Source organism: Pyruvatibacter sp., assembly GCF_040219635.1.
Taxonomy (GTDB): domain Bacteria; phylum Pseudomonadota; class Alphaproteobacteria; order CGMCC-115125; family CGMCC-115125; genus Pyruvatibacter.
Map to the genome: position 1 here is coordinate 173,014 of NZ_JAVJSC010000001.1, position 45,628 is coordinate 218,641.

Annotated in this window: 44 protein-coding genes and 1 pseudogene (1 of these 45 cut by a window edge); 25 read left to right on the top strand and 20 right to left on the bottom strand. The window is 60.8% G+C overall.

Features of this window, described 5'->3' with window-relative positions:
* The 8 genes in view from rseP to lpxB are tightly spaced (at most 60 nt apart) and all read left to right on the top strand, a layout consistent with a single transcriptional unit that may run on beyond the window.
* A protein-coding gene (gene rseP / locus RIB87_RS00745) for an RIP metalloprotease RseP (protein ID WP_350142453.1) crosses the window boundary here: on the top strand, window positions 1–1,056 show its 3' portion. 93 nt of this gene lie to the left of the window's left edge; only the last 1,056 of its 1,149 coding nucleotides appear in the window; the start codon falls outside the window, past its left edge; the stop codon is at window positions 1,054–1,056.
* Complete coding sequence (gene bamA, locus RIB87_RS00750; protein ID WP_350142455.1) at window positions 1,056–3,458, top strand: outer membrane protein assembly factor BamA; 2,403 nt, start codon at window positions 1,056–1,058, stop codon at window positions 3,456–3,458. Before rseP ends, bamA begins: the two co-directional genes overlap by 1 nt.
* Window positions 3,459–3,475: 17 nt before the next feature.
* Window positions 3,476–4,039, top strand: a complete 564-nt coding sequence (locus RIB87_RS00755) for an OmpH/Skp family outer membrane protein (protein ID WP_350142457.1) — start codon at window positions 3,476–3,478, stop codon at window positions 4,037–4,039.
* Window positions 4,040–4,096: 57 nt separating this feature from the next.
* On the top strand, window positions 4,097–5,140 hold the full coding sequence (gene lpxD, locus RIB87_RS00760; RefSeq protein ID WP_350142459.1) for a UDP-3-O-(3-hydroxymyristoyl)glucosamine N-acyltransferase: 1,044 nt from the start codon (window positions 4,097–4,099) through the stop codon (window positions 5,138–5,140).
* Between the two features lie 60 nt (window positions 5,141–5,200).
* On the top strand, window positions 5,201–5,731 hold the full coding sequence (gene fabZ / locus RIB87_RS00765; protein ID WP_350142461.1) for a 3-hydroxyacyl-ACP dehydratase FabZ: 531 nt from the start codon (window positions 5,201–5,203) through the stop codon (window positions 5,729–5,731).
* The gene (gene lpxA, locus RIB87_RS00770; protein ID WP_350142463.1) at window positions 5,731–6,549 is read left to right on the top strand and encodes an acyl-ACP--UDP-N-acetylglucosamine O-acyltransferase; all 819 of its coding nucleotides are present in this window, start codon (window positions 5,731–5,733) and stop codon (window positions 6,547–6,549) included. The genes fabZ and lpxA overlap by 1 nt, the downstream gene beginning before the upstream one ends.
* 36 nt (window positions 6,550–6,585) lie before the next feature.
* Window positions 6,586–7,434 carry an LpxI family protein gene (locus tag RIB87_RS00775; protein ID WP_350142465.1) on the top strand — a complete coding sequence of 283 codons (849 nt, stop codon included), beginning with the start codon at window positions 6,586–6,588 and terminating at the stop codon, window positions 7,432–7,434.
* Window positions 7,427–8,647 (top strand): lipid-A-disaccharide synthase, encoded by a 1,221-nt coding sequence (lpxB, locus tag RIB87_RS00780; RefSeq protein WP_350142467.1) that lies wholly within the window; start codon window positions 7,427–7,429, stop codon window positions 8,645–8,647. Before RIB87_RS00775 ends, lpxB begins: the two co-directional genes overlap by 8 nt.
* Before the next feature lie 82 nt (window positions 8,648–8,729).
* Here lpxB and gltA read toward each other — a convergent pair whose 3' ends face one another.
* Window positions 8,730–10,028, bottom strand: coding sequence for a citrate synthase (gene gltA, locus RIB87_RS00785; protein ID WP_350142469.1), 1,299 nt, complete (start codon window positions 10,026–10,028; stop codon window positions 8,730–8,732).
* A gap of 155 nt (window positions 10,029–10,183) precedes the next feature.
* Window positions 10,184–11,635 (bottom strand): glutamate--tRNA ligase, encoded by a 1,452-nt coding sequence (gene gltX, locus RIB87_RS00790; RefSeq protein ID WP_350142471.1) that lies wholly within the window; start codon window positions 11,633–11,635, stop codon window positions 10,184–10,186.
* A 355-nt stretch (window positions 11,636–11,990) separates the two neighbouring features.
* Between gltX and RIB87_RS00795 the strand changes: the two genes are divergently transcribed.
* The gene (locus RIB87_RS00795) at window positions 11,991–14,111 is read left to right on the top strand and encodes a ComEC/Rec2 family competence protein (RefSeq protein ID WP_350142473.1); all 2,121 of its coding nucleotides are present in this window, start codon (window positions 11,991–11,993) and stop codon (window positions 14,109–14,111) included.
* 84 nt (window positions 14,112–14,195) lie between these two features.
* Entirely contained in the window at window positions 14,196–14,390 is a 195-nt protein-coding gene (locus RIB87_RS00800; RefSeq protein ID WP_350142475.1) for a hypothetical protein, read from the top strand.
* A gap of 35 nt (window positions 14,391–14,425) precedes the next feature.
* Here the strand turns inward: RIB87_RS00800 and lexA are convergent, their stop codons facing one another.
* The 6 genes from lexA to RIB87_RS00830 all read right to left on the bottom strand — a co-directional run bounded on the left by lexA (window position 14,426) and on the right by RIB87_RS00830 (window position 18,824).
* Window positions 14,426–15,151: a transcriptional repressor LexA gene (lexA, locus tag RIB87_RS00805; protein ID WP_350142477.1), complete on the bottom strand. Its 726-nt coding sequence runs from the start codon at window positions 15,149–15,151 to the stop codon at window positions 14,426–14,428.
* Window positions 15,152–15,379: 228 nt separating this feature from the next.
* The gene (gene moaC / locus RIB87_RS00810; RefSeq protein WP_350142479.1) at window positions 15,380–15,862 is read right to left on the bottom strand and encodes a cyclic pyranopterin monophosphate synthase MoaC; all 483 of its coding nucleotides are present in this window, start codon (window positions 15,860–15,862) and stop codon (window positions 15,380–15,382) included.
* Complete coding sequence (locus RIB87_RS00815) at window positions 15,859–16,404, bottom strand: GNAT family N-acetyltransferase (RefSeq protein ID WP_350142481.1); 546 nt, start codon at window positions 16,402–16,404, stop codon at window positions 15,859–15,861. The genes moaC and RIB87_RS00815 overlap by 4 nt, the downstream gene beginning before the upstream one ends.
* A 4-nt stretch (window positions 16,405–16,408) precedes the next feature.
* A complete protein-coding gene (gene trpC, locus RIB87_RS00820) occupies window positions 16,409–17,194 on the bottom strand; it encodes an indole-3-glycerol phosphate synthase TrpC (protein WP_350142483.1) in 786 nt (261 codons plus the stop codon).
* A gap of 2 nt (window positions 17,195–17,196) precedes the next feature.
* Window positions 17,197–18,213, bottom strand: coding sequence for an anthranilate phosphoribosyltransferase (gene trpD, locus RIB87_RS00825; protein ID WP_350142485.1), 1,017 nt, complete (start codon window positions 18,211–18,213; stop codon window positions 17,197–17,199).
* Complete coding sequence (locus RIB87_RS00830; protein ID WP_350142487.1) at window positions 18,210–18,824, bottom strand: anthranilate synthase component II; 615 nt, start codon at window positions 18,822–18,824, stop codon at window positions 18,210–18,212. The genes trpD and RIB87_RS00830 overlap by 4 nt, the downstream gene beginning before the upstream one ends.
* A 346-nt stretch (window positions 18,825–19,170) precedes the next feature.
* On the opposite strand from RIB87_RS00830, the gene RIB87_RS00835 reads away from it, so the two are divergent.
* Complete coding sequence (locus tag RIB87_RS00835; protein ID WP_350142489.1) at window positions 19,171–20,262, top strand: divergent polysaccharide deacetylase family protein; 1,092 nt, start codon at window positions 19,171–19,173, stop codon at window positions 20,260–20,262.
* A gap of 86 nt (window positions 20,263–20,348) precedes the next feature.
* On the opposite strand, the gene trpE is transcribed toward RIB87_RS00835, so the two are convergent.
* Entirely contained in the window at window positions 20,349–21,866 is a 1,518-nt protein-coding gene (gene trpE / locus RIB87_RS00840) for an anthranilate synthase component I (RefSeq protein ID WP_350142491.1), read from the bottom strand.
* Between the two features lie 36 nt (window positions 21,867–21,902).
* Window positions 21,903–23,819 (bottom strand): SurA N-terminal domain-containing protein, encoded by a 1,917-nt coding sequence (locus tag RIB87_RS00845; RefSeq protein ID WP_350142493.1) that lies wholly within the window; start codon window positions 23,817–23,819, stop codon window positions 21,903–21,905.
* Window positions 23,820–24,067: 248 nt separating this feature from the next.
* Between RIB87_RS00845 and tpiA the strand changes: the two genes are divergently transcribed.
* From tpiA to RIB87_RS00875, 6 genes and pseudogenes are all read left to right on the top strand, one after another.
* Window positions 24,068–24,826 carry a triose-phosphate isomerase gene (gene tpiA, locus RIB87_RS00850; RefSeq protein ID WP_350142495.1) on the top strand — a complete coding sequence of 253 codons (759 nt, stop codon included), beginning with the start codon at window positions 24,068–24,070 and terminating at the stop codon, window positions 24,824–24,826.
* A gap of 127 nt (window positions 24,827–24,953) precedes the next feature.
* The gene (gene secG, locus RIB87_RS00855; RefSeq protein ID WP_350142497.1) at window positions 24,954–25,337 is read left to right on the top strand and encodes a preprotein translocase subunit SecG; all 384 of its coding nucleotides are present in this window, start codon (window positions 24,954–24,956) and stop codon (window positions 25,335–25,337) included.
* A 129-nt stretch (window positions 25,338–25,466) separates the two neighbouring features.
* Window positions 25,467–27,095: a CTP synthase gene (gene pyrG / locus RIB87_RS00860; protein WP_350142499.1), complete on the top strand. Its 1,629-nt coding sequence runs from the start codon at window positions 25,467–25,469 to the stop codon at window positions 27,093–27,095.
* A 134-nt stretch (window positions 27,096–27,229) separates the two neighbouring features.
* Window positions 27,230–27,334: pseudogene (locus RIB87_RS00865) on the top strand (glutamine amidotransferase-related protein); the annotation flags it as partial.
* Window positions 27,335–27,559: 225 nt separating this feature from the next.
* On the top strand, window positions 27,560–28,393 hold the full coding sequence (gene kdsA, locus RIB87_RS00870) for a 3-deoxy-8-phosphooctulonate synthase (RefSeq protein WP_350142501.1): 834 nt from the start codon (window positions 27,560–27,562) through the stop codon (window positions 28,391–28,393).
* A 75-nt stretch (window positions 28,394–28,468) separates the two neighbouring features.
* Window positions 28,469–29,428 (top strand): lysophospholipid acyltransferase family protein, encoded by a 960-nt coding sequence (locus RIB87_RS00875; protein ID WP_350142503.1) that lies wholly within the window; start codon window positions 28,469–28,471, stop codon window positions 29,426–29,428.
* On the opposite strand, the gene RIB87_RS00880 is transcribed toward RIB87_RS00875, so the two are convergent.
* From RIB87_RS00880 to RIB87_RS00915, 8 genes are all read right to left on the bottom strand, one after another.
* Window positions 29,425–30,768 carry a sensor histidine kinase gene (locus RIB87_RS00880; protein WP_350142505.1) on the bottom strand — a complete coding sequence of 448 codons (1,344 nt, stop codon included), beginning with the start codon at window positions 30,766–30,768 and terminating at the stop codon, window positions 29,425–29,427. The two genes, RIB87_RS00875 and RIB87_RS00880, sit on opposite strands and share 4 nt — an antisense overlap.
* A gap of 220 nt (window positions 30,769–30,988) precedes the next feature.
* Window positions 30,989–31,447 (bottom strand): preQ(1) synthase, encoded by a 459-nt coding sequence (queF, locus tag RIB87_RS00885; RefSeq protein WP_350142507.1) that lies wholly within the window; start codon window positions 31,445–31,447, stop codon window positions 30,989–30,991.
* Complete coding sequence (locus tag RIB87_RS00890; protein WP_350142509.1) at window positions 31,444–31,812, bottom strand: 6-pyruvoyl trahydropterin synthase family protein; 369 nt, start codon at window positions 31,810–31,812, stop codon at window positions 31,444–31,446. The genes queF and RIB87_RS00890 overlap by 4 nt, the downstream gene beginning before the upstream one ends.
* Before the next feature lie 13 nt (window positions 31,813–31,825).
* Window positions 31,826–32,476 carry a 7-carboxy-7-deazaguanine synthase gene (gene queE, locus RIB87_RS00895; RefSeq protein ID WP_350142511.1) on the bottom strand — a complete coding sequence of 217 codons (651 nt, stop codon included), beginning with the start codon at window positions 32,474–32,476 and terminating at the stop codon, window positions 31,826–31,828.
* Window positions 32,473–33,213 (bottom strand): 7-cyano-7-deazaguanine synthase QueC, encoded by a 741-nt coding sequence (gene queC / locus RIB87_RS00900; protein WP_350142513.1) that lies wholly within the window; start codon window positions 33,211–33,213, stop codon window positions 32,473–32,475. The genes queE and queC overlap by 4 nt, the downstream gene beginning before the upstream one ends.
* Window positions 33,214–33,341: 128 nt before the next feature.
* A complete protein-coding gene (locus tag RIB87_RS00905) occupies window positions 33,342–33,890 on the bottom strand; it encodes a gamma carbonic anhydrase family protein (RefSeq protein WP_350142515.1) in 549 nt (182 codons plus the stop codon).
* 15 nt (window positions 33,891–33,905) lie between these two features.
* The gene (locus RIB87_RS00910; protein WP_350142517.1) at window positions 33,906–34,289 is read right to left on the bottom strand and encodes a hypothetical protein; all 384 of its coding nucleotides are present in this window, start codon (window positions 34,287–34,289) and stop codon (window positions 33,906–33,908) included.
* 206 nt (window positions 34,290–34,495) lie between these two features.
* Window positions 34,496–35,140 carry a glutathione S-transferase family protein gene (locus RIB87_RS00915; protein WP_350142519.1) on the bottom strand — a complete coding sequence of 215 codons (645 nt, stop codon included), beginning with the start codon at window positions 35,138–35,140 and terminating at the stop codon, window positions 34,496–34,498.
* Window positions 35,141–35,259: 119 nt separating this feature from the next.
* Here RIB87_RS00915 and eno point away from each other — a divergent pair, with 119 nt between their 5' ends.
* Together eno and RIB87_RS00925 are read left to right on the top strand one after the other, a co-directional pair.
* Complete coding sequence (gene eno / locus RIB87_RS00920; RefSeq protein ID WP_350142521.1) at window positions 35,260–36,537, top strand: phosphopyruvate hydratase; 1,278 nt, start codon at window positions 35,260–35,262, stop codon at window positions 36,535–36,537.
* Window positions 36,538–36,785: 248 nt separating this feature from the next.
* A complete protein-coding gene (locus RIB87_RS00925; RefSeq protein WP_350142523.1) occupies window positions 36,786–37,256 on the top strand; it encodes a DM13 domain-containing protein in 471 nt (156 codons plus the stop codon).
* Between the two features lie 12 nt (window positions 37,257–37,268).
* On the opposite strand, the gene RIB87_RS00930 is transcribed toward RIB87_RS00925, so the two are convergent.
* The gene (locus RIB87_RS00930; protein WP_350142525.1) at window positions 37,269–37,817 is read right to left on the bottom strand and encodes a Rossmann-fold NAD(P)-binding domain-containing protein; all 549 of its coding nucleotides are present in this window, start codon (window positions 37,815–37,817) and stop codon (window positions 37,269–37,271) included.
* A 170-nt stretch (window positions 37,818–37,987) separates the two neighbouring features.
* A complete protein-coding gene (locus tag RIB87_RS00935; RefSeq protein WP_350142527.1) occupies window positions 37,988–38,923 on the bottom strand; it encodes a dienelactone hydrolase family protein in 936 nt (311 codons plus the stop codon).
* Between the two features lie 461 nt (window positions 38,924–39,384).
* On the opposite strand from RIB87_RS00935, the gene RIB87_RS00940 reads away from it, so the two are divergent.
* From RIB87_RS00940 to RIB87_RS00965, 6 genes are all read left to right on the top strand, one after another.
* A complete protein-coding gene (locus RIB87_RS00940; protein WP_350142529.1) occupies window positions 39,385–39,741 on the top strand; it encodes an FtsB family cell division protein in 357 nt (118 codons plus the stop codon).
* A 187-nt stretch (window positions 39,742–39,928) separates the two neighbouring features.
* Window positions 39,929–41,059 carry a pyruvate dehydrogenase (acetyl-transferring) E1 component subunit alpha gene (gene pdhA, locus RIB87_RS00945; protein WP_350142531.1) on the top strand — a complete coding sequence of 377 codons (1,131 nt, stop codon included), beginning with the start codon at window positions 39,929–39,931 and terminating at the stop codon, window positions 41,057–41,059.
* Window positions 41,059–42,468, top strand: coding sequence for a pyruvate dehydrogenase complex E1 component subunit beta (locus RIB87_RS00950; RefSeq protein ID WP_350142533.1), 1,410 nt, complete (start codon window positions 41,059–41,061; stop codon window positions 42,466–42,468). The genes pdhA and RIB87_RS00950 overlap by 1 nt, the downstream gene beginning before the upstream one ends.
* A gap of 9 nt (window positions 42,469–42,477) precedes the next feature.
* Window positions 42,478–43,833, top strand: coding sequence for a pyruvate dehydrogenase complex dihydrolipoamide acetyltransferase (locus RIB87_RS00955; protein WP_350142535.1), 1,356 nt, complete (start codon window positions 42,478–42,480; stop codon window positions 43,831–43,833).
* 13 nt (window positions 43,834–43,846) lie between these two features.
* Window positions 43,847–45,241 carry a dihydrolipoyl dehydrogenase gene (lpdA, locus tag RIB87_RS00960; RefSeq protein WP_350142537.1) on the top strand — a complete coding sequence of 465 codons (1,395 nt, stop codon included), beginning with the start codon at window positions 43,847–43,849 and terminating at the stop codon, window positions 45,239–45,241.
* A 142-nt stretch (window positions 45,242–45,383) separates the two neighbouring features.
* Window positions 45,384–45,628: GIY-YIG nuclease family protein (locus RIB87_RS00965; RefSeq protein ID WP_350142539.1), on the top strand; the 245-nt coding region annotated here is incomplete at its 3' end.

Sequence of the window (45,628 nt, forward strand, 5' to 3'; positions counted from 1 at the left end):
GTTGCGCGCTGGTTCGGCGTGATCGTTGAACAATTCTCCATCGGCTTTGGCCGCGAGATTGTGGGCTGGACCGACAAGAACGGAACCCGCTGGAAAGTCGGCTGGCTGCCACTGGGCGGCTACGTCAAGTTTCTGGGCGACGAAAATGCTGCCAGCACACCCGACCGTGAAGCAGCGGAGAAGCTGCCACCGGAGCTGCGCAAGGATTGTTTCCAGTTCAAGCCGCTGCACGCCCGCGCGGCGGTTGTGGCCGCAGGCCCTGTCGCCAATTTCATTCTGGCGATTGTCATCTTTGCCTTCATGTATTCCGTCATCGGCCAAAGCGTCACCACGCCACGTGTGGATGGCGTAACCGCAGGCGGCGCGGCGGAAGCTGCGGGCTTTGCCCCCGGCGACCTGGTGGTGGCCATCGACGGCGACGACATCCAGAGTTTCAATGAGATGCAGCGCATCGTCTCCACCAGCCCGGAGCGGGTGCTGGAGTTCACCGTTGAGCGCGACGGTGCGCTGGTGCTGCTGGAAGTGGTGCCGCAACTCCAGGAAGTAACCGACCCGTTCGGCAACGTGCAGCGCATCGGCCTTATTGGTCTGTCACGCACCAATGCCGAAGGCGACATGACAACAGTGCGTTACAACCCGGCCGCAGCCGTGTGGAAGGGGGTGGAGGAAACCGGCTTCATCATCACCACCACCATGAGCTATCTGGGTGACATCATCGTGGGTCGCCAGGACGCGGATCAACTTGGCGGGCCGCTGCGCATTGCGCAGGTGTCCGGCCAGGTCGCGACCATCGGTTTTGTGGCGCTGCTCAACCTGGCGGCCATTCTGTCGGTCTCGATCGGCCTGTTAAACCTGTTTCCGATCCCTATGCTGGATGGCGGTCATCTGCTGTATTATGCGGCTGAATGGGTGCGCGGTAAGCCGTTGAGCGAACGGGCGCAGGAATATGGCTTCCGCATCGGGCTGGCAGCCGTTATGTCACTGATGCTTTTTGCAACGTGGAATGATTTGGTTCATTTGCGCGTGGTGGAGTATATCGGCTCGGTATTTTCCTGATGTTGATGTTTTTCCAGAGCACTAAACCGACGGGCAACGGGGCGGGACCATTGATTTTCAAGACACCACACCATGTATTGAGTGCTCTGGCAGGCGCCGTGCTGGGCGTTGTTTTTTCACTGCCTGCGACCGCACAACAACAAGCCTCTGTTGAACCGGCGCTTGAGCAAACCGGCCAGTTCATTGAGACAATCAGCGTTGATGGCAATCAGCGCGTGGAGCCGGAGACTGTCCGCTCCTACATGACCATCCGTGAAGGCAGCACCGTCACCGCCCGTGAGGTGGATGACAGCCTCAAGACCCTGTTTGCCACCGGCCTGTTCGCTGACGTGTCCATCCGCCAAGCCGGCAATGGCCTGACGGTAACGGTGGTTGAAAACCCCATCATCAACCGCGTGGCCTTTGAAGGTAACTTCCGCATTGACGATGATGACCTGTCGGCTGAAACCGAGCTCAAGCCGCGCGTGGTCTATACCCGTGCCCGTGTGCAAAGCGACCTCAACCGCATCATCGAACTTTACCGCCGCAAGGGTAACTTCGCCGCTGCCATCGAACCCAAGATCATCCAGCTCCCGCAAAACCGCGTTGACCTCGCCTACGAGATTTCCGAAGGCCCCGAAACGGGTGTCGCCAGCATCAAGTTTGTTGGCAACAAGGCCTATTCCGACGGCGACCTGCGTGGCGAGATCGCAACCTCTGAAAGCGCCTGGTGGAAGTTTTTGTCCACCAACGACAACTACGACCCGGACCGCCTGACCTTTGACCGAGAACTGTTGCGCCGGTTTTACCTCGTAAACGGGTATGCTGACTTTCGCGTGCTGTCATCGGTCGCCGAAATGGCGCCGGACGGTAGCGAGTTTTTCATCACCTTCACCGTCGAAGAAGGCGAGCTTTACACGTTCGGCGAAATTGATGTTCAAACCGAGCTTGAGCGTCTTGACACCGAAATGCTCCGTGGTCTGATTGAAATTGAAGACGGCGATGACTACGACGCCTCGCGCATTGATGATGCGGTTGACGCGCTGACATTCGCTGCCGGTACTGAAGGCTATGCCTTTGCGGATGTGCGCCCGCGCGTGCGCCGCGACCGTGAAGCCCGCGAGATCAACATCACGTTCAGCATTGACGAAGGCCCGCGTGTTTACGTTGAGCGCATCAACATCAATGGCAATGTGCGCACGATTGATCGTGTGATCCGCCGCGAAATGCGGCTGGCGGAAGGCGATGCCTTCAACCGTGTGCTGCTGTCACGCTCGCGCGACCGTATCCGCTCGCTGGGCCTGTTTGCCAATGTGGAAATCAGCGAGGAGCCGGGCACCCAGGAAGATCTGACGATCATCAACGTGGATGTTCAGGAACAATCCACCGGCGAGCTGTCTATCGGCGCGGGCTTTTCATCTGACTCAGGCCCCATTGGCGACCTTGCCATCATCGAACGCAACCTTCTGGGTCGCGGCCAGTTCCTGCGTCTGCGCCTGTCGGTGTCGGGTGATCGCCAGTCGCTTGATCTGCGCTTTACCGAACCATACTTCATGGGCCGCAACCTGAGTGCCGGCATTGACCTTTTCGGCACCGAAAGCGACTTCCAGGACGAATCCGGCTTCGACTTCCGCCAGACCGGCGGCGGCGTGCGCTTCGGGTTCCCGCTCAGCGAGTATTCTTCGCTGCAACTGCGCACCAGCTATGTGCGCGAAGAAATCAGGGACGTATCGACGCTGGCGTCGCTCGCTGTGCGAGCATCCGAGGGCGTCGCCGACTCGCATCTTGTGGGCTACACATACTCCTACGACGGACGAAATGATCCCGAAGAACCCACCGGTGGTTTTTCATTCTTCTTCGACCAGAGTCTGGGCACCCCCATCGGCGACGTCACCTATCTGGCATCAGAAACCGGATTTGCGACCTATTACGGCATTGCAGACGACTTCATCGCGTCGTTCCGCCTCGATGCGGGCTATGTGTTTGGCTATAATGGCGAGGAAGTGAGGCTGAACAACCGGTTCTTCAAGGGTGGCTCTAGCTTCCGCGGCTTTGAACCTTCCGGTGTTGGCCCGCGTGACCTGACCACTGACGATGCACTGGGCGCCAATGCCTTTGCCATCGGTACGGCGCAGGTCACGGTTCCGCTGTTCCTGCCCGAAGAACTGGGCGTGAAGGGTGCCTTCTTCTCCGACTTCGGTGTGGTCGGCCTTAACGATGACGATGATCAGTTCATTGTTGTGGGCAATACTCTCACGACAACAAACATTCAGGACGATCTGGCATTCCGTGCATCAGGCGGCTTTAGCGTTTTCTGGGAATCGCCTTTCGGCCCGGTTCGGGTTGACCTTGCGCAAGCCTTCATCAAGCAGGACTACGACAAAGAACAGTTCTTCCGGTTCAGCGCCGGCACAAGTTTCTAATTATGAATGAGAATAACATGCCGTTGACGTCATCTTTGCGGATAGCCTTGGCCACGCTTGTGGTTGCGATTCTGGTATCCGTCTTTGGAAGTTCAGCCAATGCGCAGGTTCCCCCTGCGCGCGCCCTGTTCCTTGACCTGGAAACGGTCTTTGTTCAATCCGCCGTCGGCAAGAACATCCGCAGTCAGCTCGAGGCCATGCTGACTGAGGTTTCCGGTCGCGAGGCAAAGGAAATCGAAGCGCTCGACGCGCGTCAGGACGCACTGATGCGAAATGCTGAGGGCCGAAATGAACAGCAGATGCGCAGCGATTGGGAGATCATCCAGGCAGAGAGAGCCGGGAAGGCCAGCTTTTATCAGCTTGAGCGTACGACAATCCAGCAGGCTGCCGCCGATGCCCGACGCAAGGTCAACGCGGTTCTCAATGAGATCATGCAGGAGATACTGCTTGAGCGTGGCGCGAACATGATCCTGTCAACCGGCTCGGTGCTTGTGGGTGGCGTTGATTATGACGTAACCGCTGAAGTTATTTCGCGGCTCGACGGGCGCATGTCATCGCTCAAAGTTGAGCGGCCCAGATAAGGCGTTTTTGCACGGCGGTGGTTTCACTGTGAATGTGCAAGTCAGGCAGCAATACCGATGGCGGATGAGCGTTTCTTTGACAGGGCAGGGCCCTTTACCCTTGCACAGATAGCTGACGCAATAGGTGCCACGCCGCAGGGCGGCGACGGGTCTGCGGCCTATGTGGATGTTGCCCCGCTGGATGCGGCGACACCTGCACAGGTAAGTTTTTTTGAAAATCCCAAATACAAAGATGCCCTGTCAGCCAGTGCCGCCGGGGCGATTATTATTGCCCCGGGTGCAGTGGAGCTTGCACCTGAAGGCGCGGCTCTGCTCGTAACGGAAACGCCCTATGTGGCCTATTCGGCAGCCGCCGGAATGTTCTATCCGTCAGCCGTGGGTGGCCGCCCTGCGGGCAGCAACGGCATTCACGCAGCGGCTCACATTGATGCAACAGCCCAACTCGCAGACGGCGTCAGTATTGGCCCCGGCGCGGTCATCGGGGCCAATGTCGAGATCGGCGGCGATACATCCATCGGTGCCAATACGGTGATTGAGCCGGGCGTCATGATCGGGCGCAACTGCGTTATCGCCTCCAGCGTTACACTCTCCCATGCGCTCATCGGCGACCGGGTGATTATCCACCCCGGCGCGCGGCTGGGGCAGGACGGCTTTGGCTTTGCCATGACCGCAGAAGGCCACCGCAAAATCCCGCAGCTTGGCCGCGTTATTGTTCAGGATGATGTGGAGATTGGCGCCAACACCACCATTGATCGCGGCAGCGGGCCTGACACGGTGATCGGCGCAGGCAGCAAGATCGACAATCAGGTGCAGCTTGCGCACAACGTGGTTCTGGGGCGCGGCTGTGTCATCGTCTCGCAGGTTGGCATTTCAGGCTCTGCAAAGCTGGGCGACTTTGTGGTCGCGGGCGGGCAGGTCGGCATCGGCGGGCATCTGGAAATTGGCGACGGAGCCATGCTGGCCGCGCGCACAGGTGTGCCGAGCAGCCTTGCAGGTGGCGCACAATATGGTGGCACCCCGGCGCGCCCCATGGCGCAATGGCGCCGCGAACTGGCCGCTGTTGCCATCCTCGCCAAGCGCAAAAAGAAGAAAACCAGCTAGACTGCCTTCCACAGGATTCGAGAAAAAACGACGATACGAACAGTGCTGAAAGAGACGCCCATGGCCGACACCACACCCGCCCCTGGCATGACCACCGCAGACATCATGCGTGTGATGGAACTGCTGCCACACCGCTATCCCATGCTGCTGATTGACCGGATCATCAATATTGATGGCGACAAGTCGTCGGTTGGCATCAAGAACGTGACGGTCAACGAGCCGCATTTTCAGGGTCACTTTCCCGGTATGCCGGTGATGCCCGGCGTGCTCATTGTCGAAGCCATGGCACAGACGGCGGGTGCGACCGTCATGAACAACATGGGCACTGTAGCCGACACCAAAACGGTCTATTTCATGACCATCGACGGCGCGCGGTTTCGCAAGCCCGTGGTGCCCGGTGACGTGTTGGAGCTGCATGTAAGCCTGCTGCGCTCGCGCGGCCCGGTGTGGAAATACACCGGAAAAGGCATTGTCGATGGCACACTCGTGGCCGAAGCAGAGTTCAGCGCGATGATTGCCGATCGTGACGATGCGCAGGGCACCCAGCCGCCAAAAATCAACAAGGCAACGGCCTCCAAAGGAGCCTCCTGATGGCTATCCACCCGACTGCTGTTGTTGCGGATGGCGCAACGCTTGGCAGTGACGTGCAAATCGGACCCTATAGTGTCGTCGGCCCGAAGGTGGTGCTCGGCGACGGTGTGGTTCTGCACAGCCACGTGGTGGTGGACGGCTGGACGACCATCGGTGCGCAGACGCATATTTTTCCCTTTGCCTCTATCGGCCATGTACCGCAGGACAAAAAGTTCTCCGGCGAAAAAACCGAACTCATCATAGGCAAGGACAATGTGATCCGCGAAGGTGTGACCATCAATCCGGGTACGGAGCATGGCGGTGCAATTACCCGTATCGGCAATGGCGGCCTTTTCATGGCGGGCGTTCATGTGGCGCATGACTGCATCGTTGGCGACAATGTGATTTTCGCCAACAACGCCACCCTGGGCGGACACTGTACTGTTGGCGATTATGCTTTCATGTCGGGCCTCACGGCTGCGCATCAGTTTGTGCGCATAGGCAAGCACGCCATCATCGGCGGTATGTCGGGCGTGGAAAAAGACGTCATTCCCTACGGCTCCGTGCTGGGCAACCGCGCCGTGCTCAAGGGGCTCAATATTGTCGGCCTCAAGCGCCGCGGTTTTTCCCGCGACCAGATACATACGCTGCGCCGTGCCTACCGGCTGCTGTTTGCGGAGGAAGGTACCTTGCAGGAGCGGGTGGCGGATGTGGCAGACGAGTTTGCCGATCACCAGCTTGTCATGGATATCGTCGCCTTCATTCGCGCCGACACCAAGCGCAAGCTCGTAACTCCGCGTCCGGATGGCAACGGCAACCATGCCGATGTTGATGACTAGGCGGATCTGGTTTCCTCTCAAGGCACCCGCTTTCTCATGCGCAAACTAGGTATTATCGCAGGCTCCGGCCCTGTTCCGCTCAAACTTGCAGAAGCCTGTGTTGCCATGGGACGCCCTGTGTTTGTGGTCGGCATTGAGGGCGAGGCGCGGCCAGACATTGAAGCATATGACCACGGCTGGTCACGACTGGGGGCCATCGGCACGGCACTTGAGCTTTTACGCAAGGCTGAATGTGAGGATGTGTGCATCATCGGCCCGGTCAGGCGACCTGACTTCACAAAGCTGAAGCTCGACTGGACCGGCACCAAGCTGTTGCCGCGTGTGCTTAACGCCGCGCGCAAAGGCGATGATGCGCTGCTGTCGTTCTTTGTGCGCTGGATGGAAGATCAGGGCTTTGCCGTTGTCGGGGCCGAAGATGTGTTGAGTGATCTTGTCGCTCCGTCCGGACCCATCGGCGCTGTGTCGCCCGACGATAGAGCCCTGGATGACATTGATCTGGGCAAGCAGGTGGTACACGCGCTTGACGACCTGGACGTAGGGCAGGGTGCTGTTGTGTGCAACGGACTGGTGCTCGCGGTGGAGGCCGCCGAAGGCACGGACGAAATGCTGAAACGCACAGCCCTGTTGCCTGAAAATGTGCGCGGCACACCGCAGATGCGGCGCGGCGTGCTCGTCAAACTTCCAAAACCCTCGCAGGACCGGCGTGTTGATTTGCCGATGATGGGCGCGCAGACGGTGACGCTCGCCGCAGCGGCCGGTCTGGCGGGCATCGCCATTGAAGCAGGCGGTGCCATCGTCTTTGACCGTGAGGAAGTGACCCGGCTGGCGGACACCCACGGCATGTTTGTTTTCGCGTTTGAAAAACAAGGCCCCGCAGATGAGTAATTTGCCGGTTTCACAGCCTGCTACCCTGCGGGTGATGCTCATTGCCGGTGAGCCATCGGGCGATATTCTGGGTGCGGAGCTTATGGGGAGCCTGCGCCAGTCGCATCAAGGGCCAATAGAGTTCATTGGGGTTGGCGGCACCCGTATGGAAGAGCAGGGACTGGAAAGTCAGGTGCCCATGTCTGACATCGCGGTCATGGGGTTGCGGGAAGTGGTACCGCGCCTGCCGCTGATCTATCGGCGTATCCAGCAAACTGTGCGTTTTGCGCACGCGATGGACCCGCATGTGGTGGTCATCATTGATTCTCCAGACTTTACCCATTCAGTGGCCAGGCGCATTGCCAAACGCGCGCCCCACATTCCCATCATCAACTATGTGTCACCGCAGGTATGGGCCTGGCGTCAGGGCCGCGCGGCCAAAATGGCGACCTATCTCACCCACGTGCTTGCGCTGTTGCCGTTTGAGCCGGCATTTTATGCGCAACGTTCAACGCTCGCGTGCACGTTTGTTGGCCACCCGGTGCTTGAGCGCGTCACGCTGGGAGGGGGCGATGCTTTCCGCACGCGCCACAACATTGCAGCGGATACGCCGGTGCTGGCGTTGCTGCCTGGTAGTCGCCCCAACGAGGTAAAGGGGCTGATTGATATTTTCATGGATACCGCCCGCCGCCTGCGCCGTGACCTGCCCGAACTGGTGGTGGTGCTGCCGACCGTGCCCAATGTTTCAATGCTGGTGCGCGAAAAGCTGGCGGGAGACAGCCTGCCGCTCATTCTGGTTGAAGATCAGGCAGAAAAGTTCGCAGCGTTTGATGCGGCTGATGCAGCGTTGGCCGCGTCAGGCACCGTATCGCTGGAGCTGGGTCTGGCCCGTGTGCCAACGGTCATCGGCTATCGTATCGAAAGGCTTGCAGCCTTTATTATTCGTCGTCTGGCGAAGGTGGAAAGTATTGTGCTGGCCAATCTGGTGTTGGGGCGCAAGGTCATTCCCGAATATCTGCAGGATGAGTGCGAACCGCAAACTCTTGCTGCAGCCCTGCTGCCATTGATGCGCGATACCCCGCAGCGCCGCGAAATGCTGGCCGCACTCAGCGAGATGCGCGAGCGTCTGGGCGATGAGGAAGGCCTCAAGCCCGCCGAGCGCGCTGCCGAAGTTGTGCTGTCAATCGCAGTGCCCGAACAAAAACGCCGGGCTGTGCCTCTGCCGGTTTCCTGACAGACGCACGCCCGGCGTTTTTAAGTCGCAAAGATGTTTTCCAGCACAGGCTTCTTGGCACCGACTTTCTGGCGCTGGCTTTCTAGCGTTGGCTGCGGTCCACATACTCGCGGGGCGGGTAGCCGGTGTAGAGCTGACGCGGACGGCCAATGCGCTGGCTGGGATCCTCAATCATTTCCTTCCACTGGGCAATCCAGCCGACGGTGCGTGCAAGCGCAAACAGCACGGTGAACATGGTGGTGGGGAAGCCAAGCGCCCGCAGCGTGATGCCTGAATAAAAGTCGATATTCGGATACAGCTTCTTCTCGACAAAATACTCATCCTCAAGCGCAATGCGCTCCAGTTCCATGGCCACGTTGAGCAGCGGGTCATCCTTGATGCCCAGCGTCTGCAACACTTCGTGGCAGGTCTGCTGCATTACCTTGGCGCGCGGGTCGTAGTTTTTGTACACCCGGTGGCCAAAGCCCATGAGACGGAACGGATCGTTCTTGTCCTTGGCCTTGGCAACATATTCAGGGATTTTGTCAACCGAGCCGATTTCCATCAGCATGTTGAGCGCTGCTTCATTGGCGCCGCCATGACTTGGGCCCCACAGGCAGGCAATGCCCGCAGCAATACACGCAAACGGGTTGGCACCGGATGACCCGGCCAGCCGAACCGTTGATGTTGAGGCGTTCTGCTCATGGTCCGCATGAAGAATAAAGATGCGGTCCATGGCGCGCGCCAGAACCGGGTCCACCTTGTAGGTTTCCGCCGGCACCGCAAAGCACATCCGCAGGAAGTTTTCCGAGTACGACAACTCGTTGCTTGGATACACAAACGGCTGACCCATGGAATACTTGAAGGCCATGGCTGCCATAGTTGGCATCTTGGCGATCAGGCGGCGGCTGGCAATCATCCGCTGCTCCGGGTCGGTGATGTCGGTTGAGTCGTGATAGAATGCTGACAATGCACCCACAACGCCTGTCATGATGGCCATCGGGTGCGCGTCACGCCGGAAGCCGCGATACAGATAGTTGAGCTGCTCATGCACCATGGTGTGATAGGTGATGGCGCGTTCAAACTCCGTGTACTGACTCTCGGTCGGCAGGTCGCCTTCAAGCAGCAGGTAGCACGTCTCGATGAAGTCGCCTTTTTCGGCAAGCTGGTCAATCGGGTAGCCGCGATGCAGCAAAATGCCATTCTCACCGTCAATGAACGTGATCTTGCTTTCGCAGCTCGCCGTCGAGGTAAAGCCGGGGTCATAGGTGAACCGGCCGCTCTGTCCGTAAAACTTGGAGATATCAACGACATCCGGCCCGACCGACCCCGCATAGACCGGCAGGTCAAAATGCTCGCCGTCCAAATCCAGCTTTGCGGTGGCCTTGGGCCCACCCTTCATTCCGTACTCATTCATAGCCTTAAAGCCCCGTCAAAAAAATCGGCCAATCATCGCGCTGTTCCAGCGTACCGGTGATTGATCCGGGTTAGTCCAAAGCCACGACCGCGCATGTCTTTTTGGTTTTGTGCGCCGTGCTGGTTGGGTCAGCAGCCGTATCAGGCCGCCTGATCCTTGATGCGGGCAAGGCTTTCGTCCTTGCCCAGTACAGCCAGGACATCAAAGATGCCCGGCGATGTGGTGGTGCCCGTCAACGCCGCGCGCAGTGGCTGCGCGACCTTGCCGAGTTTTACGTCCTGTGCTTCCGCAAAATCGCGGATGGTTGTTTCAATGCCGTCCATGGTCCAGGCAGGCAGGCTTTCAAGAGCCGGCACGATGCCCGTCAGAATACCGCGCGCCTGATCGTCCAAAAGCTTGGCTGCTTTCTCATCAATCGGCAATGGCCGCTGTTCAATCAGGAACCGCGCCCCTTCCGCCAGATCATCCAGCGTCTTCGCGCGCTCCTTGAGGCCGGGCATTGCCTGTACCAAAGCATCGCGGGTGGCATCACTTACGGTCCAGCCCTTGACCTGGGTCATCATGCGCAGGGTCTCGTCTGCCAGCCGCGTATCGTCCGCCTCGCGCACATATGTGCCGTTGAGGTTGGCCAGCTTTGCAAAGTCAAACCGCGCCGGCGACTTGCCGATTTGTTCAAGCCCAAACCACTCGATTGCCTGGTCAGTCGAAAAAATCTCGTCGTCGCCATGGCTCCAGCCCAGCCGCGCGAGATAGTTGCGCATGGCTTCGGGCAAATAGCCCATGTCGCGGTAGGCCTCAGCCCCCAGCGCCCCGTGGCGCTTTGAAAGTTTGGCACCGTCCGGCCCGTGGATCATCGGCACATGGGCGTATTCAGGCACATCCCACCCCATCGCCGTGATGAGGTTGATCTGCCGCGCGGCATTGGTCAGGTGATCGTCGCCGCGAATGACATGGGTGATGTCCATGTCATGGTCATCCACCACGACCGACAGCATGTAGGTGGGCGATCCATCCGAGCGCAGCAAAATGAAATCATCCATCACCGCATTGGGAATGGTCACATCGCCCTGAACGTGATCGTGAATGGTGGTCTCGCCATCAAGCGGCATTTTAAGCCGGATGACCGGGGGCACACCTGCCGGCGCCTCAGCCGGGTCGCGGTCGCGCCAGCGCCCGTCATAGCCCTGAGGTTTGCCACTGGCCTTTGCGTCTTCGCGCATCTGCGCCAGGTCTTCGGGCGACGCATAACACTTGTAGGCCTTGCCCTTCGCCACCAGCTCGTTGGCCACCTCGGCATGGCGGTCGCGGCGGGCATACTGGAAGGTGGGCTCTTCGTCCCAGTCCAGTCCCAGCCAGCGAAGGCCGTCAAATATCGCTTCCACCGCGCCCTGTGTTGAGCGCGTGCGGTCAGTGTCCTCGATGCGCAGCAAAAAATCGCCACCGCAATGGCGCGCATACAGCCAGTTGAACAGCGCCGTGCGCGCCCCGCCAATATGCAGGAAGCCCGTGGGCGAGGGTGCAAAGCGCGTGCGCACTTTTCCCTTGCCATTGGTCACAGGCGTCTTTGCATCAGCGGGGGGGCTGGCAGTCATCAACAAACCTTCGTTTCATCTCGCAGCTTGGTCGCTTGGGGCCATGGCCCTGCACCTGATACCCTGCCCATAATCCTGGCCGGGACCGCATCCGCGCGTTGGGGTGAGGCGGTGGAACGATGCCGGAAACACCAGCATTTATGCCCCAAAGCCGCGACGGTTTTAGCATATTGCGCCCGCCCGCGATACGCTGCGCTGCACCCAAAATGAAATCCCTGCAAACCACCGGATCACGCGGATTTTGCCGCCGGTTTGGGGCACTATAAGCCCGCCTCTTCATTCACGCGCCGCCCTGTCGGAGCCGGAAATAAACGTAAATACAAACAGTTACGGTGCTGAACCGGCCGCACGTGGGGTGGGCCGCCGTGTCGCCGCGCAGCTCTGGCATCTGGGCGGGCCGGTTCTGGCCCGCCAGCAGGACCAGGTGAGCCTGTGGCTGCCGGTGCTGTTTGGCGCTGGAATAGCGTTTTATTTCGCCCGCCCCGTCGAGCCTGACGGCACCGCTGCCGCTGTCGTTGCGGCCATCTGTCTCGCGGGTGCGGTGTTGTTCCGGTCGCGGTTTGCAGTGTTCGCACCGCTGCTGGCCATCGCCGCCATGTGTGCGGGGTTTGCGGTGGCCGATGCGCGCACCACCGCCGTGATGGCACCGATACTGGAGCGCGAGCTGCGCGCGGTGACGGTGGAGGGCACGCTGATGTCCAAAACCGCGCGGGCTCAAGGCGGCGTGCGCATTGTTGTGCAGCCCATACGTGTACAGCGGCTCGACGCGGCTGACGTGCCTGCACGCCTGCGCATCAATGTGCGCACACCGATGGATGATGTACGGCCCGGCGACATCATTTCGGTTCGCGCCGGGTTGATGCCCCCACCAGGCCCCGCAGCGCCGGGTGCCTTTGACTTTGGACGCCAGGCGTTTTTCCGGCAGATCGGCGGCGTCGGCTATGCCGTGGGACCGCTGACGCTGGTTGCCCAGGCGCGCGACGACTGGCGCACGCGGCTGGCTTTTTCAGTCGCGCGCCTGCGCGCTGATCTGACAGCGCGTATTCTAGACGCGCTACCTGCTCCCCAGGGCGCGGTGGCCGCCGCGCTGATGACCGGCGACAGGGGCGGCATTCCCGAAGATGTATTGAGCAATCTGCGTGATGCGGGTCTGGCGCATCTGCTGGCGATCTCCGGTCTGCATATGGCGTTGTTTGCAGGCGCCCTGTTCTGGCTGGTGCGCGCGCTGCTGGCGCTGTCGCCGTGGCTGGTGCTCAACGCGCCGATCAAAAAATGGGCCGCTGCATTGGCACTGCTGGGTGCCTTTGGCTATCTGCTGGTGTCCGGCGGATCGGTGGCGACCCAGCGCGCCTTCGTGATGTTTACGCTGATTTTCGCCGCCGTGATTCTGGACCGTCCCGCCATCACCATGCGCAATGTGGCATTGGCCGCATTCATTGTGCTGGCGTTGACACCTGAGAGCGTGATGGAGGCCAGCTTCCAGATGTCGTTTGCCGCAGCAACGGCGCTGGTGGCATTTTATGAAGCCGCGCGTCCGTGGCTGGCGCGCTGGAACGCGCAGCTTGCTGAACGCGGAATGGCAGCGCGTGCCATGCTTTATCTGGTGGGCATCGGGCTGACATCCATTGTGGCTTCGCTCGCAACCGCGCCCTTTGCGGCCTACCACTTCAACCGGGTGGTGGATTTCGGGCTGGTCGCCAACCTCGCCGCGATGCCGGTGGTGGCATTCGCCGTCATGCCCGCAGCGCTCGCCGCCTTCATCGCCATGCCGGTGGGGCTTGAGGCGGTGCCCCTGTGGGTGGCGGGGCAGGGCATTGCGTCTATCCTGTGGGTGGCGGACGCAGTCGCTTCGTGGCCCGGTGCCATCACCGCCATTCCCTCCATGCCGCCTGCAGCTTTGGTGGCGCTGGTGCTGGGCGGCCTATGGCTGGCGTTATGGCGTGGCCATCTGCGGTGGGCGGGCATGGTGGGGCTGGTTGCAGGCGTTGTACTTGCCGCAATGACACCGCGCCCGGTCATGCTGATCGAACGGGAGGCGGGGCTGGTGGCTGTGCGCGACGCCGCCGGGCTGCTGGCCATGAGTTCGGGCCGCAAAGCCACATTCAGCGCTGACGTCTGGTTGCGCCGCGACGCCGACCTGCGCACTCAAAAACAGGCGTATACGGATTATTTTTCATGTGATAGCGGGGGCTGTGTTGCCGCTCACGCTGTGCTGGGCACCATTTCCACCCCGCGCACCTGGCGGGCATTGGTGGAAGACTGTGCGCAGGCCGATCTGGTGATAACCGACATGTATGCGCCGCGTGGCTGCACCGCACCGCGTATTGTTGATCGCGGGATGCTGGATGCCCGTGGCGCCCACGCCATTTTTGTTGATGAGACGGCGGATGGGTTGTCCGCACGGACCCGTCTGGTCTCGGCGTGCGATGTCACCGGCGACCGCCCGTGGACGCAATGTCGTGCGAAACGTCGATAGTGCAGTTGCGCCACAATGCGGCCTGAAACCGCCCCGAAGATAACGCTTCAATGATGTGCGCAGCCAAAAAGGAGATGCACCGCCATGACGATGCTCAACCCGTTCGCCCGCCGGACACAGGCGCCTGTGCACCCCGCTACCGGCGACCCTGCAAAAGACATGACGCAGGTGCTGCTGCGCATTGAGGCTCAGCTTGTGGAGTTGAACGACCGTAGTCGCGCTCTGGAAAAACTCGAGCGCCGCCTGCTCGGCATCGAGACGGCGATTAAGCACATTTAGCAAGGCTGCCCAAAAAGGTTGCCCAAAAAGGCGGCTTAGTAGCGCCGCATCAGGCCCACGAGTTTGCCCTGCACTTTTACGCGGTCAGACGGGAAGATGCGGGTTTCGTAGGCCGGGTTGGCAGCCTCAAGAGCGATGGTGTCGCCTTTTTTGCGCAGCCGCTTGAGGGTGGCTTCCTGCTGGTCGATCAGGGCCACCACAATGTCGCCGGAGGACGCCGTATCGGCGCGCTGAATGACCACTATGTCGCCATCATGAATGCCCGCATCCACCATCGAGTCGCCCTTGACCTCCAAAGCGTAGTGCTCACCGGAGCCAAGCAGGCTCGACGGTACGCCCACATGATTGGTGTCGTCCTGCAGCGCTTCAATGGGCGTACCCGCTGCAATCCGGCCGACAAGCGGCAATGACAGTGCGTCACCCCCCTGGGGCACCGACAGGTGATTGTCCGGCATGGGGGCCGCGTCAGACAGGCTGCCCTGAATAACGCTGGGCGAAAACCCGCGCCGTATCGGCGCTGCTGTAGGCGGTGTCTGAGGGGCTGCTGAATCCGGCAGCTTGATGACTTCAAGCGCGCGGGCGCGATGGGCCATGCGGCGGATAAAACCGCGCTCCTCAAGGGCTGTAATCAACCGATGGATGCCGGACTTGGAGCGCAGATCCAAAGCCTCCTTCATTTCATCAAACGAGGGCGACACCCCCGTGGCGCGAATACGCTCATGGATGAACATCAAAAGCTCGTGTTGCTTGCGCGTCAGCATGCCTCAACCCTCCGCTTGCCCTGTTGCCGTCACTGCTCAAAGGCAGCGTCGTTCAACAGGTCACATTCTGTGTACGCCCTAATTGCCCGCATGCAAGTAAGGCATGTTGCGTGTTCGTTCTGCGAACAAGCGCAGGAACAAAACCGAAACTGATTTGAATGTTCTAGTTTGGTTCTCAAATTGCGTCAAGCGTAAAAATTGGCAGGCCTGCCGCTCGAAACGGCCAATTTACGTGGCTGAATAGTCGCCAGATTTGCCGCCGCGCTTGGTCAGCACACGGATATTGCTGATGACCATGGTCTTATCCATCGCCTTGAGCATGTCGTAGAGCGTCAGGCAGGCAACGCTGGTGGCAGTAAGCGCTTCCATCTCCACGCCGGTTTGCGCCGTGGTGCGCACATGCGCGGTGACAGCAACGCTGCTGGTCGCAGCATCGGGCTCAAACTCGATGGCGACTTTGGCAATCGGCAGCGGGTGACACAGGGGGATAAGGTCGCTGGTGCGCTTGGCGGCCATGATGCCGGCAATGCGGGCGGCAGCAATCACGTCGCCCTTGGGGGCGGTGCCGTCCACCAGCGAGGCGAAGGCCTGCGCCGACATGGTGATGCGCCCCTCAGCGGTGGCATCGCGTGTGGTGACGGCTTTGTCAGACACATCCACCATGGCGGCGTTGCCCCTGGCATCCAGATGGGTGAGGCCGTCTTTGGTCATACTATCTCCCGCCGCATGATACACCTGTGGGTCAGGCCAATATCGTGCTCATGGTTCCTGACCAGATGCAAAGCGGGCGACAGGTCATCATTGGTCAGGGCAAGGAAACCAACACGCTCATAAAACGGTGCGTTCCACGCAACATCGGTGAACGTGGAAAGCGTCACAGCGCCAAGACTGCGTGCCTTGGCTTCCGCGCACACGGTGTCAATCAACGCCCGCCCAAGGCGCTTGCCGCCATGTTCCGGCACAACGGCCAGCTCATAGAGATGCAGCGCACCATCGAGCACACCACAGGTAGCAAAGCCCACCGGCGTATCATCGGCGTCCACAACCACGAAGCACAGGTGCTGTTTTATGTGCGCACGAAAGAGCTGCGGTGAGCCGGCATCGTGTTCGTTGACTTCGGGGTGAACGGACTCAAGGAACATCACCCCCGCGCGGTCTTCAATGTCCGGCAGCAAGGATGCTTCGTCCAGACGGGCCTGCCGAATGGCATACCCTCCGGCAAGCGACGTTCGGTGACTGTCTGCACCTGCCATCGGATTATCCGTTGAGCAGGGTGCGGGTGGCTGCCGCGACATCCGCCTGCCGCATCAGGCTTTCGCCCACCAGATATGTGCGCACGCCGCAGCGCGCGAGACGTTCAATATCGGCATGGGTGCCGATGCCGCTTTCACCGATCACCAGCCTGTCGTCCGGCACCATGGGTGCCAGTGTTTCAGTGGTCGTGAGCGTGGTTTCAAACGTCCGCAGGTTGCGGTTGTTGATGCCGATGAGTTTGCAGTCGAGCTTGAGGGCGCGGGTCATCTCCTCGGCGTCGTGCACTTCCACCAGCGCATCCATGCCAAAGTCGCGGGCAGCAGCGGCAAGGTCGGCGGCTTCTGCATCCGTTGTTGAGGCCATGATGATGAGAATGGCATCAGCCCCCATCGCGCGGGCTTCCGCCACCTGGTACGGCTCGAACATAAAGTCCTTGCGCAGCACCGGCAGCGAACACGCCGCGCGTGCCGCCCGGAGATAGTCCGGTCGCCCCTGAAAGGAAGGGGCGTCAGTGAGCACGGAAAGGCAGGCAGCTCCCCCCTGCTCGTAGGCAGATGCGTGCGAGGGCGGGTCAAAGTCAGCCCGTATCAGCCCCTTGGACGGGCTGGCCTTCTTGATTTCCGCAATCAGTCCGTAGCCGGATGAAGATGCCGCTTCCAGCGCCTGTGCAAACGGCCGCACCGCCAGTGCGTCGGCCGCCTGGCGCTCAATTTCATGCGGTGGCACGGCCTGTTTGGCGGCGGCAATCTCCTCGCGCTTATAGGCTGCAATTTTTCCCAGAATATCCATGCTCAGGCCTGATTGCTGGCGGCAACAAGCGCCTCAAGCGCAGCTTTGGCGCTGCCACTGTCGATGGCGGTTGCGGCCAGCTTTGCGCCTGCCTGCAACGTGTCGGCATGGCCGGCAACTTTCAGGGCAGCAGCAGCATTGAGCACCACAATATCGCGGTATGCCCCGGCCTTGCCGTCCAGCAGCGCGCGCAGCGCATCCGCGTTTTCCTGCTCGTCGCCGCCTACAAGCGCTTGCGGGTCCGCGCGCTCAAGGCCCACGTCTTCCGGTGTTACATCGTAGTTGCGCACAACCCCGTCACTGAGTTCACTCACATGGCTGGGGCCGGTGGTGGTCAACTCGTCCAGCCCGTCCGAGCCATGCACAATCATCGCGTGGGTGGCACCGAGATTTTGCAGCACATGCGCCAGCGGCTCACACCACTCGCGCGCAAACACACCCACAAGCTGGCGTTTGGTACCGGCGGGGTTGGACAGCGGACCAAGCAGATTGAAAATCGTCCGTGTACCCAGTTCACCGCGCACCGGGCCCACATGCTTCATGGCGGCGTGATGTTGCGGGGCAAACATGAAGCCCAGCCCTGCCGTCTCAATGCAGCGGGCAATCTGGTCAGGCGTCAGTTCCAGCTTCACGCCCAGCGCGCGCAGCACGTCGGCTGAGCCTGACTTTGACGTCAGGGCCTTGTTGCCATGCTTGGCAACTTTCACGCCCGCGCCTGCTGCCACAAACGCCACCGCCGTTGAAATATTGTAGGTGCCCGACGCGTCGCCGCCGGTGCCGCAGGTATCAATGGCATCCGCAGGGGCGGGCACCCGCAATGCCATCTCGCGCATCACGCCCGCAGCGCCGGTGATCTCGTCCACGGTTTCACCGCGCACGCGAAGTGCCATCAGGAACGCGCCAATCTGCGCAGGCGATGCCTCGCCGGACATGATGAACTCGAAGGCAGCTTTGGCGTGCGCCGCGTCCAGTGCATTGCCTGCGCCAACATGGATCAGAATGGATTTGAAGTCGCTCATGCCGGTTCCGTTTCGCGCGCGGCATTGAATTGTGCGGCACTGTTCAAAAAGTTTCTCAGCAGTGCATGGCCATGCTGCGAGGCGATGCTCTCCGGGTGAAACTGCACGCCGTGCACCGGATGCGTTGTGTGTTGCAGCCCCATGATCACACCGTCAGGGGTTTCAGCCGTTATTTCCAGAACGTCCGGCAGGCTTTCGCGCTCAACGGTGAGCGAGTGATAGCGCGTGGCGTTGAAATTGTTGTCGATGCCCTCAAACACGCCCCTGCCGGTGTGCTGTATTGGGCTCAGTTTGCCATGCATCAGGCTCGGCGCGCGAATAACGCGGCCGCCATACACCTGGCCAATGGTCTGGTGCCCCAGACACACCCCCAAAAGCGGAATGCGGCCCGCAGCCTTTTCCACCAGCTCAAGACAGATGCCCGCCTTGTCCGGGTCACACGGGCCGGGCGACAGCACAATGGCCTGCGGGTTCAGCGCCAGCGCCTCGCGGGTGCTGATCTTGTCGTTACGCACCACGCGCATATCCGCCCCCAACGCGTGATCCAGCTCGCCGATGAAATGGACCAGGTTGTAGGTAAAGCTGTCGTAGTTATCGATGAGCAGCAGCATGGACGGCATCCGCAAAACAGGTGAGCGCGACATATAGGGGGGAAGGGGGGGATGAAGCAAGAAAGCTGGCATTTGGTGGATCCTGCCAGCCCGCGATGCGATGTCTTAACCTGTGCATCTTACCCATATCCCGTATCCCCGGACTTGATCCGGGGTCCACTCGCGATCGCTGCAGGGGTGGGCATCTGCGAGTAGGCTCCGGATCAAGTCCGGAGATACGGTATTCTTTCAACGCTTATCCCCAGTTTTCTGGCGTTTCGGCCCGCCGACTGATTTACCACCACAACATATGGTGTTAACAATGTCTTAAAGCGCAGTATGTGCGCTTCCAAGGGCGGACACACGCGTGCAGCAACGCATATCACATCACCTGGCGCGATCAGCCTCGAAGGGCCTCGTGGTCCGGCATATGCCGGTTCTGGCGTTTCTGGCCGGTCTTGTGGTGGGCGCTGTGCTGCTCGGCGCTGCCGGTTTGGCGCCCTCCGTGTTCGCGACCGCAAACAGCCACGTTCTGCCCAATGACCATATTGTGGCGCTTGCGAATAACCACACGGCGGCACCTGCTCCGGTGATTGCAACCGGCAAGCGGGCACTGGCCGCCGCACCGCCGCGCATGGTGTTCTCTGAAATTATCGTGCCACCTACGCGCGCCCTTGCCGAGGCTGAACCCGTTTTGCTGGCCACCGGAAAGCGCGATCTGCTGGCGGACATAACCACCGGCAGCATTCACGACACCCGCCCGGCCATCGCGTTGATGATCGACGATCTGGGCATCGTGCCGGACCGTTCAGCCCACGCCCTGCGACTGCCCGCTGAAGTGACGCTCAGCTTTCTGCCCTATGGCCCGGTGTCGCGTCCGCTGGCGCAGGCTGCATCCGCCAAGGGCCACGAGATTTTCCTGCATGTGCCGATGGAGCCATCAGGCAACGCAGACCCCGGCCCCGGCGCACTGCTGACGCGCGACAGCGATACGCGCCTGCGCGAAAAGCTGGATAACCAGATTGCCGACATGGGCGCGCTGGTGCCAATCGCTGGCATCAACAACCACATGGGCAGCCGCGCAACGGCCGACCGGCGGGTGATGGACGAAGTGATGCGCGGTGCCGCCGAGCGCGGGTTCGTATTTGTAGATTCAGTCACAACACCCCGCAGCACGGCGCGCGCCAGTGCCGCCGCGCACGACGTTGATTTCATCGCCCGCGATATTTTCCTCGATCACGGACAAGGCCCTGACTTTGTGCTGGCCCAGCTTGCCGAGCTTGAGCACCAGGCCCGCACCCGCGGCGTGGCCGTGGCCATTGCCCACCCCCACACAACCACGCTGGATGTGTTGTCAGTGTGGGTGAACGGCCTTGAGCGCAAGGGCTTGCGGCTGGTGCCCATGAGCGAAGCCATCGCACTTGAAAACCGCAAACGTATGCTGGCGATGGTCGAGTAGGCGGGCCTCTGTAGCGATGTTGCTTGTTCTGTGTGTGCCGCTCTGGGCCCCACATCACAGCAGATGCAACCGCCCCCGAACGATACCTACTGCCCGCGCTTGGCGGTGCTGGCAAAACGGATGGCTTCTTCGGCTGCCCGGAACAATGCCTTGGCCTTGTTGACGCTCTCCATGCGCTCGGCTTCCGGGTCGCTGTCAGCCACCACGCCACCGCCCGCCTGCACATACAGCGTGCCGTCTTTCACCACGCCCGTGCGCAGCACGATGCAGGTGTCCATGTCGCCCCCGGCAGAGAAGTAGCCGACGCAGCCCGCGTAGAGCCCGCGCTTTTCCTTTTCCAGTTCGTCGATGATCTCCATCGCCCGCACTTTGGGCGCACCGGACACGGTGCCAGCGGGAAAACCCGCCACCAGCGCTGAGATGGCGTCATAGCCAGGGTCAAGCTCGCCGATGACGTTGGACACAATATGCATCACCTGGCTGTAGCGTTCGATGGTGTAACTGGCGGTGACTTTGACACTGCCGATTTTTGCCACCCGGCCCACATCGTTGCGGCCCAGGTCCAGCAGCATCAAATGCTCGGCGCGCTCCTTGGGATCTGACAAAAGATCTTTTTCCAGCGCCTTGTCTTCGGCGGGGGTCGCGCCACGCGGACGGGTGCCGGCGATGGGGCGGATTGTCACTTGTGAGCCTTCGACCTTGACCATGATTTCAGGCGACGACCCTGCGACGGCAAAATCTTCAAAGTCGAGAAAATACAGATAGGGCGACGGGTTGGTGCGGCGCAGGGCGCGGTAAAGCGCAAACGGCGGCAGATCAAACGGCACCGAAAACCGCTGGCTTGGCACCACCTGAAAAATGTCGCCCGCCGCAATATACTCCTTGGCGGTTTCCACCATGCGGTGATACTCCGCAGGCTGAGTATTGGACTGCGTTTCAGGCAACGCCGCCACATCCATCTGGGCATCGGCATTGTGGGGCAGGGGGGTGTCCAGCGCATCAACGATGGCCGACAACCGTTCCTCGGCACGCGTCATCGCCACGCGGGCGGAGGTGCCGGATTTGGGTCGCACCGGCGTCACCAGCGAGATTTCATCGCGCACGCTGTCGAATACGGCAATCACCGTGGGGCGTACCATCAGGCAGTCCGGCAGGCCCAGCACATCCGGGTTCTGGTTCGGCAGGTGCTCCATCAGGCGCACCATATCGTACCCCAGATAGCCGAATACACCGGCAGCCATCGGGGGCAGACCTTCAGGCAGATCAATGGCGGATTCGCTCAGCAGTGCCCGCAACGCATCCAGCGTACCATCCGTACACGGCTCATATGCGGTTCGGTCTGTCAGGGCCGCGCGGTTTATCTGTGCGCTGTTGCCGTCAGCACGAAACAGAATGTCCGGGTCCACCCCAATGATGGAGTAGCGCCCGCGCACCGCTCCGTCCTCGACGCTTTCCAGCAGGAACGAGTTGCTGCGACCCTTCTTGAGCTTGAGCATGGCGGAAACAGGCGTTTCCAGATCGGCAACGAGTTTCGTCCACACAACCTGCGGTGTGCCTGCGTCATAGGCCTGCTCAAAGGCAGAAAAATCCGGTTCGACAATCATCAGCTTCACTAAGCACGGCGCACCCCCGACAGGGTGCTACATGCCCGCACCCCCGCGCTGGTCCTCGCCGCCAATCACATAGTTGACGGCCTGCGGATTGACGGTGACACCCAGATCGTTGCGCACGGCGTTGACGTACTGAACCATCAGGTCGTCGGCCACCGCACCGGCAAGCTGCTCCTGGAAGGACGAAAACTCATCGCCTTCGGCGAGGGCATCACCGGAAATCACGTCTGTTGCCTGCATGATAACCACCGAGTTGCCAAAGCCGACGGGGCCATATGTGGCCTCACCCTCGTTGATGCTGAACAGGTTGTTGATGGCAATGCGCGAGAACGTTTCGTTGCTCATGCCACGGCGAAGCTCCGGCGTTTCGATGGGCGCACGGCCAAACTCCGCGGCGATTTTTTCAATCGTCTCGCCTGCATTGATGCGCGCCGACAGATCAGCCGCCAGCCGCAGCAGGCTTGCCTCCCGCTCTTCGGTTTTCCACGTTTCGATAACCTGCTCACGCACCTCTTCCAGAGGCGGTGTGCGGGCCTCTGAAATATTGCTGACTTCAACCCAGAAGAACGACCCGTCATCGAGTTCGCCCATGGGCGCTTCATCGCCGGGCCGGGTGTCGTAGGCTGTGGCCAGAACAACCGGGTCTGTCGGCAGGGCATCGGGGCGGCGCCCGTCGCGGCCAAGGCCTGCCTGTGTCACGGCAGGCACGGATGTTGGCACAAGGCCCAGCACCGAGGCGGAATCTGCCAGCGGTGCCCCACCGGCGCGCGCGTCTTCCACCTGATTGGCAAGGTCAAACAGTTCGTCGAAGGCGCGGTCGCGGGCAAGTTCGGTTCGCAGGCGGTCGCGCACGTCCTCAAACGTGCTCTCCACAGCGGGAATAACCTGCGCCGCGCGGATCAACACATAGCCCAGCGGACCCTCAACGGGGTCGCTCACCTGGCCTTCTTCAAGTGCGAAGGCGGGGTCTGCAATGTCTTCGCTGAACAATTGGTTGCGCGTCAGCGTACCCAGCCGGAAGTCTTCAGGCGCAAGCCCCTGATCGTCGGCAAGCGCGGCAAACGTCTTGCCTTCGTTGAGGCTTGCGCGGGCCGCCTGTGCCTCTTCAAGGGTTGGATAATTGATCTGTTCAATGGCGCGGCGCTCCGGCACATCAAACTCAGCCTTGCGCGCGGTGTATTCGTCGCGCAGCGCTTCTTCGGAAATCTCGATCGACTGCGCCACGTTTTCAGGCGTCATCAGCACATAGGAGAACGTGCGATATTCAGGCTCGCGGAACAGCCCCTGTCCGCGCACCTCGTAGAACGACGTAAGCTCTTCTTCCGTTGGCTCGTCGGGCGCATCCACCATTTCAGGCGTCAGCACCACATAGCGCGCCTTACGGGTTTCATTGATGACCGAATACATCTGCCGGGCAAACCCGTCGGGCACCTCGATGCCCTGGCTTACAGCTTCCACCAGTTGCTGCCGGGCGATGAACCGCTTGCGGTCATCAATCAGAAACTCCTCTGATACGCCATTGGTGAACAGCGTTTGCTGAAACGTCTCGCGGTCAAACTGTCCGGTTGGCCCCTGAAAGGCAGGGTCAGTGCGAATGTCGTCAATCACCAGCTCTTCACCGGCAACAAGGCCCAGATCGCGCGCAGCTACGTCCAGCGCCGTGCGGCCAATCATCTGGTCCAGCACCTGCCGGTCAAAGCCAAGCGTCTGGCCTTCGTTGCGGGTCAACTGGCGACCGAACGCCTGCGAGCGCTGGTTGAGGTCGCGCTGATATTCGAACAAAAACAGATTGCCGTCGATCTCCTCGCCGCCCACTTCGGCCACGGTGGTGTCGATGGTGGGGGTGAAAATATCGTTGATGCCCCACACCGCGAAACTCAGCACCAAAAGGCCGATGAATATCTGGGCGACAAAGCCGGATGCGTTCTTGCGCAGTTTGTTCAGCATGATGGGGCAAGCGCTCTTGTTTGGGTGGTGAGGGACGGCCACTTGATCATCATTGGCCTGGCACGCCCCCGCGATACCATATCCATAAGCGCTGATCCAAGCGTTAGCGTGATGTGGCATGTTTTTGTACTAGCCGCGCGGGAGCCTGTTTGCTATCCGCTCTGCTGACAGGGCTTTTGGCGAGGTTTATCCGCCAAGAGGCCCCTCAGTTCCAATTGCGCACCTCAAACACCAGGAAAGTCAGCCAAATGACCGCTCGCCGCCCGCTTGTCGCCGGAAACTGGAAGATGAACGGCCTGCGCGGTTCAGTGGCAGAGGTGGAAGCGCTGGCCAGTGCGCTGCAACAGCGCCCGGCACCGGCCTGCGACGTGATGATTGCCCCGCCGTTCACACTGATTGCGCAGTTTGCCCATACAACGGCCAATACCGGCATTTCGATTGCCGGCCAGGACTGTTCAGCATTGGCACCCGGCGCCCATACCGGCGACGTGGCCGCCACCATGTTGGCGGATGCAGGAGCCACTGCTGTGATCGTTGGCCATTCCGAGCGCCGTCAGGACCATTTCGAAACTGACGAAACGGTCAACGCCAAGGCACATGCCGTCCATGCAGCAGGCTTGGTGGCCATCATCTGTGTTGGCGAAACCGAGCCGGAGCGCGACCGGGGTGAGACGCTGGATGTGGTCAAGGGCCAGCTTTCCGGCTCCGTGCCGGACAACGCGGATGCCGTCAATACCGTGATCGCCTATGAGCCGGTCTGGGCGATTGGCACAGGGCGCACACCCACAACGGATGATGTGGAGACAGTCCACGCCACCATACGCGAATGCCTGGTAACACGCTTCGGTGCTGAAAAAGGCAATGCCATGCGCGTGCTCTACGGCGGCTCCGTCAAGGCCGCCAACGCCTCGGAGCTGATGGCGGTGGCCAATGTGGACGGTGCGCTGGTGGGCGGAGCCAGCCTCAGGGCAGCCGATTTTGACGGCATCATCGACGCCTATCGCTAGGCGCGGGCATCACAATGGGGGGACTGGCAATCCGCATCCCCTTGGCGTAAAACCCGCCGCAAGGCTGATCCGGTATTTGTGCCTAGCCTACAAGTCACCTCGTATTTTTTGAGAATTGCCTGCCGTCATGGAAAACATCCTGCTGATTATCCACACTATGGTTGCCATCGCCCTTGTGGGCGTGGTGCTGCTGCAACGCTCTGAAGGCGGCGCGCTGGGCATGGGTGGCGGTGGCGGCGGTGGTGGCGGCGGTATGCTGTCGAGCCGGGCGGCGGCAAACCTGCTGACGCGGGCAACCGCCGGTCTGGCGGTGGTGTTCTTTTTGACCTCCATTGCCCTGACGGTCATCCACTCCGGCAGCAGCAGTTCCATCGCCGATCGTATTACGCCCGTCGGCCCCGCCAGCGACAGCGCCGTCGAGGCGCCGCTGGATGTGGCACCGCCCGCTGTCGGCCCCGCAGGGGAAGAACCCGCGACGCTGGACGAGCCGTTGGTGCCCCGGCCCGAGTAATGGCCTGAATTAAGTGCGCTGCACGCACGCCTCTTGCGGGCGCGGACTTTCCTCACTGCGGCAATTAAGTTCCGCAAAATCTAATTGAGCGCTTCATGCGCTGTGCGACTCGCGATAGGTTGTCCTCCCATGGCGCGGTACATTTTCATTACCGGCGGCGTGGTGTCCTCCCTCGGCAAGGGTCTAGCATCAGCGGCGCTCGGCGCGGTTTTGCAGGCGCGCGGATATTCCGTGCGTTTGCGCAAGCTCGACCCCTATCTGAATGTCGATCCCGGCACCATGAGCCCCATCCAGCACGGTGAAGTGTTCGTGACCGATGACGGCGCGGAGACGGACCTGGATCTGGGCCACTACGAGCGCTTTACCGGCGTTCACGCCACCCGCTTCGACAACGTCACCGCTGGCAAGATCTACCAGACCATTCTCTCAAAAGAGCGCCGCGGCGATTATCTGGGCGGCACCGTGCAGGTCATTCCCCACGTAACCGACGCCATCAAGGCCTTCGTGCTGCATGGCAATGACGATGTGGACTTCGTGCTGTGCGAGATTGGCGGCACGGTGGGCGACATCGAGGGCCTGCCGTTCTTCGAGGCGATCCGCCAGCTCGGCAATGATTTGCCGCCCAATGACGCTGTGTTCATTCACCTCACCTTGATGCCGTGGATCGCGTCTGCCGGTGAAATGAAGACCAAGCCCACCCAGCACTCGGTGCGCGAGCTGCGCGCCATCGGCATCCAGCCGGATATTCTGCTGTGCCGCGCCGACCGGCCCATTCCGGTAGATCAGCGCCGCAAGCTGGGTCTGTTCTGCAACGTGCGCGCATCCAGCGTGATTGAAGCGCGCGACGTGGACACAATTTACGATGTGCCCGCCGCATACCACGCCGAGGGCCTGGATGCGGAAGTGCTGGCACATTTTGGCATCACCGATGCACCGGCCCCGGTTCTGGATCAGTGGCAGGAGATTACCCGTCGCGTGCGCCAGCCTGACGGCGAAGTCAAAATCGCCGTTGTGGGCAAATATACGGGCCTCAAGGATGCCTATAAGTCGCTGACCGAAGCGCTCACTCATGGCGGCATCGCCAACAAGGTGCGCGTCGATATTGAGTGGATTGATTCGGAAATCTTCGAGAAGGAAGACCCGGCTCCCTATCTGGAAGGCGTCAACGCGATTCTGGTGCCCGGCGCGTTTGGCGAGCGTGGCGCAGAAGGCAAGATTGCCGCTGCCCGGTTCGCCCGCGAGCGCGAAGTGCCCTACTTTGGCATCTGCTTTGGTATGCAGATGGCGGTGGTGGAAGCCGCCCGCAATCTGGCCAACATGCCCAACGCGTCATCGTCCGAGTTCGGCCCCTCCAACGAGCCGGTAGTGGGCCTGATGACCGAATGGCTGAAGGCCGGCGAACTGCAAACCCGCAAGGAAAACGGCAATCTGGGCGGCACCATGCGGCTTGGTGCCTATGCAGCCAGCCTCAAGAGCGGCACCCGCATCGCCGATATTTATGGCACGACGCAGATTTCAGAGCGCCACCGCCACCGCTATGAGGTCAACATGACCTACCGCGAGCCGCTGGAAGCGGCCGGCATGACGTTCTCCGGTGCGTCGCCCGATGGCCTGCTGCCCGAAACAATCGAAATCCCGTCGCACCCCTGGTTCATCGGCGTGCAGTACCATCCGGAACTGAAATCCAAACCGTTCGACCCGCACCCGCTGTTCGCAAGTTTCGTCGGCGCCGCCCTGCAGCAAAGCCGACTGGTCTAACGGCACTCACCTGCCTCCCCGCGACTTGATCGCGGGGCCCAGGGCCTCACTGCAAAGCCGACCGTGCCGCTCTGGATTCCGCGATCAAGTCGCGGAAAGGCAATCTGTGAGGGGGCGGAAGGCTTTCTGTCAGCTTGGGTGTGCAGTACCACCCGGAACTGAAATCCAAACCGTTTGACCCGTACCCGCTGTTCGCAAGTTTCGTCGGCGCCGCCCTGCAGCAAAGCCGACTGGTCTAACGGCACTCACCTGCCTCCCCGCGACTTGATCGCGGGGCCCAGGGCCACGCCGCAAAGCCGACCGTGCCGCTCTGGGTTCCGCGATCAAGTCGCGGAAAGGCAATCTGTGAGGGGGGGTGGAAAAGGGTATTCCGTCAGCCTCAGCACAACCCTGATGCCTTGCCATTCAGGCGCGGATGCACCAGCTTGTCGCCGACAATCGTTTTCCCTGTCCGGACAGTATTCATGACCAACCCCAACGCCAGTGTCTCCATCGGCTCTGCCACCTTCGGCAACAAATTGCCGCTGTCGATCATTGCCGGTCCCTGCGCCATGGAGAGCCGCAGCCATGCGCTGGAGATGGCGTCGGCGCTCAAGGAGATCACTGCCAAGCTGGGCATGGGGCTGGTCTATAAATCCTCCTTCGACAAGGCCAACCGCACCTCCGCCAACAGCCCGCGCGGGCTGGGCATGGAACTGGCGCTGCCGATTTTTGCGGAAGTCAAAGAGAGCCTCGGCATTCCCGTGCTGACCGATGTGCACTCGGCAGACCAGTGCGCGCCGCTGGCTGAGGTGGTGGACGTGTTGCAGATCCCCGCCTTCTTGTGCCGTCAGACCGACCTGCTGCTCGCCGCTGCTGAAACCGGCGTGGTGGTCAACGTCAAGAAGGGTCAGTTTCTGGCCCCGTGGGACATGAAAAACGTCGTTGAAAAAATCACCGGCGCAGGCAACCCCAACGTGATGGTGACGGAGCGCGGCGCGAGCTTTGGCTACAACACGCTGGTATCCGACATGCGCGCCTTGCCCGAACTCGCCAAAACCGGCGCACCTGTTATTTTTGATGCCACCCATTCCGTGCAACAGCCCGGCGGGCAGGGCACAACGTCCGGGGGGCAGCGCGAGTTTGTGCCGGTGCTGGCCCGCGCGGCGGTGGCTGTGGGTGTGGCGGGGGTGTTCATGGAAACCCATCAGGATCCGGACAGCGCGCCGTCTGATGGCCCCAATATGGTGCATTTGAAAGACATGCCCGCGTTGCTGGCGCGGTTGCAGGCGTTTGATGCATTGTCAAAGGCTGACTGATCCATAACTCTCACGTGAGCGAACAGGCGGCGATTCTGTGTTGCCGCCAATCAGGGGGTGCCCGGTTTCATGACAATGAGCCAGCCAGTTGAGGGCGATGCGGCTTCCTCTCTGCCCCAATCGCTACCCCCGGCGTTACCAGTCGTCGCGGACCCCACCTTCTCCTATGCGTCGCCGGACGACCCACGCCTCAAGCGCATGTTGATACGGCTGATTGAAACACTTACCGGTCAGCCGCGCCTCAAGCGCATGTATCTGGATAACCGCGCCAACCCCGTACAGGGCGAAACGTTTTTTGCAGCCGCCATTCGCTACTTGCGCCTGCACGTGGATTTTGACATGGCGCGGCTGCACGAAATACCCAAAGACGGCCCGCTGGTGATTGTCGCCAATCATCCCTTCGGTGTGATTGACGGGCTGGTCATCAGCCATCTTGCCTCCATGGTGCGCGGCGAGTTCAAGGTGCTGACCAACGCCGTGCTGACCCAGGCCCCCGAAATTGAAGACTATCTTCTGCCGGTCAATTTTGATGAAACCCGCGAAGCGCTGGCTACCAACATCACGACGCGCAAGATCTCCCGCGATCTGCTCAATGCAGGCGGCACCATCGTGATTTTTCCCGGCGGCACCGTCTCAACATCGCCGCGCCCCTTTGGTCGCGCGGTGGACCCGCTCTGGCAGCCCTTTACCGCGCAGCTCGTGCAGCGCTCCAGGGCCACCGTGGTGCCGATGTTTTTTGAAGGCCAGAACGGACGCCTGTTTCAGGTCGCCAGCCATTTCAGCCGCACGCTCAGATTGTCACTGCTGTTCCGCGAAGTGCATGAGCGTATCGGCAGCCGCATTGCCGTGCGCATTGGCCGGCCGATCCGCTATGAGGAACTGGCGCACCTCAAGGACCGGGTGGCCTTTGCCGACGAGTTGCGCAAACGCACCTACGCGCTGGGCGCGCACCCTTTGCCGTCGCGGGTCTATAGCGGCAAGACATGGGGCGAGAAAATGAAGGCCGGTCGGCTCAGCAAGAAGCGTGCGCGCTAGGCACTGCGCGCAACGTCCGTTTTGTCGTCTGTTGCAACCGTATGCGGCGGCAACCAGATGGTGGCCCGTGTGCCGTGGCCGGGGTCGCTTTCAATCTCAAGACGACCGTCAAGCCGGGCGGCAATCGCCGCCGTAATGCCAATGCCGACACCCAGCCCGCCATGGCTGCGCGAAAGCTCACGCGAGCCCTGCCAGAACGGTGAGAACGCGTGGCGGATGTCCTCTTCGCTCATGCCAACGCCTGAATCGCTCACCCGGATGGATATCCAGCCGTTGCTGGCCAGCCCGGCTGAAACTTTCACCCAACCGCCCTGTTTGTTGAACTTGATGGCGTTTGAGAGCAAATGCATCAGCATCTGCTTGACGCGCCGTTCGTCGCTGTAAATCCGGGCGAGCGCGTCTGGAACGCTGGCCGTCACTGTGACGCTCTTGAGCGGGTCGCGCGAGGTTGCCAGCGCGACGCAGCGGCGCACCAGAGCAGCAAGATCAAAATCGTGCTCACTCACCTGGTATTCGTCCAGTGATACCGACGCAAGGTCCAGTATATCGTTCAGCAACCGAAGCAGCGTCTGGCCGGATGAGTTGATCTCGCGCACATAATCCCTGTTTTCGTCACTGCCCACCGGACCAAACATTTCGCGGTCCAGCACATCCGAAAAGCCGATGATGGCATTGAGCGGCGTGCGCAATTCGTGGCTCGTGTTCGACACGAAGGCGCGCTTGGCTTGTTCCTCGCTGGTCGCAGCCTCTGCGAGGCGGGCCCGCTCCAGTGCTGTTGCAAGCACGGCCTCGCGCACTGAGGCATGTTTTTGGACGGCAATCAGCTTGTTATGCGCCCGCCACCGTACGGTGAACGCCACAACGGTCAACATGCAGGAAATCAACAGAAAAAACCCGAAATGACCCGTCAAGGGATCCGAGATGGTGGGGCGCACAATCGCAAACCACGCCGCAAGCCCCAATCCGAAACTGGCGGCCATATAGGGAATGGACAAAAAGAACAGCCCCAGGAAACCGATCGACAATCCCAGATTGGTCACCTGATGGATTTCGCCGGTGGTGACCACATGCAAAGACGCGGACCCAATCAGGCAGATTGCAAACACGAACATGATGGGGTTTGCGTAGGCCAGCGTTACCCGCCCGGCGCGCGCGGCGGCATAAATACCCAATGTCAGGGCGACAATCCCGATTGCCGCCAGTGTCATGATTTCGCGTGGTCCGGCCGGCAGCATCAGCAGATGACCGATGCCGATGATGGTGTAGGCCGCAGCAGCCATAAGCGCGAGTGGCCTGATCTGTTCCAGCGTGACTTTGTCGCGGTCTGCCTGGGTAGGCACACAGCTGTTTGTCCCGACCGCTGACGATGCGTCGGCATCATCCGGCATGTTTTGCGGGGGCGGTTCAGCTATCGGCTGAGTGCTGTCGCGGGGCATGGGCCTGAATCCAGCGGTGTAAGACTGGCAACAAGCTTCTCATACAACTGTTGCGGGAACCCTAATGGCCTGTGCTCCCTCTGCGGTCCCTCTCCGGTCGTTATGCATGGCCCGCCGGAACGGCCTAGCCGCGGCCCCGATAGGGTGCCACGCCCTGGTCGGGCAACCACACACCCGCAGGCAATGCGCCGGTCTGCCAGAACACGTCAATGGGAATGCCGCCGCGCGGATACCAGTAGCCGCCAATGCGCAGGAATGTCGGTTCAAGCAGATCTGCAAGCCGTTTGGCAATGGCAATGGTGCAGTCCTCGTGGAAAGCCCCATGATTGCGGAAGCTCGCCAGATACAGCTTCAGCGACTTGCTTTCCACCAGCCACTGTCCGGGCACGTAATCAATTACCAGATGGGCAAAGTCAGGCTGGCCAGTGACCGGGCACAGCGAGGTAAACTCCGGCGCTGTGAACCGCGCCACATAGTCCGTACCCGGATGAGGGTTGGCGACGCGTTCCAGCGTTGCCGCATCTGGCGACGCGGGCAGGGCGGTTTGCTGGCCAAGCTGGTGAACGTCTGGTGTGTCGCTCATCTGTGTCGCGAGCCTTCGTAAATGCAGGATTCGCCGCAACTGTCGCGGTGGATTTCAATGCGTGCCAGTTCAGGCAGTGGCGGTGCGAGGCGTGCCCACAGCCACAGGGTAATGTTTTCAAGCGTCGGCGCTTCCAGCCCTTCAATCTCATTGAGGAAGTGGTGGTCAAGCTCGCCGCGCACCTCGCCCAGCACCTTCTCCACATCGCCAAAGTCGCGGATCAGGCCGGTGGTGGCATCCGGCATACCATCCAGCGCGACGATCACGCGGAACGAATGTCCGTGCAGCCGCCGGTTCGGGTGGCCATCTTCGGCGTGCGGCAGAAAATGCGCCGCGTCGAATGAAAACTGTTTGGTGATGCGCATGAGCGGATAAGCGTTACGGAATGCCGATATATTTGTGGGACTGAAGGGACAAACGCCATTTGGGGTGTGAAAGGCAATAGGAAACCGCCAGATTGGTGTTTTTTTCGCGCTCAGGCCCGTCCATCGGCTGCAAAAAAAAGTGCTGGAAATGCAGGCTTTCAAAGCATTCAGGTTGCGCTTCGGCCTGTGTTTGCGGGTAAACCAGCTTTAGCTCCTGCCCGTGCGTCAGCACCAGCGGTGCGTTGGCCTTGGGGCTGACGCAAATCCAGTCGATGCCGCCGGTTTTGCCTTCAGGGGCAGCCAGCGTGCCGTTGGTTTCAACTGCAATCTCGAAGCCTTTGCCGTGCAGCGCATCAATCAGCGGTCCGTCGAGCTGCAACAACGGCTCGCCGCCGGTGCACACAACCAGCCGTCCTGGGTCACCGCCCTGCCATGTTGCGGCCACCGCGTCGGCCAGACCGGCAGCCGTTTCAAACTTGCCACCACCCACGCCATCCACGCCGACAAAATCTGTGTCGCAGAAGTTGCACACAGCTTTAGCGCGGTCCTGCTCGCGACCACTCCAAAGGTTGCAGCCGGCAAAGCGCAAAAACACCGCCGCCCGGCCCGCCTGTGCGCCTTCGCCCTGCAACGTGGGAAACATTTCCTTGACCGAGTAAGTCACAGCCGATGCGCCTTCCAGGTGTCCCAGCCATCGGCGCGCAGTTTACAGGCCGGACACGTGCCGCAGCCATGCCCCCACGCATGGGCATGGTCGCGGTCGCCCAGATAGCAGGTGTGTGTATCGTCGCGGATGATCTCCACCAGCGGCGTGCCGCCAAGCGCATCGGCCATCGCCCATGTGGCCGCCTTGTCCAGCCACATCAGCGGCGTCTCAATCACCACGTCGCGGCCCATGCCCAGCGTCAGCGACGCCTGCAATGATTTCAGCGTCGTGTCGCGGCAATCCGGGTAGCCGGAATAATCCGTTTCGCACATGCCCCCCACCAGCACCGTCAGGTCACGCCGAAAGGCTATCGCCGCCGCATAGGTGAAAAACAGAAGGTTGCGCCCCGGCACAAATGTGGAGGGCAGACCCTGCTCATCAAATGCAATTTCAGCATCGCGGGTGAGAGCGGTGTCGGAAATACGCCCCAGGTCGCTGAGATCCAGCACATGATCCTCGCCCAGCCGCGCCGCCCATGCCGGAAACGCCGCGCGCACCTTGTCGAGCACTACCAGCCGCTGCTCAAGCTCAACGGCGTGGCGCTGGCCATAGTCAAAGCCGATGGTCTCCACATGGCTGTACCGCGTCAGCGCCCAAGCAAGCGTGGTGGCCGAATCCTGTCCGCCCGAAAACAGAACCAGCGCACGATGGTGCCCGGCAGTGGAGGTGCCGGGGGAGGGGTGAAATGTGCTCATGCTGAGGTTGAAGCCTACGGGTGCCGTGCCCGTCAAGGTGCGTGCGCTTTATACGGCGGCACACACTCACCTCCGCCATCCGCGCGTCTGGCGCGGGGGCACGGATGTGGTTTGCCGCAAGGGGCGCGTCAGTCGGTGTCGCCACTCACCATGTAGGCAATGTCGTCGTCGCTCATGCGGTCGATGTTGCGCGCATAATTGAGCCCGTTGCGATAGTAAAACCGCGCGTTGATGAGGTTGGCTTCGCTGTTGTCGCGCGTGCCCACCAGCTTTGCGGGAACACCGGCAATAATCGAGTTGTCGGGAAACTCCTGCCCCTCGCGCACAATGGTATGCCCGGCCACAATCGAGTTTGCGCCAATCCGTGCCCCGTCCATGATGGTGGCGTTGATGCCGATCAGGCACCTGTCGCCAATCTCGCAGCCATGCAGGGTTACGTGGTGGGTGATGGAACAGTCTTCGCCCACGATGGTCGGCGTTGAACCGCCCACATGCACCATCACAAAATCCTGAATGTTGGTGCGGGCACCGATTTTTATCTCGAACATCTCAGCCCGCATTACCACCTGCGGCCACACACTGGCCCCGGCCCCGATAGTGACCTTGCCGTATATCGATGCGGTGTCATGAATGAAGGCGGGGTTGTTGAGTGTTACATGCGGGCCGATATGCGGCATACGGAGTATCCTGATCTAGCGTGCTGGTTGAGTGGTGAGCCGCGTGGCAGCCCATACCGCGAGCGCGGCGGGAACGATGACGCCAGCAAAGTCTGATGCGGTGATGATGTCAAACGGCAGGCCGCGATGCAGCCAGATGCCGACATGATAGAGCGCATGGAACGCAAACCACAGGCCGCCCGCAAGTGCCAGGCGTCTGTCGTAACGCAGCGCACCCCAGACCAGGATCAGCCCGCCCGCCAGATAGGCAAGCGCAACATCGCGCATAAAGTGCAGCGAGAACGGCCCCATCATCGCGACACCGGGCGTATTGTCATAAAACACCTGCGGCAAAAACCAGATATAGCCGCTGACGGCGACGGCAAATGCGGACAGCACGAACAGCAAAAATCGGGGCATGGGGTTTCCTTTCAGATTGGCAGGATTGTAAGCGGTCTATGCTCCCCCCATCCCGGCATCTTCACCGGTGCCAATACCGCCAGAACGGGCCGGGCCAAACGCCGCAGCGGCCAAGAGTGGACTCCGGGTCAAGCCCGGAGAAACGCAAGGGTATGGAGGCGCATGCCCGATAGACGCAGCAGCATAGCCCGGTGTGACAGGATTTCTTAAGTCAGCGGCAGATCAACCGCCTTGAAGGCGGGGCGCAGGCGCAGCGCTTCAAACCAGTTCATGGTGTGATCGCGGTAGGCGTAGTCCACCGGCAGCTTGAGCCAGCGCGCCACCGTCAGGCCAACGGGAATATCCGCCATGGAAAACCGCTTGCCCGCCACATAGGCGGTTTTCGCCAGTTGCGCGTCAAGCACCGCAAGGCGCTTTTCGGCAAGCTCGATGCCGGCGGCAATCATCTCTTCGGTCACGCCGGGGGCATTGCGGATGCGGCCATGAAACACCGGATGCATGGCCGGCCACAGTGCCGTCGTCTGCCAGTCCATCCACTGTTCTTCGATGGCACGCACGCGGGCGTCGGTCGGGTAGTGCAGGCCGGTGCCGCTGTTTGGTGCATAGGTGGCAAACAGATAGCGGACGATGGCGTTTGATTCCCAGATCACCGTGCCGTTGTCATTGAGCACCGGCACCAGTCCGTTGGGGTTCATCGCCAGATAGTCCGGGGTGTCCACCACGCCATGCGCGCCGCCCGCCTCAATGCGTTCAAAAGGCACCTTCAACTCACCCAGCGCCCAGATGACCTTTTGAACATTGATGGAGTTATTGCGGCCCCACAGGAGGGTTTTTACTGGCGTGTCAGACATGTCGGGTTCCGTGGTTTGGCGGGTTCCATGCGCGCGGCGGTTCGGCTATGTAACGGCCACATTGCCTGCGCCCCCCCTTACATCAAGGGGACTTACGATAAAAACACCGGAGACGCCACATGGCCGCCATCATCGACATCACCGCCCGTGAAATACTCGACAGCCGGGGCAACCCCACCGTGGAGGTGGATGTGATGCTGGAAGACGGCGCCTTTGGCCGCGCGGCCGTGCCATCAGGTGCCTCGACGGGTGCCCATGAAGCCGCCGAACTGCGCGACGGTGACGCCAAACGCTATGGCGGCAAGGGTGTGTTGAACGCCGTTGAAAACGTCAACACCGAGATTTTTGATGCCATCGCGGGCATGGACTCAGAAGAGCAGATTTTGCTCGACCGCATGATGTGCGATCTGGACGGCACCCCCAACAAGGGCCGCCTTGGCGCCAATGCCATTCTGGGTGTCTCTCTGGCGCTGGCCAAGGCGTCTGCCCAGTCCTGCGGGTTGCCGCTCTACAAATATGTCGGCGGCCCCGCAGCGCGCGTGCTGCCGGTGCCGATGATGAACATCGTCAATGGCGGCGAACACGCCGACAACCCCATCGACATTCAGGAGTTCATGATTATGCCGGTGTCCGCCCCCACGCTGGCCGACGGCGTGCGCATGGGCTCGGAAGTATTCCACCAGCTTAAAAAGGGCCTGAAAGACGCGGGCCACAACACCAATGTGGGCGACGAAGGCGGCTTTGCGCCGAACCTTGCCTCCACCGAAGATGCGCTGGGCTTTGTGATGAAGGCCATTGAAGCGGCAGGCTACAAACCCGGCGACGACATGCACCTCGCCATCGATGCAGCGTCCACCGAGTTCTACAAAGGCGGCAACTACGTGCTGGCCGGCGAAGGCAAGACGCTGGATGCAGGCGGCATGGTGGATTACTGGGCAGACCTCGTGGGCCGCTTCCCGATCATCTCCATCGAAGACGCCATGGCCGAAGACGACTGGGACGGCTGGAAGGCGCTGACCGACAAAATCGGCAACCAGGTGCAGCTTGTGGGGGATGACCTGTTCGTCACCAACTCAAAGCGCCTCAAGGACGGCATCACACAAGGCGTGGCAAACTCCATTCTGGTCAAGGTCAACCAGATCGGCTCGCTGACGGAAACGCTCGAAGCCGTGGAAATGGCGCACAAGGCCAGCTACACCGCCGTCATGTCGCACCGCTCCGGTGAAACCGAAGACGCAACCATTGCCGACCTGGCGGTGGCCACCAACTGCGGCCAGATCAAAACCGGCTCGCTGGCCCGCTCCGACCGCACGGCAAAATACAATCAGCTTATCCGCATCGAACAGGAGCTTGGGCCCGCAGCGGAATATGCGGGGCGGTCGATCCTCAAGGGCTGAGGTTAGCCCAATCTACTCACCGGCCATTATTGCAGACCTGAAAAGTAGAAATATCCGTATCTCCGGGCTTGACCCGGAGTCCACTCTCGGCGGCTATGGCGGGTAACGTCTGCGAGTAGGCTCCGGGTCAAGCCCGGAGATACGGGTTGATAGGTGTTGAGCCACAAACCACCGTCGCAACAAGTTTACTTGAGCGTGAACGGGCCCCGGCGCAGTGTGTCTGCTCAACAAACGGGGGACCAACGGTCATGCTGAAATGGATTGCACTTGCCGGCACACATGCAGGCGCACTTGCCGTGGGCTTTGCCCTTGGCATTTACCTGTTGCCAATTCTCACCGCACCTGACAGTCCCGATGAGGCGGCGCTGACAGCCTCCGCCCAAAGCGCGCTGTATGAAGCCAGCTTCACCCGCGAGCTTGAAGGCAGCGATTTTCTGCATTGGGGCGAGGGCACTGTCAGTGTCACGCCGCAGCAGATTGTCCACAACGGCGCGCTGTCGCCAGGGCCTGATTTCAAGGTCTATCTCACCAGCGAGTTTGTGGAGACAGAAGCTCAGTTCAATGCGATCAAGGACAATGCCGTGCGCATTGGCGACGTCAAAACCTTTGAAGGGTTCCTGCTGGATGTGCCGCCGGGTGTGGACGTGAGCGCCTACTCAACAGTGGTTGTTTGGTGCGAGGCGTTCGGCGAGTTCATTACGGCCGCGCAATACAAGTAGGTAGTTTTATACCTAGGGTCGCATGTCCCACGGCTCCACTTGTCCGGCAATGGTTACAACATCGTCTGACGTGAATGCTTCAATCGCGCTGGCGCTGATTTCATCATTGGTCAGCCAGCGGGAGTGATCGCCATCGCGCATAAAGCCCAGAAGCACCTGTCGGTAGGTCACATGAGTGAGGCGCTGCATCTGTTGCAGCCGCACGTCACCAAACGCACCGGGGCGTGAGGCGGCCGACCCCAGCACCTCCACCAGCCTGCCGCCCGCAGCCATGTGATGCACAATACGCGCGCGCAACAGCTCGTCGCGCCCGTGCAACCACACAAGGGCTGCGGTGAAAGGCCCGTGCGCCTCAGCCGCCTGATCGAGCGCCGCCAAAAAGGCGGCTGCGTCTTTCCAGTCGGTCTTACAGGGGCGCACGCGCGCATCCAGCGCGGCGTCCGCGAAGCTGAACCCGCCAGCACGCCGCGACATCACAACAATGTCGCCGGGCTGCTGTGCCGCGATGGCGCGGGATGCAGGTGCCAACATGCCGGTGGTGCCAATTAGGAGCGTGCTCATAGCCTGGTTTCCAGTAAGACATGACGTGCAGCAAGACCCTCCGGTCAAGCCGGAGGGAGGTCGGAGTTAAAAATCCGCTTTCCCTCCGGCTTGACCGGAGGGTCTCACGCCACACTCATTACCCGCTCTCCCGAGCCACTCTCACCTGCCACGTGTTGACGCCAAACCATCTAAAGCAACACCTTCGACATAAACGCCTTGGCATCCGCAAACGCTTTTTCGCGCATTGCCGGGTTGCCGCCCACATGCGCACCGCGCTTGGTCATGGTTGCAAACCCTTCGATGCGCGCGTCACGGGTGGATACGTCCTTGCCATTGTCCGTCATCATCCGCCCGTCGGCTGTTACCGTCACGTTGCGCGTCGGTGGCAGGGCAATGACGTCCGGCAAAAATACCAGCTCATCTTTTGAGTCAAACGAGTGATAACTCTCCGGATACAGAATAATCTCGGCATTGCCGCCATGCGCATTCACATCCTCCACCAGCTCAACGGCGGGCGCTGCGGGCGTATAGTCTTCCGCTTCCCCCATCAAAATAAGCATCGGCGCATCCGACCAGCGATTGTCTTCCACCTTGATATGGCAGGCGGGATAAACCGGCATGTGAGCGGCAAACCTGAGGCCCGCCGGTGCCAGCTTTTCGCGGATGGGCGTCCACGCCGCATACACCGCCATGCCGCCGCCAAGGCTCCACCCGGCAACCGCAATGCGCAGGGCGTCAATTTTGGGATGATCCGCCAGCAGCCTGAACGCTGCATAGGCGTCGCAGATCATCATCGCCATTGTCACGTCAATCTGCGTCGTGGATACCTCCCTGGTGCCACGCGCCTCAAACGAATGTGGGCGGAAGGTGGCAATGCCCATGCCGTGAAACATGTCGGCGTAATCAAGATGGTGCGACCGCCAGCCATAAGAGCCGTGACACATCACAACGCACGGGTAGGGGCCATCGCCGTGTTTGGCGGCATCCGGCAACTCAAGATCGCCAAAAATCTGCTGGTCCTGCGCTGTGCCATTCAGAATGTGCGTGAACTCAAAGGCATCACTGCTGGTGATCGTCAGCCGCTCACCCCGGTCTGTGCGCGGGTCACGTGTAAGTTCAACCATCCCGTTATATCCTCCCGGTCGCATTGCTGACGTGCGCCAGCAACGCTGTTTTTGAGTGCGCTTTGCCCGCAGGATGGGCCGAATGCATACATGCGGCAACCGGGTGAACTTCCATTTGTCGTCTGTGCACCCGCCCTGGACCCCGCGGTCAAGCCGCGGGGAAGCAATGATAGGGGGCACAAAGCATGCCTCCCCGCGGCTTGATAACCCTTTAGCCCTCCGGCTTGACCGGAGGGGTGGGGCCCAGAGCACCTGACTCCATAGGCCACGATGAGGCACGACACTAAAACCCGACCATCAGCGCGCTTCCCCGCAGCTTGATAACCCTTTAGCCCTCCGGCTTGACCCGAGGGGCGGGGCCCAGGGCAACCGGATTCAATCTACCAGCGACTCACCCTAAACCCCTGACTCTTATGGGGTTGCCATAAGAATCACTCCTGTGATTCAGTGCGCCTATGAGAATGCATAATTCGATTCGCACCAGTCAGTATGGTGGCCGCTATTCCGTTGAACGCGATGGCCTGCGTGCCCGGCTGGGTCGTGCCATTCTGCCCGTCGCGTGCCTGTGCATCATGGGCTATTTCGGCTGGCACGCGGTGCATGGCGACCACGGGCTTTTGAAACTGGTCGAAATGCGCGAGGTCCGCGCCGGGCTTGAGGCGCAGGTGGCGTCCGCCCGCGATGTCCGTGCGGGTCTTGAGCGCGACGTGGCGCTGCTGCGCCCTGAAAGCCTTGACCCGGACCTGCTCGACGAGCGTGCCCGCGCTGCGCTTGGCTTCGCTCACCCGGACGAGCTGACCATCTTCGTGGATGAGTGAGCACGTGCAGCAATTTGGTGCGATCCGGTAGCAATCTGCGCCGCATTTCGCCACAGAGGGCATTCTCACAATTTTCTGACCAAACAGCGGCTGCATTCGCAGGTTTCGGTCCCGTGCCGTCATCGTATCGTTTACCGTAGCGCGGTACACTAGGCCCGAAGAGACAGGTCATACCAAGGAACCCCATATGGCGGCGCGCGGCGCAAAATCTCAAACCAAAACGGCGGCCACAAAAACCGCTGCCAAAAAATCCTCCGGCAAATCCGTTTTGCAGGCCGAAGCCGAACGCGAGGATACCTCGCAGGCAGCATGGGACGCGATCAAGCGTGCTGACCCCGCACTGAGCGAAGACGACACCCTCAAGGCCTATCGTGACATGCTGCTTATCCGCCGCTTCGAGGAGCGCGCCGGGCAGATGTACGGCATGGGCCTCATCGGCGGCTTTTGTCATCTGTATATCGGTCAGGAAGCCGTCGTCACGGGCGTTGAAATGGCGCTGAAAGATGGCGATCAGATCATCACGTCGTATCGCGACCACGGCCACATGCTGGCCAAGGGCATGGACCCCAAGGGCGTGATGGCTGAGCTGACCGGGCGCGAGGGCGGCTATTCGCGCGGCAAGGGCGGCTCCATGCACATGTTCTCCACCGAAAAAGCGTTTTACGGCGGCCACGGCATTGTCGGCGCGCAGGTGCCCATCGGCACCGGGCTGGCCTTTGCCAATGCGTATAACGACAACGGCCAGGTGTCGGCCACGTTCTTTGGTGAGGGCGCGTCCAACCAGGGGCAGGTGTACGAAGCCTTCAACATGGCTGAGCTGTGGAAGCTGCCGGTCATCTATGTGATTGAAAATAACGGCTATGCCATGGGCACGTCGCTCAAGCGCGCTGCCGCTGAAACGCATCTCTACAAGCGCGGCCGCTCGTTCAACATTCCCGGTGAGGAAGTGGACGGCATGGACGTGGCCAAGGTGCGCGAAGCCAGTCTGCGCGCTGCCCAGTGGTGCCGCGACGGCAACGGCCCGATCATTCTGGAAATGAAGACCTATCGCTACCGGGGCCACTCCATGTCGGACCCGGCTAAATACCGCACCAAGGATGAAGTCAAGAAAATGCGCACCGACCACGACCCCATCGACATGGTGCGTGCCCGCATTCTGGACAAAGGCTGGGCCACCGAAGACGACCTGAAAAAGACCGACCGCGAGGTCAAGGACATCGTGTCGGCAGCCGCCGAGTTCGCGCAGGAAAGCCCTGAGCCGCATCCCGATGAATTGTGGACCGACATCTACGCGCCCGCCGAAGAAGGAGCGCGCTGATGCCCACCAACATCACCATGCCCGCGCTGTCTCCCACCATGGAAGAAGGCACCCTTGCCAAATGGATGGTCAAGGAAGGCGATCGCGTGTCGGCAGGCGACGTGATTGCCGAAATCGAAACCGACAAGGCGACCATGGAAGTTGAAGCCGTGGACGAAGGCATCATCGGCAAAATCATTGTTGCCGAAGGCACCGAGGCTGTGCCCGTCAATGACGTGATCGCCGTGCTGCTGGAAGACGGCGAAGACGCGGACGACATTGACACTGAGGCGTCTGAAGCAGCGCCGGAGAAGAAGCCGGACGCAGACGCCTCATCCAAGAGTGAGGACAGTGACGACGACCAACGCGACCGCACGGACAAGCAAGAGGACAAAGCCGCTCAGGTATTGGCGGATCTTACCGAACCGGAAGTGCCCGAAGGTGTCTCCCTTAAATCCATCACCGTGCGCGAAGCCCTGCGGGACGCCATGGCCGAAGAGATGCGCGCCGATGATCGTGTATTCGTCATGGGCGAGGAGGTGGCCGAATATCAGGGCGCCTACAAAGTGACCCAGGGCCTACTGGAAGAGTTCGGCGCGCGGCGCGTCATCGACACACCCATTACCGAACACGGTTTTGCCGGCATCGGCGTCGGCGCCGCGTTTGCGGGCCTGCGCCCCATCGTGGAGTTCATGACGTTCAACTTCGCCATGCAGGCGATTGACCAGATCATCAACTCCGCCGCCAAAACCCGCTACATGGCTGGTGGCAAAATCGGCTGCCCGATTGTGTTCCGCGGCCCCAACGGCCCCGCCGCGCGCGTGGGTGCCCAGCACAGCCAGGACTATGCCGCGTGGTACGCGCACATTCCCGGCCTCGTCGTCATTGCGCCGTATTCAGCGGCTGACGCAAAGGGCCTTCTCAAGGCCGCCATCCGCGATCCCAACCCCGTGATTTTCCTTGAAAACGAGGTGATGTACGGCAAGAGCTTTGATGTGCCGGACACGGACGATTGGATCGTACCCATCGGCAAGGCGAAAGTGCTCAAGGAAGGCACCGACGTGACCATCGTGTCGCATTCGCACGCGCTGACCTATGTGATGGACGCCCTGCCTGCGCTGGAAGAAGCAGGCATCAACGCGGAGGTGATTGACCTGCGCACCATCAGGCCGCTGGACAAGCAGGCCGTGATCGACAGCGTCAAGAAAACCAACCGCTGTGTAACCGTCGAAGAAGGCTGGAGCATCTGCGGCATCGGCTCGGAAATATCCGCGATCCTGATGCAGGATGCGTTTGATTATCTCGATGCCCCCGTCACCCGCGTGGCCGGCAAGGACGTGCCCATGCCCTACGCCGCCAACCTCGAAAAACTCGCCCTCCCCAGCGTTGACGAAGTCATCGAGGCGGTGAAAGCCGTCACATACAAGTAAGAGCGCCCCATGCCCATTTCCGTTCTCATGCCCGCGCTGTCGCCCACCATGGAAGAGGGCACCCTTGCCAAATGGCTGGTGAAGGAAGGCGACACGGTTGCGTCCGGCGACGTGATTGCCGAGATCGAAACCGACAAGGCCACCATGGAAGTGGAGGCGGTGGACGAAGGCACCATCGGCAAACTGCTGGTGGACGAGGGCACCGAAGGCGTCGAGATCAACAAGCCCATCGCCGTCATTCTGGAAGACGGCGAGGACGAAAGCGACCTTGATGGATTTGACACAGGCGGCAGTGACACAAAGCCAAAGGCGTCTCCCGAACCGTCGAACAGCGAAAAGGCACAGGCATCGCCTGACAAGAAGGACGCTAAGACTGAACGGCCTTCCGAAGGGTCAAGTGATGTCACGCCCAAAGCGGGCAAGGTGCCCGAAGCACCCCGCAAGGACGGCGACCGTGTTTTCGCCAGCCCGCTCGCCCGCCGCATCGCTGCCGACAAGGGCATAGACCTTGCCTCGCTTGATGGCTCCGGCCCCCATGGCCGCATCGTCAAGGCAGACGTGGAAAGTGCATCGTCGGGCAAAAAACCAGCCGGGGACACCGCGCCCAAAAAGGCGTCGTCGTCGTCAGGCGGCCCCGTCGGCTCCCTGCCGGACCCGCGCCTGTATTACGACGAAGGCACCTACGAGGAAGTGCCGCTCGACGGTATGCGCAAGTCCATCGCCAAACGCCTCACCCAGTCGAAGCAGGAAATACCGCACTACTATCTCACGATCGACTGCAATCTTGATGAAGTGCTGCGCGTCAGAAAACAGCTCAACACGGCAGGCGAGGCCGACGGCATAAAAATCTCCGTCAACGACTTCATCATCCGCGCCTCGGCACTGGCGCTGATGCGCGTGCCCGACTGCAACGTGTCTTACGCGGGCGACGCTTTGCTGAAACACAAGCACGCCGACATTGGTGTGGCGGTGGCGCTGGACGGCGGGCTTATCACACCCATTGTCAAAGCCGCCGACACCAAGGGTCTTGCGCAAATCTCTGCCGAGGTAAAAGACCTCGCCGCCCGCGCCAAAGACAAAAAGCTCAAGCCGTCTGACTACGAAGGCGGCTCGTTCTCCATCTCCAATCTCGGCATGTTCGGCATCAGGAACTTCACCGCCGTCATCAACCCGCCCCAGTCCGCGATCATGGCCGTGGGCGCAGGCGAAGAACGCCCGGTGGTCAAAAACGGCAGCCTGGCGTCCGCCACCATGATGACAGTCACCCTGTCGTGCGATCACCGCGCTATCGACGGCGCGCTGGGCGCGAAACTGCTGCAGGCGTTCAAGGTCTTTATCGAAGACCCTGTAACGATGCTGCTGTAAGGGAAGGGGAACGATGGCCAGCACATACGATCTTGTTGTTGTCGGCACCGGACCCGGTGGCTATGTGGCCGCTATCCGCGCCAGCCAGCTGGGCATGAAAACCGCAGTCGTGGAGCGCGCCGAGCTTGGTGGCATCTGCCTGAACTGGGGTTGCATTCCCACCAAGGCGCTGCTGCGCACGTCAGAGATTTATGATCATCTTCAGCATCTGGATGATTTTGGTCTGTCTGCGGACAATATCTCGTTCGACATTGAAAAAGTCGTCAAGCGCTCGCGCAAGGTGGCGGGGCAGTTGTCGTCCGGCATCACGTTCCTGATGAAGAAAAACAAGATTGATGTGCTCACCGGCACCGCAAAGCTGGCAGGCAAGGGCAAGCTGACGGTCGAGCACGACGGCACGTCGCAGGACGTATCCGCAAAGCACATTGTGCTGGCCACCGGCGCCCGCGCCCGTGCGCTGCCGGGCATCGAGCCGGACGGCGACACCATATGGACCTACCGCGAGGCGATGGTGCCAAAGGAAATGCCCAAGAAGCTGCTCGTCATTGGCTCCGGTGCCATCGGCATTGAGTTTGCGAGTTTCTACAAGACCATGGGCGCAGAGGTAACCGTGGTTGAAGTGTTGGACCGCATTCTGCCGGTGGAAGATGAAGACGTGTCAGCCTTTGCGCTCAAGGCGTTCAAGAAGCAGGGCATGAAAATTGTTACCAACGCCAAGGTCACCAAGGTGGAGGTCGCCAGGGGGCAGGCTAAAGCCACCATCGAGGCAGACGGCAAAAGCGACACGCAAGAGTTTGACAAGGTCATTCTGGCGGTCGGCATCACCGGCAACGTGGAAAACATCGGCCTCGAAGACGCGGGCGTTAAAGTCGAAAAGGGCCATGTGGTGGTGGATGGCTTTGGCCGCACCGGCGTGGACGGCATTTATGCCATCGGCGACCTCACCGGCCCGCCGTGGCTGGCGCATAAGGCAAGCCACGAGGGCATTGCCTGCGTTGAAAAAATTGCAGGCCTCAAGACCGCGCACCCGCTCGATACGTCCAACATTCCCGGCTGCACCTATTGTCGCCCGCAGGTGGCGTCTGTCGGCATGACCGAAGCCAAAGCAAAGGATGCGGGCCACGATGTGCGCGTCGGCACGTTCCCGTTTCAGGGCAACGGCAAGGCCATTGCGCTGGGCGAGCCTGAAGGGTTTGTCAAAACCGTGTTCGACAAAAAAACCGGCGAGCTTCTGGGCGCCCACATGATCGGCCCGGAAGTGACCGAACTCATTCAGGGCTACGCCGTGGCCCGCCAGCTTGAGACGACAGAAGCCGAGTTGATGCAAACGGTGTTTCCGCATCCCACATTGTCGGAAGCGATGCACGAAAGCGTGCTGGATGCGTATGGCCGGGTGATCCACACTTAGGCGCTAGCGCCTTCCCCCCACACCCTGGACCCCACCCCTCCGGTCAAGCCGGAGGGCTAAAGGGTTATCAAGCCGCGGGGAGGCAGTTTCTATTTGCTTCCCCGCGGCTTGACCGCGGGGCCCAGAGCGACACACTCCGTCGATGGAAAAGACCTACTATGTCTATATCCTCGCCAGCGGGCGCAACGGCACGCTGTACGTCGGCATGACGAATGACATCGCCCGACGTGCCTTCGAGCATAGAACCGGCGTGTCACAAGGATTCACTCGAAAATACAGCGTTCATACGCTGGTACACGCCGAACCATTTTCAGATGTGCGTGAAGCCTTGCAACGCGAACGCCGCCTGAAGGAATGGCAACGCGCCTGGAAGCTGGCGTTGATTGA

Coding starts and splice junctions, on each gene's coding strand:
- queF (WP_350142507.1), bottom strand. CDS start 31,447: ATGAGCGACACACCAGACGTTCACCAGCTTGGCCAGCAAACCGCCCTG.
- gltX (WP_350142471.1), bottom strand. CDS start 11,635: ATGACTGCCAGCCCCCCCGCTGATGCAAAGACGCCTGTGACCAATGGC.
- lpxD (WP_350142459.1), top strand. CDS start 4,097: ATGGCGGATGAGCGTTTCTTTGACAGGGCAGGGCCCTTTACCCTTGCA.
- trpD (WP_350142485.1), bottom strand. CDS start 18,213: ATGAGCGACTTCAAATCCATTCTGATCCATGTTGGCGCAGGCAATGCA.
- RIB87_RS00935 (WP_350142527.1), bottom strand. CDS start 38,923: ATGGTTGAACTTACACGTGACCCGCGCACAGACCGGGGTGAGCGGCTG.
- queC (WP_350142513.1), bottom strand. CDS start 33,213: ATGAGCACATTTCACCCCTCCCCCGGCACCTCCACTGCCGGGCACCAT.
- lpxB (WP_350142467.1), top strand. CDS start 7,427: ATGAGTAATTTGCCGGTTTCACAGCCTGCTACCCTGCGGGTGATGCTC.
- RIB87_RS00925 (WP_350142523.1), top strand. CDS start 36,786: ATGCTGAAATGGATTGCACTTGCCGGCACACATGCAGGCGCACTTGCC.
- pyrG (WP_350142499.1), top strand. CDS start 25,467: ATGGCGCGGTACATTTTCATTACCGGCGGCGTGGTGTCCTCCCTCGGC.
- RIB87_RS00910 (WP_350142517.1), bottom strand. CDS start 34,289: ATGCCCCGATTTTTGCTGTTCGTGCTGTCCGCATTTGCCGTCGCCGTC.
- trpE (WP_350142491.1), bottom strand. CDS start 21,866: ATGATTGTCGAACCGGATTTTTCTGCCTTTGAGCAGGCCTATGACGCA.
- RIB87_RS00830 (WP_350142487.1), bottom strand. CDS start 18,824: ATGCTGCTGCTCATCGATAACTACGACAGCTTTACCTACAACCTGGTC.
- moaC (WP_350142479.1), bottom strand. CDS start 15,862: ATGACCAAAGACGGCCTCACCCATCTGGATGCCAGGGGCAACGCCGCC.
- RIB87_RS00905 (WP_350142515.1), bottom strand. CDS start 33,890: ATGCCGCATATCGGCCCGCATGTAACACTCAACAACCCCGCCTTCATT.
- RIB87_RS00950 (WP_350142533.1), top strand. CDS start 41,059: ATGCCCACCAACATCACCATGCCCGCGCTGTCTCCCACCATGGAAGAA.
- RIB87_RS00940 (WP_350142529.1), top strand. CDS start 39,385: ATGCATAATTCGATTCGCACCAGTCAGTATGGTGGCCGCTATTCCGTT.
- RIB87_RS00955 (WP_350142535.1), top strand. CDS start 42,478: ATGCCCATTTCCGTTCTCATGCCCGCGCTGTCGCCCACCATGGAAGAG.
- lpdA (WP_350142537.1), top strand. CDS start 43,847: ATGGCCAGCACATACGATCTTGTTGTTGTCGGCACCGGACCCGGTGGC.
- RIB87_RS00755 (WP_350142457.1), top strand. CDS start 3,476: ATGCCGTTGACGTCATCTTTGCGGATAGCCTTGGCCACGCTTGTGGTT.
- RIB87_RS00915 (WP_350142519.1), bottom strand. CDS start 35,140: ATGTCTGACACGCCAGTAAAAACCCTCCTGTGGGGCCGCAATAACTCC.
- RIB87_RS00775 (WP_350142465.1), top strand. CDS start 6,586: ATGCGCAAACTAGGTATTATCGCAGGCTCCGGCCCTGTTCCGCTCAAA.
- RIB87_RS00815 (WP_350142481.1), bottom strand. CDS start 16,404: ATGGCAGGTGCAGACAGTCACCGAACGTCGCTTGCCGGAGGGTATGCC.
- secG (WP_350142497.1), top strand. CDS start 24,954: ATGGAAAACATCCTGCTGATTATCCACACTATGGTTGCCATCGCCCTT.
- RIB87_RS00930 (WP_350142525.1), bottom strand. CDS start 37,817: ATGAGCACGCTCCTAATTGGCACCACCGGCATGTTGGCACCTGCATCC.
- lpxA (WP_350142463.1), top strand. CDS start 5,731: ATGGCTATCCACCCGACTGCTGTTGTTGCGGATGGCGCAACGCTTGGC.
- kdsA (WP_350142501.1), top strand. CDS start 27,560: ATGACCAACCCCAACGCCAGTGTCTCCATCGGCTCTGCCACCTTCGGC.
- lexA (WP_350142477.1), bottom strand. CDS start 15,151: ATGCTGACGCGCAAGCAACACGAGCTTTTGATGTTCATCCATGAGCGT.
- RIB87_RS00845 (WP_350142493.1), bottom strand. CDS start 23,819: ATGCTGAACAAACTGCGCAAGAACGCATCCGGCTTTGTCGCCCAGATA.
- trpC (WP_350142483.1), bottom strand. CDS start 17,194: ATGGATATTCTGGGAAAAATTGCAGCCTATAAGCGCGAGGAGATTGCC.
- gltA (WP_350142469.1), bottom strand. CDS start 10,028: ATGAAGGGTGGGCCCAAGGCCACCGCAAAGCTGGATTTGGACGGCGAG.
- eno (WP_350142521.1), top strand. CDS start 35,260: ATGGCCGCCATCATCGACATCACCGCCCGTGAAATACTCGACAGCCGG.
- bamA (WP_350142455.1), top strand. CDS start 1,056: ATGTTGATGTTTTTCCAGAGCACTAAACCGACGGGCAACGGGGCGGGA.
- RIB87_RS00800 (WP_350142475.1), top strand. CDS start 14,196: ATGACGATGCTCAACCCGTTCGCCCGCCGGACACAGGCGCCTGTGCAC.
- RIB87_RS00875 (WP_350142503.1), top strand. CDS start 28,469: ATGAGCCAGCCAGTTGAGGGCGATGCGGCTTCCTCTCTGCCCCAATCG.
- tpiA (WP_350142495.1), top strand. CDS start 24,068: ATGACCGCTCGCCGCCCGCTTGTCGCCGGAAACTGGAAGATGAACGGC.
- RIB87_RS00890 (WP_350142509.1), bottom strand. CDS start 31,812: ATGCGCATCACCAAACAGTTTTCATTCGACGCGGCGCATTTTCTGCCG.
- pdhA (WP_350142531.1), top strand. CDS start 39,929: ATGGCGGCGCGCGGCGCAAAATCTCAAACCAAAACGGCGGCCACAAAA.
- fabZ (WP_350142461.1), top strand. CDS start 5,201: ATGGCCGACACCACACCCGCCCCTGGCATGACCACCGCAGACATCATG.